The organism is Sphingomonas sp. 28-62-20 (genome assembly GCF_002281505.1).
This window is the reverse complement of sequence record NZ_NCGH01000008.1, coordinates 111,020-165,486: the sequence shown is the minus strand read 5'-3', so window position 1 is coordinate 165,486 and position 54,467 is coordinate 111,020. Positions and strand designations below refer to the sequence as shown.

General features: G+C 62.5%; 58 protein-coding genes and 2 riboswitches (2 of these 60 running past the window's edge). Of the genes, 28 read left to right on the top strand and 30 right to left on the bottom strand.

Annotation, left to right across the window (positions count from 1 at the left end):
* From B7Y43_RS08810 to B7Y43_RS08800, 3 genes are all read right to left on the bottom strand, one after another.
* A protein-coding gene (locus B7Y43_RS08810) for a translocation/assembly module TamB (protein ID WP_374131267.1) crosses the window boundary here: on the bottom strand, nt 1-3,986 show its 5' portion. It extends 181 nt beyond the left edge of the window; 3,986 of the gene's 4,167 nt are visible here — the first part of the coding sequence; it begins with the start codon at nt 3,984-3,986; the stop codon falls past the left edge of the window.
* Nucleotides 3,983-5,944 carry an autotransporter assembly complex family protein gene (locus tag B7Y43_RS08805; RefSeq protein WP_374131266.1) on the bottom strand — a complete coding sequence of 654 codons (1,962 nt, stop codon included), beginning with the start codon at nt 5,942-5,944 and terminating at the stop codon, nt 3,983-3,985. Before B7Y43_RS08805 ends, B7Y43_RS08810 begins: the two co-directional genes overlap by 4 nt.
* 141 nt (nt 5,945-6,085) lie before the next feature.
* On the bottom strand, nt 6,086-6,334 hold the full coding sequence (locus B7Y43_RS08800) for a hypothetical protein (protein ID WP_374131265.1): 249 nt from the start codon (nt 6,332-6,334) through the stop codon (nt 6,086-6,088).
* Nucleotides 6,335-6,452: 118 nt separating this feature from the next.
* Here B7Y43_RS08800 and B7Y43_RS08795 point away from each other — a divergent pair, with 118 nt between their 5' ends.
* Nucleotides 6,453-6,626 carry a hypothetical protein gene (locus tag B7Y43_RS08795; RefSeq protein ID WP_374131264.1) on the top strand — a complete coding sequence of 58 codons (174 nt, stop codon included), beginning with the start codon at nt 6,453-6,455 and terminating at the stop codon, nt 6,624-6,626.
* A 15-nt stretch (nt 6,627-6,641) separates the two neighbouring features.
* Here B7Y43_RS08795 and B7Y43_RS08790 read toward each other — a convergent pair whose 3' ends face one another.
* Nucleotides 6,642-7,274 (bottom strand): S24 family peptidase, encoded by a 633-nt coding sequence (locus B7Y43_RS08790; RefSeq protein WP_374131263.1) that lies wholly within the window; start codon nt 7,272-7,274, stop codon nt 6,642-6,644.
* An 88-nt stretch (nt 7,275-7,362) separates the two neighbouring features.
* On the opposite strand from B7Y43_RS08790, the gene B7Y43_RS08785 reads away from it, so the two are divergent.
* Both B7Y43_RS08785 and B7Y43_RS08780 read left to right on the top strand, forming a co-directional pair.
* Nucleotides 7,363-7,581: a hypothetical protein gene (locus B7Y43_RS08785; protein WP_374131262.1), complete on the top strand. Its 219-nt coding sequence runs from the start codon at nt 7,363-7,365 to the stop codon at nt 7,579-7,581.
* Nucleotides 7,582-7,622: 41 nt separating this feature from the next.
* On the top strand, nt 7,623-7,862 hold the full coding sequence (locus B7Y43_RS08780) for a hypothetical protein (RefSeq protein WP_374131261.1): 240 nt from the start codon (nt 7,623-7,625) through the stop codon (nt 7,860-7,862).
* A gap of 13 nt (nt 7,863-7,875) precedes the next feature.
* Here the strand turns inward: B7Y43_RS08780 and B7Y43_RS08775 are convergent, their stop codons facing one another.
* Both B7Y43_RS08775 and B7Y43_RS08770 read right to left on the bottom strand, forming a co-directional pair.
* Entirely contained in the window at nt 7,876-8,757 is an 882-nt protein-coding gene (locus B7Y43_RS08775) for a hypothetical protein (RefSeq protein ID WP_374131260.1), read from the bottom strand.
* Entirely contained in the window at nt 8,727-9,965 is a 1,239-nt protein-coding gene (locus B7Y43_RS08770) for a TIGR04063 family PEP-CTERM/XrtA system glycosyltransferase (RefSeq protein WP_374131259.1), read from the bottom strand. Before B7Y43_RS08770 ends, B7Y43_RS08775 begins: the two co-directional genes overlap by 31 nt.
* Before the next feature lie 108 nt (nt 9,966-10,073).
* Here B7Y43_RS08770 and B7Y43_RS08765 point away from each other — a divergent pair, with 108 nt between their 5' ends.
* Together B7Y43_RS08765 and B7Y43_RS08760 are read left to right on the top strand one after the other, a co-directional pair.
* Nucleotides 10,074-10,199, top strand: coding sequence for a hypothetical protein (locus B7Y43_RS08765; RefSeq protein ID WP_374131258.1), 126 nt, complete (start codon nt 10,074-10,076; stop codon nt 10,197-10,199).
* Entirely contained in the window at nt 10,192-11,592 is a 1,401-nt protein-coding gene (locus tag B7Y43_RS08760) for a putative O-glycosylation ligase, exosortase A system-associated (RefSeq protein WP_374131257.1), read from the top strand. Before B7Y43_RS08765 ends, B7Y43_RS08760 begins: the two co-directional genes overlap by 8 nt.
* Here the strand turns inward: B7Y43_RS08760 and B7Y43_RS08755 are convergent.
* Nucleotides 11,589-12,143 carry a type 1 glutamine amidotransferase domain-containing protein gene (locus B7Y43_RS08755; RefSeq protein ID WP_374131256.1) on the bottom strand — a complete coding sequence of 185 codons (555 nt, stop codon included), beginning with the start codon at nt 12,141-12,143 and terminating at the stop codon, nt 11,589-11,591. The two genes, B7Y43_RS08760 and B7Y43_RS08755, sit on opposite strands and share 4 nt — an antisense overlap.
* 219 nt (nt 12,144-12,362) lie before the next feature.
* On the opposite strand from B7Y43_RS08755, the gene B7Y43_RS08750 reads away from it, so the two are divergent.
* The gene (locus B7Y43_RS08750; RefSeq protein ID WP_374131255.1) at nt 12,363-13,535 is read left to right on the top strand and encodes a mechanosensitive ion channel family protein; all 1,173 of its coding nucleotides are present in this window, start codon (nt 12,363-12,365) and stop codon (nt 13,533-13,535) included.
* Nucleotides 13,536-13,590: 55 nt separating this feature from the next.
* Here the strand turns inward: B7Y43_RS08750 and B7Y43_RS08745 are convergent, their stop codons facing one another.
* Complete coding sequence (locus B7Y43_RS08745) at nt 13,591-14,037, bottom strand: hypothetical protein (RefSeq protein WP_374131254.1); 447 nt, start codon at nt 14,035-14,037, stop codon at nt 13,591-13,593.
* A 55-nt stretch (nt 14,038-14,092) separates the two neighbouring features.
* Nucleotides 14,093-17,077, bottom strand: a complete 2,985-nt coding sequence (gene putA, locus B7Y43_RS08740) for a bifunctional proline dehydrogenase/L-glutamate gamma-semialdehyde dehydrogenase PutA (RefSeq protein ID WP_374131253.1) — start codon at nt 17,075-17,077, stop codon at nt 14,093-14,095.
* Between the two features lie 120 nt (nt 17,078-17,197).
* Between putA and B7Y43_RS08735 the strand changes: the two genes are divergently transcribed.
* The 3 genes from B7Y43_RS08735 (at nt 17,198) to B7Y43_RS08725 (ending at nt 19,495) form a co-directional block, all read left to right on the top strand.
* The gene (locus tag B7Y43_RS08735) at nt 17,198-17,632 is read left to right on the top strand and encodes a MaoC family dehydratase (protein WP_374131297.1); all 435 of its coding nucleotides are present in this window, start codon (nt 17,198-17,200) and stop codon (nt 17,630-17,632) included.
* Nucleotides 17,633-17,758: 126 nt separating this feature from the next.
* Nucleotides 17,759-18,313, top strand: a complete 555-nt coding sequence (locus B7Y43_RS08730; protein ID WP_374131252.1) for a carboxymuconolactone decarboxylase family protein — start codon at nt 17,759-17,761, stop codon at nt 18,311-18,313.
* A gap of 3 nt (nt 18,314-18,316) precedes the next feature.
* Nucleotides 18,317-19,495: an acetyl-CoA C-acyltransferase gene (locus B7Y43_RS08725; RefSeq protein ID WP_374131251.1), complete on the top strand. Its 1,179-nt coding sequence runs from the start codon at nt 18,317-18,319 to the stop codon at nt 19,493-19,495.
* Nucleotides 19,496-19,822: 327 nt separating this feature from the next.
* On the opposite strand, the gene soxR is transcribed toward B7Y43_RS08725, so the two are convergent.
* Complete coding sequence (gene soxR / locus B7Y43_RS08720; protein WP_374131250.1) at nt 19,823-20,278, bottom strand: redox-sensitive transcriptional activator SoxR; 456 nt, start codon at nt 20,276-20,278, stop codon at nt 19,823-19,825.
* A gap of 104 nt (nt 20,279-20,382) precedes the next feature.
* Here soxR and B7Y43_RS08715 point away from each other — a divergent pair, with 104 nt between their 5' ends.
* Both B7Y43_RS08715 and B7Y43_RS08710 read left to right on the top strand, forming a co-directional pair.
* A complete protein-coding gene (locus B7Y43_RS08715) occupies nt 20,383-20,772 on the top strand; it encodes a VOC family protein (RefSeq protein WP_374131249.1) in 390 nt (129 codons plus the stop codon).
* Nucleotides 20,769-21,329, top strand: coding sequence for a hypothetical protein (locus B7Y43_RS08710; protein ID WP_374131248.1), 561 nt, complete (start codon nt 20,769-20,771; stop codon nt 21,327-21,329). Before B7Y43_RS08715 ends, B7Y43_RS08710 begins: the two co-directional genes overlap by 4 nt.
* On the opposite strand, the gene B7Y43_RS08705 is transcribed toward B7Y43_RS08710, so the two are convergent.
* Both B7Y43_RS08705 and B7Y43_RS08700 read right to left on the bottom strand, forming a co-directional pair.
* The gene (locus B7Y43_RS08705; RefSeq protein WP_374131247.1) at nt 21,320-21,985 is read right to left on the bottom strand and encodes a LysM domain-containing protein; all 666 of its coding nucleotides are present in this window, start codon (nt 21,983-21,985) and stop codon (nt 21,320-21,322) included. The genes B7Y43_RS08710 and B7Y43_RS08705 overlap by 10 nt on opposite strands.
* Nucleotides 21,986-22,093: 108 nt before the next feature.
* Complete coding sequence (locus B7Y43_RS08700; RefSeq protein WP_374131246.1) at nt 22,094-23,326, bottom strand: polyhydroxyalkanoate depolymerase; 1,233 nt, start codon at nt 23,324-23,326, stop codon at nt 22,094-22,096.
* Between the two features lie 230 nt (nt 23,327-23,556).
* Here B7Y43_RS08700 and B7Y43_RS08695 point away from each other — a divergent pair, with 230 nt between their 5' ends.
* Entirely contained in the window at nt 23,557-25,359 is a 1,803-nt protein-coding gene (locus B7Y43_RS08695; RefSeq protein ID WP_374131245.1) for an ABC transporter transmembrane domain-containing protein, read from the top strand.
* Between the two features lie 51 nt (nt 25,360-25,410).
* Nucleotides 25,411-26,580 (top strand): trans-acting enoyl reductase family protein, encoded by a 1,170-nt coding sequence (locus B7Y43_RS08690; protein ID WP_374131244.1) that lies wholly within the window; start codon nt 25,411-25,413, stop codon nt 26,578-26,580.
* Here the strand turns inward: B7Y43_RS08690 and B7Y43_RS08685 are convergent.
* From B7Y43_RS08685 to B7Y43_RS08675, 3 genes are all read right to left on the bottom strand, one after another.
* Nucleotides 26,567-26,884 (bottom strand): hypothetical protein, encoded by a 318-nt coding sequence (locus B7Y43_RS08685; protein ID WP_374131243.1) that lies wholly within the window; start codon nt 26,882-26,884, stop codon nt 26,567-26,569. The genes B7Y43_RS08690 and B7Y43_RS08685 overlap by 14 nt on opposite strands.
* A gap of 41 nt (nt 26,885-26,925) precedes the next feature.
* The gene (locus B7Y43_RS08680) at nt 26,926-27,222 is read right to left on the bottom strand and encodes a hypothetical protein (protein WP_374131242.1); all 297 of its coding nucleotides are present in this window, start codon (nt 27,220-27,222) and stop codon (nt 26,926-26,928) included.
* A 104-nt stretch (nt 27,223-27,326) separates the two neighbouring features.
* On the bottom strand, nt 27,327-29,657 hold the full coding sequence (locus B7Y43_RS08675; RefSeq protein WP_374131241.1) for a ribonuclease R family protein: 2,331 nt from the start codon (nt 29,655-29,657) through the stop codon (nt 27,327-27,329).
* A gap of 79 nt (nt 29,658-29,736) precedes the next feature.
* On the opposite strand from B7Y43_RS08675, the gene glpD reads away from it, so the two are divergent.
* The 4 genes from glpD to B7Y43_RS08655 are packed head-to-tail and all read left to right on the top strand — an operon-like array spanning nt 29,737 to nt 32,693.
* Nucleotides 29,737-31,197 (top strand): glycerol-3-phosphate dehydrogenase, encoded by a 1,461-nt coding sequence (glpD, locus tag B7Y43_RS08670; protein ID WP_374131240.1) that lies wholly within the window; start codon nt 29,737-29,739, stop codon nt 31,195-31,197.
* A 1-nt stretch (nt 31,198) separates the two neighbouring features.
* The gene (locus B7Y43_RS08665) at nt 31,199-32,128 is read left to right on the top strand and encodes a rhodanese domain-containing protein (protein WP_374131239.1); all 930 of its coding nucleotides are present in this window, start codon (nt 31,199-31,201) and stop codon (nt 32,126-32,128) included.
* On the top strand, nt 32,125-32,541 hold the full coding sequence (locus B7Y43_RS08660; RefSeq protein WP_374131238.1) for a DoxX family protein: 417 nt from the start codon (nt 32,125-32,127) through the stop codon (nt 32,539-32,541). The genes B7Y43_RS08665 and B7Y43_RS08660 overlap by 4 nt, the downstream gene beginning before the upstream one ends.
* Nucleotides 32,538-32,693: a hypothetical protein gene (locus tag B7Y43_RS08655; RefSeq protein ID WP_374131237.1), complete on the top strand. Its 156-nt coding sequence runs from the start codon at nt 32,538-32,540 to the stop codon at nt 32,691-32,693. Before B7Y43_RS08660 ends, B7Y43_RS08655 begins: the two co-directional genes overlap by 4 nt.
* A 3-nt stretch (nt 32,694-32,696) precedes the next feature.
* On the opposite strand, the gene B7Y43_RS08650 is transcribed toward B7Y43_RS08655, so the two are convergent.
* Nucleotides 32,697-33,662: a hypothetical protein gene (locus B7Y43_RS08650; protein ID WP_374131236.1), complete on the bottom strand. Its 966-nt coding sequence runs from the start codon at nt 33,660-33,662 to the stop codon at nt 32,697-32,699.
* A 175-nt stretch (nt 33,663-33,837) separates the two neighbouring features.
* Between B7Y43_RS08650 and B7Y43_RS08645 the strand changes: the two genes are divergently transcribed.
* Complete coding sequence (locus tag B7Y43_RS08645; RefSeq protein WP_374131235.1) at nt 33,838-34,572, top strand: 2OG-Fe(II) oxygenase family protein; 735 nt, start codon at nt 33,838-33,840, stop codon at nt 34,570-34,572.
* Between the two features lie 220 nt (nt 34,573-34,792).
* On the opposite strand, the gene B7Y43_RS08640 is transcribed toward B7Y43_RS08645, so the two are convergent.
* The gene (locus B7Y43_RS08640; protein ID WP_374131234.1) at nt 34,793-35,377 is read right to left on the bottom strand and encodes a hypothetical protein; all 585 of its coding nucleotides are present in this window, start codon (nt 35,375-35,377) and stop codon (nt 34,793-34,795) included.
* A 10-nt stretch (nt 35,378-35,387) separates the two neighbouring features.
* Complete coding sequence (gene proS / locus B7Y43_RS08635; protein ID WP_374131233.1) at nt 35,388-36,923, bottom strand: proline--tRNA ligase; 1,536 nt, start codon at nt 36,921-36,923, stop codon at nt 35,388-35,390.
* Nucleotides 36,924-37,002: 79 nt separating this feature from the next.
* On the opposite strand from proS, the gene B7Y43_RS08630 reads away from it, so the two are divergent.
* Nucleotides 37,003-37,911 (top strand): DMT family transporter, encoded by a 909-nt coding sequence (locus B7Y43_RS08630; RefSeq protein ID WP_374131232.1) that lies wholly within the window; start codon nt 37,003-37,005, stop codon nt 37,909-37,911.
* Here the strand turns inward: B7Y43_RS08630 and B7Y43_RS08625 are convergent, their stop codons facing one another.
* Complete coding sequence (locus B7Y43_RS08625; RefSeq protein ID WP_374131231.1) at nt 37,912-38,544, bottom strand: DUF938 domain-containing protein; 633 nt, start codon at nt 38,542-38,544, stop codon at nt 37,912-37,914.
* A gap of 66 nt (nt 38,545-38,610) precedes the next feature.
* Here B7Y43_RS08625 and B7Y43_RS08620 point away from each other — a divergent pair, with 66 nt between their 5' ends.
* Entirely contained in the window at nt 38,611-39,072 is a 462-nt protein-coding gene (locus B7Y43_RS08620; RefSeq protein ID WP_374131230.1) for an isoprenylcysteine carboxylmethyltransferase family protein, read from the top strand.
* Here the strand turns inward: B7Y43_RS08620 and B7Y43_RS08615 are convergent.
* Nucleotides 39,069-39,515 (bottom strand): ABA4-like family protein, encoded by a 447-nt coding sequence (locus tag B7Y43_RS08615; RefSeq protein ID WP_374131229.1) that lies wholly within the window; start codon nt 39,513-39,515, stop codon nt 39,069-39,071. The two genes, B7Y43_RS08620 and B7Y43_RS08615, sit on opposite strands and share 4 nt — an antisense overlap.
* Before the next feature lie 98 nt (nt 39,516-39,613).
* On the opposite strand from B7Y43_RS08615, the gene B7Y43_RS08610 reads away from it, so the two are divergent.
* Nucleotides 39,614-40,381: an FRG domain-containing protein gene (locus B7Y43_RS08610; protein WP_374131228.1), complete on the top strand. Its 768-nt coding sequence runs from the start codon at nt 39,614-39,616 to the stop codon at nt 40,379-40,381.
* Nucleotides 40,378-40,734, top strand: a complete 357-nt coding sequence (locus B7Y43_RS08605) for a hypothetical protein (protein WP_374131227.1) — start codon at nt 40,378-40,380, stop codon at nt 40,732-40,734. Before B7Y43_RS08610 ends, B7Y43_RS08605 begins: the two co-directional genes overlap by 4 nt.
* Before the next feature lie 9 nt (nt 40,735-40,743).
* Here the strand turns inward: B7Y43_RS08605 and gcvPB are convergent, their stop codons facing one another.
* The 7 genes from gcvPB to B7Y43_RS08570 all read right to left on the bottom strand — a co-directional run bounded on the left by gcvPB (nt 40,744) and on the right by B7Y43_RS08570 (nt 47,017).
* Nucleotides 40,744-42,465 (bottom strand): aminomethyl-transferring glycine dehydrogenase subunit GcvPB, encoded by a 1,722-nt coding sequence (gene gcvPB / locus B7Y43_RS08600; RefSeq protein ID WP_374131226.1) that lies wholly within the window; start codon nt 42,463-42,465, stop codon nt 40,744-40,746.
* On the bottom strand, nt 42,462-43,820 hold the full coding sequence (gene gcvPA / locus B7Y43_RS08595; protein ID WP_374131225.1) for a glycine dehydrogenase: 1,359 nt from the start codon (nt 43,818-43,820) through the stop codon (nt 42,462-42,464). The genes gcvPB and gcvPA overlap by 4 nt, the downstream gene beginning before the upstream one ends.
* A gap of 3 nt (nt 43,821-43,823) precedes the next feature.
* The gene (locus tag B7Y43_RS08590; protein WP_374131224.1) at nt 43,824-44,216 is read right to left on the bottom strand and encodes a RidA family protein; all 393 of its coding nucleotides are present in this window, start codon (nt 44,214-44,216) and stop codon (nt 43,824-43,826) included.
* Nucleotides 44,217-44,219: 3 nt separating this feature from the next.
* Nucleotides 44,220-44,591 carry a glycine cleavage system H protein gene (gcvH, locus tag B7Y43_RS08585; RefSeq protein ID WP_374131223.1) on the bottom strand — a complete coding sequence of 124 codons (372 nt, stop codon included), beginning with the start codon at nt 44,589-44,591 and terminating at the stop codon, nt 44,220-44,222.
* 12 nt (nt 44,592-44,603) lie between these two features.
* Nucleotides 44,604-45,728 carry a glycine cleavage system aminomethyltransferase GcvT gene (gene gcvT / locus B7Y43_RS08580; RefSeq protein WP_374131222.1) on the bottom strand — a complete coding sequence of 375 codons (1,125 nt, stop codon included), beginning with the start codon at nt 45,726-45,728 and terminating at the stop codon, nt 44,604-44,606.
* Nucleotides 45,729-45,786: 58 nt separating this feature from the next.
* Nucleotides 45,787-45,904, bottom strand: a riboswitch (glycine riboswitch).
* Nucleotides 45,905-45,997: riboswitch (glycine riboswitch) on the bottom strand.
* Between the two features lie 52 nt (nt 45,998-46,049).
* The gene (locus B7Y43_RS08575) at nt 46,050-46,382 is read right to left on the bottom strand and encodes a DHCW motif cupin fold protein (RefSeq protein ID WP_374131221.1); all 333 of its coding nucleotides are present in this window, start codon (nt 46,380-46,382) and stop codon (nt 46,050-46,052) included.
* Nucleotides 46,379-47,017: a hypothetical protein gene (locus tag B7Y43_RS08570; protein ID WP_374131220.1), complete on the bottom strand. Its 639-nt coding sequence runs from the start codon at nt 47,015-47,017 to the stop codon at nt 46,379-46,381. The genes B7Y43_RS08575 and B7Y43_RS08570 overlap by 4 nt, the downstream gene beginning before the upstream one ends.
* Before the next feature lie 122 nt (nt 47,018-47,139).
* On the opposite strand from B7Y43_RS08570, the gene ispH reads away from it, so the two are divergent.
* Genes ispH through rnhA form a run of 3 tightly spaced genes read left to right on the top strand, consistent with a single transcriptional unit; the run spans nt 47,140 to nt 49,532 of the window.
* Nucleotides 47,140-48,096 (top strand): 4-hydroxy-3-methylbut-2-enyl diphosphate reductase, encoded by a 957-nt coding sequence (gene ispH, locus B7Y43_RS08565; protein ID WP_374131219.1) that lies wholly within the window; start codon nt 47,140-47,142, stop codon nt 48,094-48,096.
* A gap of 3 nt (nt 48,097-48,099) precedes the next feature.
* Nucleotides 48,100-49,056: a homoserine kinase gene (gene thrB, locus B7Y43_RS08560; RefSeq protein ID WP_374131218.1), complete on the top strand. Its 957-nt coding sequence runs from the start codon at nt 48,100-48,102 to the stop codon at nt 49,054-49,056.
* A complete protein-coding gene (gene rnhA, locus B7Y43_RS08555) occupies nt 49,053-49,532 on the top strand; it encodes a ribonuclease HI (RefSeq protein WP_374131217.1) in 480 nt (159 codons plus the stop codon). Before thrB ends, rnhA begins: the two co-directional genes overlap by 4 nt.
* 186 nt (nt 49,533-49,718) lie before the next feature.
* Here the strand turns inward: rnhA and B7Y43_RS08550 are convergent, their stop codons facing one another.
* Nucleotides 49,719-50,759, bottom strand: coding sequence for a hypothetical protein (locus tag B7Y43_RS08550; protein WP_374131216.1), 1,041 nt, complete (start codon nt 50,757-50,759; stop codon nt 49,719-49,721).
* Nucleotides 50,760-51,023: 264 nt separating this feature from the next.
* Here B7Y43_RS08550 and B7Y43_RS08545 point away from each other — a divergent pair, with 264 nt between their 5' ends.
* The gene (locus B7Y43_RS08545) at nt 51,024-51,197 is read left to right on the top strand and encodes a YegP family protein (RefSeq protein WP_374131215.1); all 174 of its coding nucleotides are present in this window, start codon (nt 51,024-51,026) and stop codon (nt 51,195-51,197) included.
* On the opposite strand, the gene B7Y43_RS08540 is transcribed toward B7Y43_RS08545, so the two are convergent.
* Nucleotides 51,198-52,298, bottom strand: coding sequence for an FAD-binding oxidoreductase (locus tag B7Y43_RS08540; RefSeq protein WP_374131214.1), 1,101 nt, complete (start codon nt 52,296-52,298; stop codon nt 51,198-51,200).
* Between the two features lie 4 nt (nt 52,299-52,302).
* Nucleotides 52,303-53,247 carry an alpha/beta fold hydrolase gene (locus B7Y43_RS08535; RefSeq protein WP_374131213.1) on the bottom strand — a complete coding sequence of 315 codons (945 nt, stop codon included), beginning with the start codon at nt 53,245-53,247 and terminating at the stop codon, nt 52,303-52,305.
* Nucleotides 53,248-53,294: 47 nt separating this feature from the next.
* Between B7Y43_RS08535 and B7Y43_RS08530 the strand changes: the two genes are divergently transcribed.
* Entirely contained in the window at nt 53,295-53,768 is a 474-nt protein-coding gene (locus tag B7Y43_RS08530) for a prepilin peptidase (protein WP_374131212.1), read from the top strand.
* Between the two features lie 50 nt (nt 53,769-53,818).
* Nucleotides 53,819-54,467, top strand: partial view of a Flp pilus assembly protein CpaB gene (gene cpaB, locus B7Y43_RS08525; protein WP_374131211.1) — the 5' portion only. It continues 368 nt past the right edge of the window; 649 of the gene's 1,017 nt are visible here — the first part of the coding sequence; its start codon is at nt 53,819-53,821; its stop codon lies off the right edge, out of view.

Sequence of the window (54,467 nt, the reverse complement as noted above, 5' to 3'; positions counted from 1 at the left end):
CCCGTCCGACCAAGGCTGGTATCGGCCGGCAGAATCCGCAACCGATCAAGCCCGGCGACGCGGCGCAGCGCGTTGATCGGATTGAGACCATCGCCCCGCCCCTGCAGCGAGGCAACGGCGGCGGCGAGCTGCAGGGCTTCGGGCGCCGACAAGTTGGTGATCGACGTGCCGAACAATAGCCGCGACAGGAGTTCGTCCTGCGGCAGCGCGGGGACGCTTGAAAAGTTGATCTCCGGACGGGTCGCGGGGCCAGTCACCTGAATTGATGCCGACAGGCCCGTGCTGTCGGCATTAGCCGATATGTCGATAACAGGATTGGCCGGTGTTTCCCCGCCAAAGCGGATCACGCCACGGTCGATGTCGAACTGACGACCAGAAAATTCATAAGTCCCACGGATGATGTCCGCCCTGCCAGCAATGGCGGGATTGTCTGGCGCGCCGCCAATCTGCAGATCAGCCGTCCATTCGCTGGTCAGCCCCAGCCCATTGACGCGCAGCCCATTGCTGGCGCGTGCGCGCACATCGAGCGTCCACAGTGCGCGCTGTCGGCTATCCTCAATGCCCGTATCATCGGGCAGGTTGATCTCCCTGATGTTGAGCTGCGGCACCGCCGTGGCGGAAACCGCCTGGCCAAGCCGATAGCGGCTGGCATTAAGCACCAGATCGCCAGCAATCACCCCGCCAGCGCCGCTTGAATGAATTGTCATCGGCCCGGTGACCGTCGCGGCGATATCGTCGCGATTGATCATCACCGCCTTGTCAGTTTGCAACTTCAGATCAATGCCGAAACCGTTGACGTCAGCGAAATCAAAGCTGCCACTGCCCGTCACGCGCCCGCCCTTGCCCGCATCGGCGGCAAAATTGCTGAAGCTCAGTTGCGATCCGTTGAAGGTGCCGGTCGCCTCGACCCCGGTCAGCACCGTGCCGGTGGTCGTGCTTTCAATCCGCGCGCCCTTTGCGCGCACCACCCCGCGTATGCGCGGATCATTGACCCTGCCGCCCAGATCGGCACCGATTGCGATCGGGCCGGACAAATCAAACAATTCAATGCCGGTCAACCGCCACAGGGTATCGGCGGGGCCGTCATAGCGGACTTGGGCGAATAGCTGGGCATTGGCGAGCCGGGCGCGCAAGCTGCCTGCGCCAAGCGGCGACAGCCGCGCCTGCGCCCGCCCGATCGTCTTGCCGCCGCTTTCCATCACTGCCCGCAAGGCAGCATTATTGGCTTGCAAGACGCCCGCGACCCCCAGGTCGATCGGCTTGGAAGACAGCACCAGCCCCGACCTGCTGAGCCCGCGTACCGTCATGTCCATCTTGCCCACCGGCGCCGCGCCGCCGCCGTCGGCATAGCTGAGCTTTCCCGATGCGCTGCCCGCCAGGCCAAGGCCCGGATAGACGATATCAAGAATGGTCATCGGCAGTCGCGACACGGTGGCGTCGATCGCCGCCGAATCGCTGGAGAACTGGCCGCCAATTTCGGCAGTGCCGCCCGCAAAATCCAGCCGGGTCAGCGCAAGCCGCCAGCCATCGCCGGATCGCGTCACCACCGCCGGGCTCAGCAGCTTGATCGGTCGCCGATCAATCGTCCCCGCAGCGGTGATCCGATAGCGGTCAGCGGTCACATCGGCCTCGCCGCGAATGTCGAAGGCGCGACCACGCGACCCGGCAATCGCTGCCTTGATCGTGCCGACACCGCCGCGCAGCGACGCTGTGCCGTCAAATCGCGCCAGCCCAAGCGAGCCACGACGAAGCCCTGTACCCTTGGCGCTTGCCTCAACCGTCGCGCCCTTGGCATCAAGCATCGTAACCAGATCGAGCCTGCCGCGCCGCAGCACCGCATTGCCCAAAACCTGCGCATTGGCGGCATCGAGATGCACCTCTATCCGCTGTACGCCCTTAATCGGCGCAAAGCTGATCACGCCGGTCACCCCGCCCCCGCCGCCGACAGTCAGCGTGCCATCAAAGCCGCCATCGGCCGCCAGCAACGATCCGCTTGCCTTGATGCCACCGGCATCAAGCGCATCGATCACGATCGTCGCGCGTCCGCCCTTGGGCAGATCGAGCCCACCGCGCAAATCGAAGTCACCCAGCGTTGATCCGCCGGATGCGGTGAGCCGATATCCCGCCGGTGTCGGATCAAGATGCGCCCGGACCTGGCGCAGGCCCAGCGTCTCATTGGGACGGGCAAGCGTGATGTCGAGCGTGGGGCGTTCGATTCGGCCATCAAGCTTCAGCGTCAGCGGGCCATAACTGTGCTGGTTGCCGCTCCCGTCGAAATAAAAGCTGCCGTCGCGACGGCGATAGCCATTGCCAACGATCCGGATATCGGGCGCGGTCAGGACCAGATTACTGAAATGCAGGATGCCATCCGTCGATTGTTCAAGATTGGCGGTCAGCCGGGGCAAGCCACCGGCCAAGGACCGGAAAAATTCATTGTCGAGCCGGATCATCTGCACGCTGGCTTTGCCCAGGATGCGTGCGCCCTTGCCACTCGGATCGGGGACCACGTTCAGCGTCGACACCACATCGACGATGCCGAGCCCAGGAATAGTGAATCGGCCCAGCGCGCCCTGAATCCCAACATCAAAGCGACCATTTTTGAGATCGACGAGCAGGTTCAGACTGCCGTTCAACTTGTCCGATTTGAACTGAAGATCAGCGCCGTTGATCAGTGCGGCCGAGACCAGCAGCTTGCCGTCCAGCGTCAGGTTGCGCAAAATCTCGCCAGCAACCTTGTCGATTCCGCTAACTTCAGCGACGCTCAGATGGATCGGCACCACCACGGGCTGCTTGCCCAACCGCCCCTTGCCGGCGGCAACGACCTTGTTGAAGCCTTCCTTGCCGAACGACACGAAATCGGCCGAGAGCCGATAATCGAATGCCGCATTGGCAAAGCCGCCATCCAGGATCGCCCGCAGCTCAACCGCGCGACCGACCATCCGAGTGAGCAAGGCAGCGGGCTGCAGCAACCGGGTGCGGATCTGCAGCTTGCGGAAAGCGCTGTCGGCGAGATCAAGCCCGCCATCCATGTCAATCGCCAGTGCCGACGATCGCAGCGTCAATTGGCCATCAAGCTGTCGCGCCACCAATGTCGCCGCGCCGTTGATCATGATCTGCGGCACGGCCAGCCGGACGAACTTGTCGGTCGACACGCGCGACGGCGTCAGCGCACCCGACAGTGTATAGCGCCCCGCCTGGTTGCCCAGCGCGAGATCGACAACACGCTTGCCGCCGACATCGAACAACGCCGTGCCGCGCCAGCGCGACCAGCGCCCCTGGCCCGCGATCCGGGCCTTGATCGGCTTGGTCAGGCGGGCAAGCTTGGCGAGCATACCGTCGGCAGCGCCTTCAGCGTGCAGATCAATATCGAAGCGATCGCGATCCGGCTCGGCATCGAGTTTGAGCAGCAACCGATCGCTGCCTTCGACCAGCGCACGCAGATCGATTAGCGCCCGGCCATCATGAATATCCGCGCGCCCAGCGAGGCTTCCCATCCGCGCCGTGCCGGTAACGCGGCGGTCAATCGCCAGCCGATCAATCCGCAGCATCCCGATCAGGATATCAAAGCTGGGCAGCGCCGGGCTTGGTTTGCCGGTCCGCACCGTTTCCGGCAGCTTCACCAGCCTGGCCTCAGGGATCGTCAGTCGCTTGATCTCAAGCCGGTTTGACAGCCAGGCGAGCGGCACCCAACTGATCGACGCGCGTGGCACCACCAGGACCAGCCCTTTTGGATCGCGCACGCGCACATCAATCAGCGTTGCGTCGCCGAACACCGATCCGTCGATCCTGCCGACCGAATAGCGCAGCCCGTTCGATGGCCGCAGCGCGCCAACCTGATCGGCAAGGAAGCGGTGACCGATGCTTGAATCAAGCAGCGCCAGCCCGGCCAGCGACAGCACGACGAGCCCAGCGATCAGGCCGCCAAGCCATCGCCAGACCCGAGCGGCTCCCGCGCGCGGCGCGGGCTGATCGTCAGCCTCGGTCAAAAAGCCTGCCCCAGCGATACATAAACCGCCACGCGCGGATCGCCGCGTTGCGGGTTGAGCGGTGTGCCGACATCAATACGGATCGGCCCGAAGTTCGAATAATAGCGCAGGCCAAGCCCCGCCCCAAATTGCAGCGCGGTGAAGCGCGGCAGGTTAGAGGTATAGATGTTCCCCGCATCGAAAAACGGGACGAGCCCGAACGGCCCAAAGGCCTTGATGCGCGCCTCGATGGAGAATTCGGTAAGGCTGCGGCCACCAATGGGGTCGTTGTTCGGATCGCGCGGACCGATCGCCTGAAAGCCATAGCCGCGCACCGAAGCGCCGCCGCCTGCATAAAAGCGCCGCGACGGCGCAATCGCATCACGCGGCGCACCCGCGATCGTGCCCAATCGGACTCGGCCCGCAATCACCACCCGATCACCAAGCGCCTGATAGGCGCTGGCGTCGAGCTGGACGCGCGCATAGCCAAAAGCACTGCCCTGCAGCGACAGCTCGGGCGATACCCGCCCACCGAGCCGGAACCCCTTGGTCGGGTTGAGCAGATCATCTGACCCGTCATAATTTAGGCTGACCGGCAAATCGGCGATGAAGAAGGTCCGGCGTCGGGCCACGCCCGTTGAGACAATCACGTCGCGTTCGTCCGATGCTGCCAGTTCGGCACCGATCGACCAGGTCCAGGCCTTTTGAAAGAAGATCGTCGTCTGGCGCGCCAGGCTGCCGCTCAACGAATAGGTTGTGGCCTGAAAAGCAGCGCGATTGACGTTGGAGGCGATGAGCTGCGCGGTCAGCACACGATCGCGCCCTTCAAAATTGTTGCGACGGAAGATGACGCCGCCCGATTGCTCCTGCGTACCGGCAACCGCCCGCGCGGTGAATGCGCCTTCGGGCGGAAACAGGTTTCGGTGCGTCCAGCTCGCCGCCGCGCGCACGCCTTCACCAGTGCCATAACCGATTTCGCCCGCAATGGTACGCAGCGGCGCGGGGAGCAAGGTGACATCGATATCCACCGTACCGGGCGCCTTGCCCTCCACCGGCTTCACTTCAGCCGACGAGACGATACCCGTCTGGATCAAGGCACGGCGGAGATCGTCGAGTTGGCTTTCGTCAAAAGAGTCGCCCGCCTTGAACCGCGCGATTTTTTCAATGTGCCGGGCATTCATCAATGTATTGGGTGGCGTAACGACCCGGCCAAAGGTCCGCGCGCCACCCGGTTCAACGCGCATTTCCAGCGTTGCCGTCTGGGTGGCGTGGTCGATGACAATTTCTGGCTTGTCGATCTTGGCAAAGGGAAAGCCCTTCTCGCCAATCCGCGCCCGAACGGTCGCCTCGCCGACCGAGATGGCGTCGGCATCGACCGGATCATTGGCAGCGACGCCGAACTCCTTGCGCAGCGGCGCTGCCTGATCCCCGGCAGCAGCCAGGCCGGGCAGCGTGACCGTATCGAAACGATATTGCGGCCCAGGAACAACGTTCAGCACCACCAGTGGCTCGCCGCCCTGCGTCTCCAGGCTGTTGCTGATTTCGGCATCATAATAGCCTGCGCCGCGCAACAGCGATTGCAACAGCGCTGCATCTTCACGCGCCCGCCGTTCGATCTGCGCGGCATTGGAGGGTTCGCCGCGATGAATGCGCAGCGTCGAAAGCGCATCGAACCGCGCCTTGAACACCGCATCGGCGACCGCATCGATGCCGTCGATCCGGTAACTATAGCCGGTCAGATCAGCGATATCGGTTTTGGTGCTGTCGGTATCGGTCGCTTCGGTGGTGGCAGCCAGGTCTGGCCATGCCACGCCAATATCGGGCAGGAGTGCCATTGGTGACCCCGGATCAAGCATGTCATTGGATGCCGGCACCTGACCCGTGGAGTCCTGCGTGGGTGCTAGGCGAGTTGATGCCGGCACGTCCTGTGCCTGAACAGCGTGTGGCATCACAATCGCCATCAGCGCTGCAAAAGCCATCCTGCCTCGTCGTGTACCACCTAATTGACTATGCCATAGCATCGCGCCGCTCTAGCGCCCGCAACCTGGAAGGGACAGCGTTGCCCACCGGGGGCGTAACGAAATTCAACGCAAGCTGGGCTCGTTGTGCCGCAGGGTTCGTCAGTGAACCGTGCCAAAGGAGCGCCCGGTTGCGAGCAACACAATCAGCCGCTCAATCTGCCGCCAGCGGCAAAAGCCAATGGCATTGCCCAGATTGCGGCTGCGCTCCGCCAAGGCCGCCGCCTCAAAACCGGCATCATCGCCGAAGCGCAGAATCAGGTCGGCCGCAGCATCAACGGCGCCGCGATCATGGAGATAGGGGATGGGCGGGGCAGCCTCATCAGAGTGATCAAATCGGGGAAACGCCATGGCCAAGCGAATAACAAGCAAAGCTGGCGGGACGATTACGGGCAATGGTAAACACAGCGTCGGTAATTACGCTATCGTTCCACTGGCGTGCGGTGCCATCCCATGGCAGGGCAGTTGGATGAGCGATTCCCCTTCCCGCACCCCCGCCGCTGGCGGCTTCCTGATTGCGATCGGCGCCATGGTTGGCGCCTTTGGTGGCGCTTTTTTCGGCGAATCGACGCGCGGGCTGTTCGTCGGCATCGGCGTCGGCGTTATCCTGGCGATCCTCATCTGGCTGCGCGACCGCCGCTGAACTGCCCGATTATCGCTATCTCAGCAGGCGCGTGAGCCGGACGACCCGGCCGATAACCTCCATCTCCGGATCCGCTACAAACGGCGGAAAGTCGGGGTTGTCGCTGGTGACCAGCAGGCCGCCGCCGCGCGGCACCAGCCGCTTGACCACCAGACCTGCCGCCAACCGCACGACATAGATTCCGCCGCGCGCGCTGGGCTGCACATCGGCGCGATCAACCCACATGTCATCACCGTCGGCAATCGTCGGCAGCATGGATTCACCGCGCGCAGTGATGATCGAAAGGCTGGCAGGCTCCACACCCCATTGGCGCAGCAGCGCGGGATCTATCGCTTCGCCCGCCAAGGCGCGATCGCCCTCCAGCAATCCACCCGGCCCGGTCAGCGCGACCGCATCAATGCGCGGCACGCGTACCAGCGCCCCCGTCGCTGGGGCTGAAATCGGCGCACCCAGCACCGCCTCCGCTACGCCAAGATAAGCCGCAAGCACGCGCCGGTCCTGCTCATGCAGCGCGCGCGGCGATCCGCGCGTCACAAATTGCTGAAGATAGGCGGCGTTGCGCCCAATCAGCCGCGACAAAGCGGCCAGGCTTTCGCCGCGCGCCAGCGCCAGAGCCGCCAAAGCGGCACGAACTTCCGCCTGATCCATCGCCGAACACTACGCGTAGGATTTTTCCTAGACAAGTTGGAAATGTGAGAACAAACAATGAACATTATCAAAGACTCGGGAGATTGCCATGTCTATGTTGTTGAAAGTGGAGCGGTTCCTGCGGCAATCGGCGATGCCGCCCACCAAATTTGGTCGGCTTGCCGTCAACGATCCACGGCTGGTGGAAGATATGCGGCGCGGCCGCGAGCCGCGTGAGCGCACGGTGGCCCGGATCGAGGCCGCGATTGCCACGCTTGCCGATCAGGCCCGATCAGGAGCCGCGGCCCCGATATCGGCACTGCGCTAACCCGCGCCATCGCCCAACAGGCCAGGCGCGCTGACTGCCCGGTGGAAATAGTAACGGCTGATTGGGATCAATGGGCCAGCGCCACCTTTGTCGGTGCCAGGCATCAGATCACGCTGGCCGCCCCGCTCAACCCAGCGATCGAGCGCTGGTTAGGCGGCTTGGCCGACGCCGAATTCGCGATCAGCGGACACCTGGTCGCCGATCTCGCCATCAGCGCCACGCGCAAAAGCGCGGGTCGCGTGGAAGCCGATCTGGAAATACTGACGGTTGAAACGCGGTAATGGCGCGAACCGATCAATCGCGCGTTGCCATCCGGCGCAGCGACACCAGGGTTTCCTGTAACCCCTCATCGCGCTTCATTCGGCTGACATCTGGCACGGGTGCGCGGTCCGCGCGGGTGGTTACCCCGCGTTCGAGCCGTTCGAGCAGCGCGGCAATCGTTGCCTGCGTGTCGCGCGGTGTCCGTGGTTCAGTGGCCGGCGGCACCGGGTCACCGGGCGTTGGGCGCACCATCGGCGTTAGTTCAAATGTTTCAAAGCGCTCGGTCGGCGCGAAAATCTGCTGACGCGGGGGAGCCGGTGGGGGCACGGGCGACGCAGGTGCGACGCTTGGCGGCATGGCACCCGGATCAAAGACCGAGAGCAGCTGATCAAGATCGCCGGGGAGGTCCAGCACCTCGCGCCGCAGCGGCAGCGGCGGATGAGCGATGTCGTTATCCAGGGCTGGTGTATCATCCGCGACCAGGTGCCGGGCGCGAACGTCCAGAAAGGGCGTCCCGAGATCGCGATTCGCAAAGACCGGACGACGCGACGGCGCATCGGGATGCGCATCGGCACGACGCAGCACCGGTGCGACTTGATCAGGATCAGCGTCGTCGGTCGACGCAGCATCGCTGCCAAACATGATCGTGCGCGATCCCGTGATCAGGAACACGGCAAACCAGCTGACCAACGCCGCGCCGCCGCCACACATCAAGATCAGGACCAGCCGGGCGGTTACACCTAATGGCGGTTCGGCGGCAGGAATGATCGCGGCAATACCCGTGCGCAAGATCAACCGGCCGAGCATATCGCCCGGCACGAGCGCGAACATCGCGGCGGTCATGATCCCCACCAGCGCACCGGCAAGCGGCGCAACAGGAAGGGTCAGACGTTGACGACGGGATTGTGCGACCATGGTGCCAATCTATCAGCGGATTCGATTAGTTTTTGGTAAACAGGAGCATAACGCGCGACATTATTCGCCCAGTTGCGTTCCGCTTCGACAAAGGCGCGCGCCCGCGCCCGGCGCGCTGGCCAGGCATCGCGATCGGCAAACAGCGCCGCGATAGCGCGGGCCATTTCCTTGGGGTTGTCAGGCGGAAACAGGCTGCCGGTGTCGCCGTTGCGAATGAGTTCGCGGTGGCCGCCGACATCCGACGCCGCGACTAGTCGGCCCTGCGCCATGGCCTCTAGCGGCTTGAGCGGGGTCACCAGATCCGTCAGCCGCATGCGCTTGCGTGGATAAACCAGCACATCGATCACGCTGTAATAACGCTCGACCTGTTGATGCGGCACGCGGCCGACGAAATGAATATGCGCGGCGACCTCGCTGGCCTCAGCCTGCGCGCGCAGCGCTTCTTCGCACGGGCCGCCGCCGACCAGCACCAGCTTCATCCGGGGGCGCGACGCAACCAATCGGGGCATCGCGGCGATCAGATCGGCAAGCCCTTCATAGGCATAAAAGCTGCCGATAAAGCCGATCACCTCATCACCGGCGATCCCAAGATCATCGGCCAGCGCTGCATCATAGGGCAATGGCTTGCCGAACAAGGTGAGATCAACGCCATTGGGGGAGATCATGATCCGCTGTGGCGGCACCCCGCGCGCGACAAGATCGCTGCGCAACCCTTCACAGATCACCGCGACGGCATTGACCTTACCCACCATCCGCGTTTCGAGCGCCCGCGTCGCGCGGTATCGCCACGATCCCTCAATCCCGGTGCCATTGCCGACGGCCGCATCCTCCCAAAAGGCGCGAATTTCATAGAGCATCGGCACATGATAGCGGCGACTCGCGCGGCGCGCGGCAAGGGCATCGAGGACGGGCGAATGGGCGTGGAGGATGTCGGGCTGAAACTGCTTGATGACCGCGCCAATGCGCCTTGAAAACGCGCTAATCTCGCGCAATTCGCCAAAGGGGCTGATCCAGGGCTTGGGCGTGGGGGTGCGATAAAAGTCTATCCCATCAACGCGCTCGTCCGCAGCATCGCCGCCCTGGCGCGGGCCAGTGACCGCCGCGACCTGCCAGCCACGCGCCATCTGCGCCTTCAAAATGGCGCGGGTGCGAAAGGTATAGCCGCTCTGCAAGGGCAGCCCGTGATCAAGGATGTGAAGAATGCGCATAACGCAGCTGACTTGCCACAACAGTGTTTAACGCACCGTCAACCCGGTTCGGCGTATCCAGCCCCAAGGCGCCGTAGCGCAGGTTTTTTTACAGGCAGGGCAAAGGGCATGATCGACAATTTCGCGCTCGGCCTGACGCATGGGCTGATGATGCTGGCCGCGTTCCTGTTGTTGCGCCGCCCCGATCTTGATCGCGAGCCATCGGCCCAACCGGAGGATGATCCGGGTGCGTGACCTTGCCTTTATCGCTTTTCTGATCGCGCTGTTCGGGTTCGGCTTTCGCCGCCCGTTCGTGTTCGTGCTGACCTATGTCTATATCGACATCGTCTCGCCCCAGCGGCTGACCTATTTGCTGCTCAACAGCGTGCCAATTTCACTGATCGCCGTGATCGCGGCGGTCGGCGCCTGGGCGATGTTTGACGACAAGCGCGACACCAGGCTGGCACCGCGCCAGTTCCTGTTGCTGCTGATGCTGATCTATTGCGCAATCACCACGCGCAGTGCGGATTTCCCGGTGGATGCGATGGGAAAATGGGATTGGGTGTGGAAGGCGCTGGCCTTTGCCATCTTCCTGCCGCTCACGCTGCGCACCAAGCTCAGGATAGAGGCGCTATTGCTGTTCATGGTCCTGTCGGCCGGATCAATCGTCATTGTTGGCGGGATCAAGACGCTGGCGTCGGGCGGCGGCTATGGCGAGCTGAACCTGATGGTGTCGAACAATAGCGGCCTGTATGAAGGCAGCATCATCTCGACAGTCGCGGTCTGCATCGTGCCGCTGGTGCTGTGGTTTGCCACCTATGGCACGATCTTCAAGCCCGACTGGAAGGTGAAGATCTTCTGCTATGCGCTTGCCTTTGCCTGCCTGCTGATCCCGGTCGGCACATCGGCGCGGACCGGCTTGGTCTGCATCGGGCTTCTCGCGGCGCTGATGCTGCGCAACGCCAAAAGGCGGCTGATGTATCTGGCATTGGTCGCCGTCGTGCCGATCGTGTCGCTGCCGTTCCTGCCGGAATCATTCCTGGAACGCATGCAGACGATCCAAAATCACCAATCCGATACCTCCGCCTCCACCCGGGTCGCGGTGTGGAAATGGACGATCGATTACGCCAAAACGCACCCGTTCGGCGGCGGCTTCGAAGCCTATCGCCAGAATCATCTCCGCTTTGAAACGGTAAAAGTCGTCGGATCAGGCAACAACATCACCGTGGTGCGCACGCCTGAGGAAGACAGCGCCCGCGCCTATCACAGCAGCTATTTCGAGATGCTCGGCGAACAAGGCTATCCTGGCCTCGCCCTGTGGCTGATGATCAACATCGCTGGCGTGTTCCGCATGGAAGTGCTGCGCCAGCGATATCGCCAGGCCAGTGCTGACGAAGCCTGGGTAACGCCATTGGCCAGCGCGCTGCAAAACGCACACATCGTTTATCTGCTCGGCGCGGCCTTTGTCGGCATCGCGTTTCAACCCTTTATCTATATGCTGATCGGCGCGCAGATCGGGTTGGACACCTATCTTGCGCGCCGCCGCAGCGAGGCGGTCTGGCAGCCCTTTCGCAAGGGCCAGCGGGGAGCCCAAGCGCCAGCCCCGACGCCAGTCTTGCCGATCGCCGCGGGTCAGCCAGCGCGTTAGGCAGGCTCGCGGACCTGTGCGCCGATTGCTTCGATCAGCGCCGCGTTAAAGGCGGGCAGATCGTCCGGATTGCGGCTGGTGATCAGATTGCCGTCAATGACGACCGCCGCGTCAACCACCTCAGCACCGGCATTTTCCAAATCAGTGTGCAGCGACGGCCAGCTCGCCACGCGAAGTCCGTCAACGACATCAGCCTCAATCAACAGCCATGGCGCATGGCAGATCGCCGCCACTATCTTGTCCTCATCGAAAAACGCCTGGATGATCGTGATCGCCTCTGGCTGAAGCCGCAGCGTATCGGGATTGGTGACCCCGCCGGGCAGCACCAACGCATCATAATCGCCGACATCGACATCATGCAGCATGAGATCGGGGGTAATCGTCTCCGCCTTTTCGGCATGCTTCATGCCCTGGATCGGATCAGTGCCGATTGACGCCAGCGTCACCTTCGCCCCGGCATCCATCAACGCCTCACGCGGGCTGAACAATTCGGACTGCTCGAAACCGTCAGTGGCAAGAATAAGGACATGCGCTTGAGTGATATCGGTCATGGGGAATCTCCGCTGCTGGTCCGTCATCAACCCGCTGATCCGGAAGCGGTTCCGGAACGAAGCGGTCAGCGGTGCATTGGCAGCGTTCTTCCAAATGAACGGGATAGCCGCCAATCGACCGCCCCGGTCTCGATCCTGCCACCCACTATGCTAGAGCCGTTGCGGGCTTAACCGCAAAGCCCTGAGCGACACCCCAAGCCGATCCACACGAAAGAAGCGATGACCAGCCCCCGCAAGCCTCCCACCATCCAGATGAGCGATGTCAGCGCCCAGCTTAACGCGATGATTGATGTCAACCGGACATGGTTTCAGACGCATTGGCTGCAAATTGCGATTGCGATTCTGGTCGGTGCGCTGATCATCATCGGCCTGCACGCGGTGCGGCGTTATGTGCGCAGGCTTTATCAACCCGGCGAGACGAGCCGACGCTGGCCGGAGATTTTTGCCCATGCCGCCAGCCGCACCACCAATTTCTTCATCGCGGCAACCGCTGCAAAGCTGGTCGATGGCTATGCCCATGCGCCGATCGAACTCGCCCAGACGATCAACTTCCTCTTCACGATCGCCGCTGGTTTCCAGGTCGCGATCTGGACGCGCGAAATCACGCTTGGGGTGATCGAACAGCGCGCGCAGAGCGAACATTATAGCGGCGAGACGATTGCCAATGCGATGGGCATCATCCGCTTGCTCGTCACGGTGGTGCTATTCGGCATCGCGATCATCGTCATCCTGGGCAATTTGGGGGTCAACATCACCGGGCTGGTGGCGGGGCTTGGCGTGGGCGGCATCGCGATTGGCCTGGCGGCGCAGGGCATTTTCGCTGATCTGTTCGCGGCGCTGGCGATCATCTTCGATCGACCATTCAGCAAGGGCGATGTCATCAGCTATGACGATACCACTGGCACGGTCGAGGAGATCGGGCTGAAATCAACGCGCGTCCGGCCCGCCTCAGGCGAGGAACATATCATCGCCAACAAACAGTTGCTGGAAAAGGAAATCCGCAACATTTCGCGGCGTGACTTTCGCCGTAACAAATTCGCACTCGGCATCACCTATCAGACACCGCCCGACGTGATTGCCCGCATTCCGGCGATGTTGCGTGAGGAGGTCGAAAAGCTCGGCCACGGCTTTGCGCAAGCCGGTCTGGTCGGGTTTGGCGACAGCACGATCAATATCGAGCTGGAATATGACACGCTGAGCCCCGACTTTGCGCGCTGGTATCAGGGCCGCAACGATGTCGGGCTGGCGATCCTCCGCCGCTTCGCCGCCGAGGGGATAACGTTTGCCTATCCCACCCAGACGAGCTTCACCGCCGCGCCCGATGGGACGATGGTGCTGCCCTATCCCGATGTGCAGGCAGTGAAGCGGATCGACCCGAAGGATAGCGCATAGGCCTCTCCTCCGGCTGCCAAGTCGCCACCCTTCGCCCGAAACGGCTATCCTGAAATCAGGATCGCGTGCCGATCGTGTCGGACGGTATATCGGTGATCGCCGCCCTTATTTCCAAATTGCTGCCTGCTTCGTCGCGCCACATCAAGCGCCCACTCCCATTCAGGCCAACGGAAATGCTTGGCTTACCGACCGACTTCCAGCGACCATCATCGGCAAAAAACAGCTCAATATCCAATTTTCGACCGTTCGCGATCCGGCTGTCCCGGCCAAGCGCGCTCTTTATTGAATAGCCATCATGCTTGGCCACAGTCAGCACAGCCGTCGTGCCGATCCGCATGACCAGTTTGGGCGTCGCAACGACATTGCCGTCGCGCAAAATGACGAGATCAACAACATTCGTGTCGGCCTTCGTCCGGCTGGGCGTTTCTCGAGCGCTACTATTATTCGACATGAGGACGAGTATCGCAAAAATAATCAGATAACGAACAGCGAGCATCACCAACTCCTCTCTAATCCATTATATTTACGTGAATAATGCCCAACCATCAAGCTGTTCTTCAAATACTTCCCTCATCCAAACTCAACAACGTCGCATTGCCACCAGCACTGGTGGTATCGACCGATACCGCCCGCTCGACACAGAAGCGGTAGAGATAATGCGGGCCGCCCGCCTTGGGGCCAGTGCCAGACAGGCCCTCGCCGCCAAAGGGTTGCGAACCGACCACCGCGCCGATCATCGAGCGGTTGACGTAGAGATTGCCGACCGCCGCGCGCGCTTCGACCAGTTCGCTCGCGCGGGCGATGCGGCTGTGGAGGCCCATCGTTAAGCCGTATCCCTTTGCATTCACCCGCGCGACCGTTTCGGCGAGCTTGCCCGCGGGCCAGGTCGCGACGTGGAGGATGGGGCCAAACCATTCACGATCGAGCGCGTCGATGTCGCCGAGCCGGACGAGCGTGGGCGGCACGAACAGGCCGTCGGCTGGCACCGCGACCGACTTGATCAGCGCGCCGCCGAGATGGGCGCGATAGGCCATGAGTTTGTCATAGGCGGCCTGATCGATGACCGGGCCAACATCGGTGCGCGGATCGCCCGGATCGCCGATGATCAGCAGGTCCATCGCGCCCTGCAGCATCTCGATGACGCCGTCGGCGATCTCCTCCTGCAGCAGCAGCAGGCGCAGTGCCGAGCAACGCTGCCCGGCCGAGCGGAAGGCGCTGGTGATGACATCGGCAACGACCTGTTCGGGCAGCGCGGTGGAATCGACGATCATCGCGTTGATGCCGCCGGTTTCGGCGATGAGCGGGACGATGGGGCGATTGTCGTCCTCCAGCAGGCTGCGGGCGATCTTGCGCGCGGTCGCGGTGGAGCCGGTGAAGGCGACGCCTTGCACGCGGGGATCAGCAGTGAGCGCAGCGCCGACTTCGGGGCCGCCGGGGAGCAGGATCAGCGCGTCTTTCGGCACGCCTGCCAGATGCGCGAGCTCGACCGCGCGCGCGGCGATACGCGGGGTCTGCGGTGCCGGTTTTGCTACCACTGTGTTGCCGGTAACCAGCGCTGCCACCGTCTGCCCCAGGAAGATCGCCAGCGGGAAGTTCCACGGCGCGATGGTGGCCCAAACCCCGCGCCCTTCCAGATGGAGCGTGTTGCGCTCACCCGTCGGGCCCGGCAGCTCGATGGAGTGGAGGTTGGCGCGCGCCTCGGCGGCGTAATAGCGGCAGAAATCGACTGCCTCGCGCACTTCGCCGAGCGCATCGGGGATGGTCTTGAAGGCCTCCTGGACGCAGATGGCCATCAGCGCGTCGCGGTTCTCCTCAAGCAGATCGGCGAGGCGCTCCATGATCGCGCAGCGATCCTCAACCGATCGCGCCGACCAGGCGGGGAAGGCTGCAGCAGCCGCACACACCGCCTCCTCCGCGTCTCCACGTCTCCGCGTGAGATCATCTTGTTCACGCGGAGGCGCGGAGGCGCGGAGATTTTGGACCGTCTGGGCCAGCGTCGTCTGATCGGCGAGATCAAGCCCGGCGGAATTTTTGCGCTGCGCGCCGAAGAGATCGGCAGGGAGCGGAATGTTGGGGTGCCGCGTCCCGCCGACGCCCGCAATCTTCACGACCGGGTCGGCCAGGATTTCCGCCTCGCTCAGCCGCTCGTCGGCCAGCTGGTGGACAAAGGAGGAGTTCGCGCCATTCTCCAGCAGCCGTCGGACGAGATAGGCCAGCAGATCGCGATGCCCTCCCACCGGCGCATAGATGCGGCAATGATAGCCATGTTCGCGCACCAAGCGCTCATACAGGCCATCGCCCATGCCGTGGAGGCGCTGGAATTCGAAATCGCGGCTGTTCCCCGCCCATTCGACAATGGTCGCCACTGTCAGCGCATTATGGCTGGCAAAGGCGGGGCGAATGTGCGGCGCATCAAGCATGTCGCGCGCGCAGGCGAGGTAGGAAACATCGGTCGCGGCCTTGCGGGTGAAAAGTGGATAATCGCTGAGCCCTTCCACCTGGGTGCGCTTGATCTCGCTGTCCCAGTACGCGCCCTTGACGAGGCGGACGTTCATCTCGCGGCCGAGTGCGCCCGCCCAGGCAATCACCGGCCGCGCGCGCTTGCCATAAGCCTGCACCGCCATGCCGAAGCCGTCCCAGCTTTTCAGCGACGGCAGCCCGGCGACGGTACCAATGATATCCAGGCTCATCTCCAGCCGCTCGGATTCCTCGGCATCGACGGTCAGCGCGATGCCCTTGCCCGCCGCCTGCACCGCCAGCGCCTCAAGCATTTCGGTGAGCGCGGGGACGCAATCATCCCACTGCGCGACTTCATAACGCGCGTGGAGCGCGGAGAGCTTGACCGAAATCGAATGGCCTGCCGCCGGATCGGCGCCCACCGCATCAATCGCGTCGACATAGGCGCGGAAATAGCGGTCGGCATCGGCCTTGGTCCGCGCGGCCTCCCCTAGCATGTCAAAGCTGGCGGTGAAGCCTTTATGCTCGGGCTTTTTCATCCGGCGGGCGGCTTCGTCGATGGTGCGGCCCATCACGAAGATTTCGCCCATCATGCGCATCGCCGCCCCCACCGCTTGGCGAACGAACGGTTCGCCGGCGCGCGAAATCAGGCGGCGCAGCGCGCTGGGCTGATCGCCCTCCCCCACCAGCGCGCGGCCAACCACAAGACCCCAGGTGGCGGAGTTCACCAGCGTCGAGTTGGACTTGCCGGTGTGCGCACGCCAATCGGCATCGCCAAGCTTATCGGCGATCAGCAGATCGGCGGTTTCCGGATCGGGCACGCGCAGGAACGCCTCGGCCAGCGACAGCAGCGCCACGCCTTCTGATGAATTGAGCCGATATTCCTGCAGGAACTGGTTCACCCAGCCCTTGCCCTGCGCCGCGCGCAGGTCCGCCAGCAATCCCAGCGACTCGGACATGATCCGATTTCGCGAGTCGGGGGTGACGGCGGCGCGCGCCAATAGCGGCTTTAGAACTTCGGGTTCGGGCGCGCGGTGGAGTTGGGCCATGGATTTGCGGGCTGCGGACGCTACGTCAGGTGTCATCTTCCGGTTTCCGGTCTAGCGAGGCTTGGCAAGGGGTGCTCGACGCGCCTATTTGAGCCCCGCGCTATGCGATGATTTGCTCGGGAGGGAAATGCCGTGACGACAATCACCATTCAGGAAATGGCCACGCGGGTGGGCACCGAGCAGGTCTCCGACTGGGTCGAGGTCAGCCAGGAGATGATCGACAAGTTCGCTGATGCAACGGGCGATCACCAGTTTATCCATGTGAACCCGCAAATGGCGGCGATGACGCCGTTTGGCGGCACGATCGCGCATGGTTTCCTGACGCTGTCCTTGATGCCGCTCCTGTCGTCCAAGATCACTGACGCCCCCAAGATTGAGGGCGTGAAGATGGGCGTCAATTACGGCGGCAACAAAGTCCGCTTCCTCCAGCCCGTTCGCTCGGGCAAGCGCGTGCGTGGTCGCTTCAAGCTGATGGAGCTGGTGGAGAAGCGCCCCGGCCAATGGCAGCAGACCAACGAGTTCACCGTCGAAATCGAAGGCGAGGATAAGCCCGCGATGATCGCCGAATGGATCAGCCAGATCTTCGTTTGAATGTTTCTCCCCTCCCGCCTGCGGGAGGGGTCGGGGGTGGGCCTGATGGACCCGCAAGCGCCACGCCGGCGGCCCCGCCCACCCCCCAGCCCCTCCCGCAAGCGGGAGGGGGGAAGAACCGATCACATGGCCCGCATCACGCCCCTTACCAAACCCTATCCGCCCGAATTCGACGCGCGGATGAAGGTGCTGATGCGCGGTGCCGAGCCACTGGTGCTGTTTACGACATTGGCCACTAATGAACGCGCCTGGGGCAAGTTCAGCGGCGGATCGCTGCTCGACAAGGCCAGCCCGCTATCGATGCGCCAGCGTGAAATCGTCATCGACCGCACCTGCGCGACATGCGGCAATGAGTATGAATGGGGCGTCCACATCGCCGGTTTCGCCCCGCATATCGGCATGGACGATGCCCAGATTTACGCGACCGTCCACGGCAGCGCAGCTGATCCGGTGTGGTCCGCCGAGGAAAGCGTGTTGATCGCCACGGTCGACGCGCTGATCGACCACAAAAAGCTTACCGATGCCGAATGGGCGGCGCTCAGGACGCATTTTGACGAGCCCCAGGCGCTGGAGATCATCCAGCTTGTCGGTTTTTACCACGGCGTATCGCTGATCTGCGGTGCGCTCGATCTTCCCCTCGAACCCAATGCGGCCCGATTCCCGGCTGCCAAAGGAGAATAAGCCATGCGTTCAGCCGTTATCGTTTCCACCGCCCGCACCCCCATTGGCCGCGCCTATCGCGGCGGGTTCAACAACCTGCCCTCGCCCACGCTATCCAGCCACGCCATCAAGGCTGCCGTTGAGCGCGCCGGGATTGACGGTGCCGAAGTGCAGGACGTGGTGTGGGGTGCAGCACTCCAGCAGGGCGTGCAGGGCGGCAATATCGCACGCAACGCATTGTTGCGCTCGGGTCTGCCGATCAGCGTGCCCGGCCAGTCAATGGATCGCCAATGCGCCAGCGGCCTGATGGCGATCGCCACTGCCGCCAAGCAGATCATCGTCGACAATATGGACGTGACGATCGGCGGCGGCTGCGAATCCATCTCGATGGTGCAAACGCCCGAAATGCGCGTCGCCCCCGACCGGGAATTGCTGGCGATGCACCCTGATGTGTACATGTCGATGCTGCAGACCGCCGAAGTCGTCGCCAAGCGCTATAACATCAGCCGCGAGGCGATGGACGAGTATAGCTATCAGTCGCAGATGCGCACTGCTGCAGCGCAAGCCGCCGGCAAGTTCGATGACGAAATCGTGCCCGTCACCGCGACGATGGCGATGACCAACAAGGAAACCAAGGAAGTCACGCATCACGAAGTGACGGTGACCAAGGACGAGGGCAATCGCGGCGATACCACGTTGGCCGGCCTGAGCGGCCTGAAGCCCGTACTTGGACCGGACATGACGATCACGGCGGGCAATGCCAGCCAGCTGTCGGACGGCGCATCGGCTAGCGTGCTGATGGAAGAAAAGCTCGCGGAGAAGCGCGGCCTCGCCCCGCTCGGTCGCTATATCGGCATGGCCGCGGCCGGCACCAAGCCTGACGAGATGGGCATCGGCCCGGTCTATGCCATCCCCGCGCTGCTCGAACGCTTCAACCTGAAGATGGACGATATCGGCCTGTGGGAATTGAACGAAGCGTTCGCCGTGCAGGTGCTGTATTGCCGCGATACGCTGGGCATCCCCAACGAACTGCTCAACGTGAACGGCGGGGCGATCTCGATCGGCCATCCTTATGGCATGTCGGGTGCGCGGATGACTGGCCATGCGCTGATCGAAGGCAAGCGTCGCGGCGCGAAATATGTCGTCATCACGATGTGCGTCGGCGGCGGCATGGGCGCTGCCGGGTTGTTCGAGGTGCTGTGAGGTTGAAAATTAAGAGCCGATCGCGTAAGTAGTTCTGGCAAGGCTCATTGGACTCCTTTGAGTGGGCCCCGTTCGTGGCAGCGATCGGGGCCCAATTCGTTTGGGGGCCAGCTGGCAGGCCGACCCCCTCCGGTTGGCCTATTTAGGGCGCGTCAGCTCCACCACCTTGAGGATCAAGGTAGCAAAGCCAATCATCACACCCAAAACGAGGCACAAGCTTGCAAGGCTCATGTGGCACTCCTTTGGTTGACGGCGGAATTGCCGTCACCAATACTCTGGCAAGACTTATTAACGACAACAAGCCGCGCGATGTTGTCGTTCTTCGTTCTACAATAGCGGCTCGTCCCCCAACACATATCTTGCACCCGCCCCCCGCTTGGCAGCACGGTCGCCGGGATTATAAAGCCCACACCGCTCCAGCGACAAACACCCGCAGCCGATGCACCCGTCGAGCAAGTCGCGCGTGCGCGTTAGTGTCGCGATCCGGTCGTCGATCAGCGCGCGGATGCCGGTGCTCATCCGCGTCCAATCCTTAGCGGTCGGGGTGCGGCCATCGGGCAGCTTGGCGAGTTCAGCACCGATCGCCTCGATCGACAGTCCCAGTTGCTGCGCGATCAGAATGAAGCTCAGCCGCCTTATGTCAGATCGCAAGAAGCGCCGCTGACCACCCTTGTTGCGAAACGGGCTCAGCAGCCCGCGCACCTCGTAAAAGCGGATCGCCGATACCGATACGCCCGCTCGTGCCGCCAGATCGCCGATCGCGATGACATCGCTTGCCTTCATTTCGCCCTCCCGAGAAAACCCTTGACCTCAACTTAGGTTGAGGTTGCAAAACTGGTTGCGTCAAGCCGAATCGATGACCGATCGGTACATGGAAGGACGCAGCGATGGGCTCTGCAATCATCGAACATATCAACTTGAATGTCAGTGACCCGGACCGCGCTGCCGCGACGGCGACGGCGCTGTTCGGCTGGGCCGAGCGCTGGCGTGGCCTGGCGGCCAATGGCCGACTGACGATCCATGTCGGCAGCGCCCAAGGGTACATCGCCTTCCACGCGCGACCAACCGACGATGTCGGCACCCGCTTCGAAAAGGGCGTGCCGTTCAACCATGTCGGCGTGCAGGTCGATGACCTGGACGCCGTCGAAGCGCGGGTGGTGGCGCAGGGTCTGACGCCGTTCGCGCATGGCGACTATGAACCCGGCAGGCGTTTCTACTTTTTCGATCCCGACGGCATTGAATATGAAATCGTCAGCTACACGCCGCTCCAGGCATGACTTCGTTGATCAGGCTGGGCGCCGCCGCCGCGGTGACTGGCGGCGGCCTGCGCGTCGCCGCAGCGTTTATCCCCTATGTGCCAGGTGTTGCCTGGCTTGAGGGGTTTTATGCCGTGATAGACGCCTGTCTGCTGATCGGGCTGATTGGCATCTACCTGTCGGTGAGCGACCGTGTCGGCCGCCTGGGGTTGGCGGGCTTCGCGGTTGCCGCCATCGGCCAGGGATCGATCATCGGCCCCGACGCCGTGCAATTGGGCATCGATTTCTATCTGGCCGGATCAGTGGTGCTGCTGGCTGGCCTGACCTTGTTATCGGCGGCGATGATTGGGGTGAAGGCAATGCGATCCGTTGCGCTGCTTTGGCTAAGCGCGGTCGGCATGGCTGTGGCCTCAACCATTTTGGGGGAGGTAGCCATTTTGGCTGCAGGGGCTCTGCTCGGCGGCGGTTTTGCCGTGGCGGGTAAGGCCGTCCTGGCGCGGCCGATCGTCGATCCAGCCGCGGCACCCGGCCAGATCGCTAGGCAAAAAGCCCTGAACCGCCGACCGGCTCAGTCGTAAATCTGCAGATGCAGGTGGTTATCATGCCCTGCCAGCGGCTTCACCAGCCCTGCATCGTGCAACACCGGATCATTGAAAAAGACTTGCGCATTGGGTTGTTGTTGCTTGATCAATTCCACCAGACGGCGCGTGGTCAGCCGGTCATAGGCCGTGTCCTGCCATCGCGCTGGAAGATTCCGCCCATCTTTTCGAAATGGCCGAATATCGACCTCCCGGCCACTCATATGGCCCTTATGCGGTGGAAAAGAGGTGCCGTTGCGGTGGCTCATATCGCCATAGCTGATCGGCGCAGCGCCTGTGGTCGACCATGACGCGGCCAGCGCTTTCAGCGCATCGACAAAGCCGCGCGTGCCATAGCGGTCGCTCCCCTGCGCGTCGTCAGGATTATAGATCACGAAGCCGGGCCCTGAACTAGGCAATTGGGTATCGATCGGCGCAACTTTTCCGGCAGAAGTGGCCGGTTTTGCAAGGTCAGGATGATCACTATCAACCGCTGCTGGGAGTTTGAGCACTTGGCCCGGCGCAATCTTGTTCACATCGGCAAGATTGTTCAGCACCTTCAGCGCCTGCCATGTCGTTCCGAAGCGCTTGGCAATCTTGCTCAGTGTATCATCACGTTGCACGGTATAAGTGGGATTATCAGCCGACTGACCCATTATTATTCCCCAACCATCAAGCGCTTCGGCCTTAAAGACCAAGCGCCATTTTTACTGGCCGGGATAAACTAGATCAAGATTATTATGACGCAGCCGAAATAATGATGATCACGCGTGTGCGCTGATCCATGCCTCGACAACAGGCGCGATCTTGGTGCGCCATTTGCTGCCATTGAAGATGCCGTAATGGCCAGCGCCTTCGGCCATCATATATTTCTTCATCGACGGCTTGAGCTGGTTGGCGAGGCTGAGCGCTGCCTTGGTCTGGCCGAGCCCTGAAATATCGTCGCGCTCGCCCTCAATCGCCAGCAGGGCGATGTCAGTGATCGCCGCCGGATCCACCGGACGCCCGCGATGCGTGTAGGTGCCATTGGCAATCGCGTGCTTCTGGAAGACAACTTCGATCGTTTGCAGGTAGAATTCCGAGGTCATGTCGCAGACCGAGCGATACTCCTCATAAAAATCCTTGGTTGCGTCTGCGCTGTCGTCATCGCCCTGGACGAGATGTTTGAACATTTCCCAATGCGAAATCATGTGGCTGCCCAGATTCATCGACATGAACCCGGCAAGCTGCAGAAAGCCCGGATACACGGTGCGACCGGCACCGGCATAAGTCATCGGCACGGTCGCGATGACATTCTGCTCAAACCAGGCATGCGGGCGCTTGGTCGCCAGCGTGTTGACGGCGGTCGGCGCTTCGCGAGTGTCGATCGGGCCGCCCATCAGCGTCAGCGTCTTGGGGCGGCACGGGTGCTTGTCCGCGCTCATCACACAGGCAGCAGCATAGCAGGGCACCGATGGCTGGCAGACGGCGAGCATGTGAGTGCCGCCCTCACCTTCGTTGGCGCCAATCGCCTCCAGGAATTCGATGATGTAATCGATATAATCATCAAGATCGAAGCTGCCATCGGACAACGGCACCAGCTTCGCATCGCGCCAATCCGTGATGTAGACATCGGCAAAGGGCAGCATGCGCTCAACCGTGCCGCGCAACAGCGTGGCATAATGGCCAGACATGGGCGCAACGATCAGCAGCTTGGGGCCGCCGACGACGCCGTCGCGGGCGAAGCGCTTGAGCTGGCCAAAGGGCTTACGGACGATGATCTCTTCCTGCACCGGGAAGGTTTTGCCGTCGATAACGGTCGTATCGAGCCCGAATTCTGGCTTGCCACGGGGCGCTGCGGCATGCGCGAACACTTCAAGCGCTGAACCGAGCACCGGCCCGCCGCTGAAATAGGACCAGGGATTGGTGGGGTTCTGAAGCATCCCTGCACCAAAATTGGCCATCGCGCTGGCCCCAGCCAGCATTGAGCGCTGCATCTCATAGGCGTTGTAAAGCATGAACGTCCTTTGCCACCCGAACGGTTACCGTCCCGTCAAGACGGCTTGCAATAGCATGCTGCAGTGCGGTGGCAATGCTCCTAGGTGCTATTCCTGAGTGCCATCGCTCCACAACCCGCCCGTGGCACATCCCTGCATGGGTCGAGAGATAGCCCCAGTGATAGACCCAGAGATAGACCCAGTGATAGACATTGAGGGGGCGGGATCGTCCTGCTAGACGCCGCACCAACATGACCGACCAGCCAACCGCTCCGATCGAGCCCGCCCGCACTGAGCCGGCCCCGCGCCGCAAGCTCTCCAGCCTGGCTATTGTTGCCCGGTTCGCCCTGAAATATCCGCTGCAGCTGGCGATTGCACTGCTGGCGCTGGTCACGACATCGGCGACGACGCTGTATATTCCGTGGCGATTCAAATCGGTTATCGACCAGGGCTTCGGCAATGGCGGCGATCTGGCGCATATCAATTCGATTTTTTACGGCCTGTTCGGGTTGGTCATTGTGCTGGCGATTGCGACGGCGGTCCGCTTTTATTTCGTGTCCTGGCTTGGCGAGCGCACCGTTGCCGATTTCCGCACGGCGGTGCAGCGCAACCTGCTGCGGCTCGCCCCGCGCTATTTCGAAGAAAACCGGCCATCGGAAATTGCGTCGCGGCTGACGTCGGACACAGCCCAGATCGAAATTGCGGTCGGCACCACTGTCTCCGTTGCGCTGCGTAATGCCTTGACTGGCATTGGCGGGATCATCTCGCTTTTTGCCCTGTCGCCCAAGATTGCGGGATCGCTGATCATCGCAATCCCGATCATCATCATGCCGCTAGTGCTGCTCGGCCGGCGCGTGCGCAAGCATTCGCGCACCAGCCAGGACCGGATTGCTGATATCGGATCGATCGCGGTTGAGACATTGGGGGCGATGAAGGTCGTGCAGGCCTTTGGTCAGGAAGAGCGCGAAGGCGACCGCTTTGGCGACGCCGTTGAGCGCAGCTTCACCATTGCCAAGCGCCGCATCCGCATCCGGGCAATCATGACCGCGCTGGTCATTATGCTGCTGTTCGGTGCAGTCACCTTGCTGTTGTGGACCACCATCGCTGACGTTGCGTCTGGGCGGCTGACCGGGGGGTCGCTGACCGCATTCATCTTCACCGCCGGGCTGGTGACGGGCGCTTTCGCCGCACTGACTGAGGTCTATGGTGATCTGATGCGCGCCGCCGGTGCCGCCGAGCGGCTAAATGAGTTGATGAACGAGGTGCCCGAAATCAGGGCACCGGCGCATCCCGTGGCGCTGCCGCAGCCCGCGCGCGGATCGCTTGATTTCGACAAGGTCACCTTCCGCTATCCCACCCGGCCCGATATTGCGGCGCTCTCTGATTTCTCCTTGTCGGTATCGCCGGGGGAAACCGTGGCCGTTGTCGGGCCTTCGGGCGCTGGCAAATCGACGCTGTTCCAGCTGATCCAGCGCTTTTACGATCCCGATCAGGGTATCGTCCGGATTGACGGAGTCGCGCTGCCGACCGCTGACCCGGCCGAAGTCCGCAAGCGGATTGCGATGGTACCGCAGGACAGCATCATCTTTGGCGCGTCGGCGCGCGACAATCTGCGCTATGGCGACTGGACGGCAAGCGACGACCAGCTTTGGGCCGCGGCGGAGGCAGCCAACGCCGCCGAATTCCTGCGCAAGCTGCCCGAGGGGCTAAACACCTTCCTTGGCGAAGGCGGCGCGCGACTGTCCGGTGGGCAGCGCCAGCGCGTGGCGATTGCGCGTGCGCTGCTGCGTGATGCGCCGATCCTGCTGCTTGATGAGGCGACCAGCGCGCTCGATGCCGAAAGCGAACGGCTGGTGCAGGAAGCGCTCGAGCGGCTGATGGAGAACCGCACCACGCTGATCATCGCGCACCGACTGGCGACAGTGCGGTCGGCGGGGCGGATCATCGTGATGGATGACGGCCGTATCGTTGAAACCGGAACGCATGGCGGGCTGATCGGGCAGAACGGCTTGTACGCCCGGCTGGCGAGTTTACAGTTTAGCGAAGCGGCTTGAATAAAGCACGCCTCTCCCTGAGCGGAGAGGGAGAGGATTGGAGAGACGGTCATGGCACGCGAATTCGACGTCATCGTTTATGGGGCAACCGGCTATACCGGGCGCCTGGTCGCCGAATATCTTACCCAGGCCTATCCCGGTGCAGACAAGCCGAAATGGGCGATGGCCGGGCGTTCGCTCGCCAAGCTGGAAGAGGTGCGCGATCTGATTGGCGCGCCCGCCGACACCCCGCTCGTCACGGCCGATGCAGAAGACCCCGCCAGCGTCCGCGCGATGTGCAACCGCGCGACCGTGATCCTGACCACGGTTGGTCCGTATCAACTTTATGGCAGCGATCTCGTCGCCGCCTGTGCTGAGACCGGCACCGCCTATGTCGATCTTTGCGGTGAACCCGCCTGGATGCGCGAGATGATCGACGCCCATCACGCCACCGCGCAAAAGACGGGCGCGAGGATCGTATTTTCGGGCGGCTTTGATTCGATCCCGTTCGATCTTGGCGTGCTGACATTGCAGGAAGCGGCACAAGCACGGTTCGGCAAGCCCGTTCCCCGGATCAAATGCCGGGTTCGGACCATGAAGGGCACGTTTTCAGGCGGCACCGCCGCCAGCCTGAAAGCAACAATGGCTGCCGCAGCGCGCAACCCGATGCTGATCGGCGTGCTGACCGATCCCTTTGCGCTGACGCCGGGTTTCAAGGGACCGAGCCAGCCCAAGGGGCTGCTGCCGGAATATGACAAATCGATCGATAGCTGGGTTGCGCCGTTCGTGATGGCCGCGATCAATACCAAGAATGTCCACCGCACCAACTTCCTGCTGGGCGAGGCCTATGGCGCAGATTTCGTTTATGATGAGATGGTCGTGGCCGGGCTGGGCGAGATGGGCAAGGCAGCGGCAGAAGCGCTCGCCAAGATGAACCCATTTGCTGGCGACAAAGGCCCAAAGCCCGGCGAAGGCCCGAGCAAGGAAGAGCGCGACGCTGGCCATTATGATATCCTGTTCGTTGGCGAGATGGCCGATGGCACGCGGATTGACGCCGTCGTCACTGGCGATCGCGACCCTGGTTATGGATCAACCAGCAAGATGATCGCTGAAAGCGCGCTTTGTCTGGTGCAGGATGTCGCCGATGCGAAGGGCGGGATCTGGACGCCGGGCGCGATTATGGGGCAACCCTTGCGCAAGCGGCTGATCGAAAAAGCAGGTCTGACCTTTACCGCAGAATGATCGACGATCCGTCGACATAGAAGGCCATGGTGAACACCGCCAACGTCACGGCAAAGGCGATGGCGGCGATCACGCCGATCCGCCGCCGCCGTTCGATATTGGCATCATAGGCCGCCAGATCGAGATAATAACGCTTGCGGCCGGCATCGCGGACAATCCCCGTCTGCACCATGCGGGCGAAAATCTTTTCGTCGGCGGCCGTCGTCGTGCTGAAGTTAATCGCATCTTCGGGCGACAGCGCATGCTGCGCCATGAACACCTGTGCCAGCCGCCGACGGGTTCGATCAAGCGCTGCGGTTTGCATGGGCGCCCGCCGGACTGTCGAAAGGGGCAGCATCGCCATGCTCAGTTCACCAACGCAACGACCGCGCCGCCGATCAACGCCAACGCTGTCATCGCCAGGCCAATCCGCTGCCGCCGCTCACCATTTTGCGAATCATAGGTCGGCACATCAACATAATAGCCGCCCTTGGCGACTGGGACGATCACGCCGGCGCGAACATAGCGATCAAGCATCCGCCGCTCGATCGCGCGCCTCGGCGTGAAGCTTACGGCCTGGTCAGCGGAAACCGCATTGCACGACAGGAAATGCGAAATAACATTGCGTCTGGCGCGGGCGACGACTGCTGCTGCTGCTCCCATCTCATCCTCCAACGCAATATCACCACTATGGCATGATGATTCTTGCGTGTCCTAAGCCAAATGGTAGCATTTCTTTGCTACCCGGCAATGGCCTAAAGCCCGTATCAGCGTCGCTTGCCCTGGTGACGAATATTGGCCGGTCGCCCGCGATGCTTGATGATGCGTTTGGGCTTGTCGTCCCGCGGCGGACCGCTGCCCCCGCCTTTGCCATCGACCATCTCGAAACGCAGCGCGCCCGATACCGGATTGGCCTCAGCCAGCCGCAATTGCAGCCGCATGCCGCTTGAATAGGTTTCGCCGCTATGTTCGCCGATCAGCGCTTTGGCCGCTTCGTCATAGCGGAAATATTCGCGGCCAATGTCGCGTACCGGCATCAGTCCGTCGCCGCCAATCCCCTCCACCGTCGCGAAAAAGCCGAAATTCTGCACACCGGTGATGCGCGCATCGACGACGTCCCCCACCCGTTCCGCCAGATATGCCGCGACATAGCGATCGATCGTATCGCGCTCCGCCTCCATTGCGCGGCGTTCGAGCATCGAGATCGATTCGCCGATCTTGTCCATCGACGCGCCCTCGGCCTCGGTCAGCCCGCCGGGCCCGAGCTTGTAGGCGGCAACCAGCGATCGGTGGACGACCAGATCGGCATAACGTCTGATCGGTGAGGTAAAATGCGCGTAACTGCCCAGCGCGAGCCCGAAATGGCCGTGATTGCCCGGCGCATAATAGGCCTGAGTCTGGGTGCGCAGGATCTGCTCCATCACCTGCGGGCGGAAATCGCTCTCGCCGATCCGATCGATGACATGGTTGAAGGTGGAAGGCTTCACCACCTGACCCAGCGCGAATTCAACGCCGAAGGTCTTCAGATAGTCCTTGAGCGCGACCAGCTTTTCGCGCGCAGGCGGCTCATGGTCGCGGTACATGACCGGCGCCTTTTTCTTTTCCAGCGCCTTGGCGGCCGCGACATTGGCGGCGATCATATATTCCTCGATCAGCTTATGTGCATCGAGCCGCTCGCGCGGCGCGACCGACATGATCCGCCCCTTTTCGTCAAGGATCACGCGGCGCTCGGGCAGATCGAGATCGAGCGGCGCGCGCTTGGCGCGGGCAGCGGCGAGCGCGCGCCAGCAGGCCCAGAGCGGCATGAGGGCTTTTATAATCTCAAGCCCCTCCCCTCCAGGGGAGGGGTTGGGGTGGGGGCTATCCGCGAACGCCGCGCCAATTGGAGAGCCCCCACCCCCAACCCCTCCCCTGAAGGGGAGGGGCTTAGCAGCATGCGCATCGATTGCCGCCTGCGCTTCCTCATAGGCGATGTTTGCCGCAATTCGCACCACGGCCCGCGTAAAGCGCCAGCTCTTCAACGCGCCGCCTTTGCTGATCTGCATGTGGCAGACGAGTGCCGCCCGGTCCTCGCCAGCTTTCAGCGAACAGACATCCGCCGACAGCAATTCGGGCAGCATCGGCACGACCCGGTCCGGAAAATACACACTATTGCCGCGTCGCCGCGCTTCCTTGTCGATCGCCGAACCGGGGCGGACATAAAAGCTGACATCGGCAATCGCGACGATCGCCCGCCAGCCGCCGGCATTCTCCGGATCGTCATCGGGCATGGCCCAAACGGCATCGTCATGATCGCGCGCATCTTCTGGATCAATCGCGACGATCGGCAGATGGCGCAGGTCTTCGCGATCCTCACCCAGCCGTTGCTTCGCTACGTCGGCCGCTTCCTCGATCGCCTCAGGCGCGAATTCCACCGGGATGCCGAGTTTGTGGATCGCGATCATCGAGAAGCTGCGTGGCGCAAAGGGATCGCCAAGCACTTGCGTCACCCGCGCGGTAATGCGCGGCGGGCGGCCGGTCTTTTCAGCGAGCACCAGATCGCCCGGATTAGCGCCGCCCGCGTCCGACACCTGATGTTCGCGCCGCTCACGCTTGTCGACGCCGATCAGCCAGAGCTTGCCGCCCTCCTCGCGCAGCACGCCGAGCATCAGCTCCTCACCCTTGGCGAGCGATTTCAGCGGGTGCGCGATCCAGCCATTGCCGGCCTCCTCCGTCCGCGCCAAAATCCGGTCGCCAATACCGAGCGCCCCGCGCCGCCCCTTTTCGCGCACGCGCAACCGGGGCGCGGGCGTATCGGCCTGCCAACTCTCCGGCACTGCCCAGCACTGCCCGTCATCGCCAACATCGGTCACGCGCAGCACCGTCACCTTGGGCACGCCGCCCATTTGGTGAAACGCACGGCCCGGCGAGCTGTCGATCAGCCCTTCATCGGCCATGTCCTTGAGCAGCGCCTTGAGCGCGATCTTCTCCGCGCCGTGCAGGCCGAATGCCTTGGCAATCTCCCGCTTGCCGACCGAGCTTTCCGCGGACGCGATGAAATCGAGGATCTGTTTGGGGGTCGGCAGGCCGCCAGAGGGCTTGGGGGTGAATTTGGGCATCCCGCACGGGATAGGCGGTCCCGCGCCAGTTACCAAATTCCTTCTGTGCGAACCGCCGCACCCAAGCTATCGGACAACGGTGACATACGACATTCTCATCATCGGCGGCGGCATCAACGGCGCAGCGATCGCGCGTGAGGCGGCGCTCAACGGCCTGAAGGTGTTGCTCGTCGAGAAAGGCGATCTTGCCGGGGCCACCTCATCGGCCTCCACTGGCCTGATCCACGGCGGGCTGCGCTACCTGGAATATTATGAATTCAAGCTGGTCGCCGAGGCGCTGCGCGAGCGCGAGCGGCTGGTGCATGCCGCTCCCCACATCATTCAGCCGATGCTATTCGTGCTGCCGCATGAAAACGCGGTTCGCCCCTGGTGGTTGGTGCGGGCTGGCCTGTACCTTTATGATTTTCTCGGCGGCAAAATGTCGCTGCCGCGCTCACGGGGTTTGCGGCAAAGCGACACCGCGTTCACCGCGCCGCTCAAAGGCGGCAACAAGGGCTTTGTCTATTCAGACGCACAGGTTGATGATTCCCGGCTGACGGTGCTCAACGCGGTTGATGCAGCCGCCAATGGGGCGGAGATTGCGGTGCACACGGCGTTACTGTCCGCCCGGCGCGAGGGGCAGATGTGGCGTGCAACGCTGGGTGACGGGGGCGAGGTGACAACGCGCGCGCTGGTCAATGCGGCTGGCCCCTGGGTGCACCAGATGCTCGGCAAGCTCGGCGTCAACGCGGCAAGCGGCATCCGGCTGATCAAGGGCAGCCATATCGTCGTGCCCCGGCTATATCCGGGCGATCACGCCTATATGCTTCAGCAGCCCGATGGCCGGATCGTCTTCGCCATCCCCTATCAGCGCGACTTTACCGAGATCGGCACCACCGATGTGCCCGTCGAACGGCCCGAAGATGCGGTGATCGATTCAGGGGAGATCGCCTATCTCTGCGAAGCGGCAAACCGGCATTTCATCAAGCAGATCACGCCCGCTGACGTGACCTCTACCTGGTCCGGCGTCCGCCCGCTTTATGATGATGGGGCGAGCGAGGCCAAGGCAGTGACCCGCGATTATGTGCTTGAACTCGACACCAATGGCGCGCCGTTGCTGTCGATCTTCGGTGGCAAGATCACCACCGCACGACATCTGGCCGAAGAAGCCATTGGTAAATTGGCCGGGCCGATGGGCGTGGCGGTTTCGCCCAAAACCCGTGCGCGACTCTTCCCCGGCGGCGCGATTGCCGATTTCGACCGCTTCGTTGCCGATGCGCGCGGCACCTGGCCGTTCCTTGGTGCCGCCCGCGCAGAACGGATGGCTCGCGCTTATGGCACGCGCCTGATGGAGATGCTGGGCGGCATCACCGACGAAGCGGGCATGGGCGCTGAACTTGGCGGTGGGCTGACCGAGATCGAAGCACGCTGGATGCACGACCAGGAATGGGCGCGCACCGCAGAGGATGCGCTGATGCGGCGCTCCAAAATCGGGCTGCACTTGAATGCAGCCGAACGAGCAGCATTTGAAAGCTGGTGGGCAAGCGCCTATCCCGCCTGACATGATTACCGTTGCCGCCCTTTACCGTTTCGCTCGCTTCGATGACCCCGCAGCGTTGCGCGCGCCGCTGCTCGCGGTCTGCACGGTGCATGGGATTCGGGGGACGCTGCTGCTCGCACGCGAAGGCATTAACGGCACGATCGCGGGCGATGACGCGGGGCTCGCTGCGGTGCTCGCCCATATCCGCACACTGCCCGACTGCGCCGAGATCGAGATCAAATATTCGAACGCCGAAGCGATGCCCTTCCACCGCATGAAGGTACGACTGAAGCGCGAGATTGTGACGATGGGCCAGCCTGATATCGATCCGGTGCGCGGCGTTGGCCACTATGTCGCGCCGGCTGACTGGAACGCGCTGATCGACCAGCCGGACACAGTCGTGATCGACACCCGCAACGATTATGAAGTGCAGGTGGGCAGCTTTGCCGGTGCGATCGACCCCGCCACCAAAAGCTTCAGCGAATTTCCGGACTGGTTTCGCGCGCACCGCGATGAGCTGGCGGACAAGAAAATCGCGATGTTCTGTACAGGCGGCATCCGCTGCGAAAAGGCGACCGCCTTTCTGAAAGCCGAAGGGCTGGACGCGGTTTACCACCTGAAGGGCGGCATTCTGAAATATCTGGAGGAAGTGCCCCCTGCCCAGAGCCGCTGGCAAGGCGAATGCTTTGTCTTTGATGAGCGGGTTGCCGTTGGCCATGGGCTTGGCGCTGGCACGCATGCGCTGTGCCGCGGCTGCCGGATGCCGGTAAACGCCGAAGCGCGCCTGTCGCCGCTCTATGTGGAAGGCGTCAGCTGCCCGGCTTGCCACGCCAGCCGGGACGACGCGAAGCGCGCCGGTTATGCCGAGCGCCACCGCCAGGTAAAACTCGCCGAGGCGCGCGGGCAAGCGCATGTGGGGGCCGTCGCCCAGCCAAGCGACCTCAGCGCATGACCGGTACCGATCGCGCCCGTGTCATTCTGCGCTGGCTGCTGGCGGCCGCCTATCTGTTCGTGGGGTACGTCCACCTTCGCTCCCCCGGTGGGTTCATCCCGATCGTGCCCGATTGGGTGCCCTATCCCCGCGAGACCGTGCTGCTAACGGGCGTGTGCGAAATTGCCGGGGCGATCGGGTTGATGACGCGCCGCTTCCGCTATGCCGCAGGGATCGGCCTGGCGGCCTATGCGGTCTGCGTCTATCCGGCCAATATTAAGCATGCGATGGAAGGCGTGACGGTCAGCGGCGTGCAGCTCGGCTGGGCCTATCATGCGCCGCGCCTCGCCTTTCAGCCCGTGATCGTCTGGTGGGCGCTGTTTGCTGGCGGTATCACCCGTTGGCCCTTTGGCGGAAAGGACACCGCGCCATGAGTGACACGCTCGACGATCAATTGATCGACACGCCAGAGGGCCCGATGACCTGGGCGGCCTGGAAGAAGAAGAATCCGGTGCAAACCCCGTCCCGCCGCACCAAGGGTAAGAAATTGCCCGTCAAGGTAAAGCGCTTCACGGACAAACCGTAGCACTCAGCGGCGTGGCGCGCGCAAGGCAATGCCGGAAACGGGGCCGCAGCGCAGCATCACCTTGTCGATCATGTCGATCAGCCGATCGCGCGCCTGCGCGATGCCACCCGAGGACGATCCGCGCTCCTCGGTCTCGATATTGACATAAGCGAGCCCGTGCTGCGCGGCATAGTTTGAAAGCGACCCGTCGCTATAACCGACGCGTTCGAACACCAGATTATAATCGCCTAACGCCAACAAGCGACCGCACGGGGCCGATGCGCGGGGCTGACCACTCAAATGGGGAAACAGCATCAGGCTGTCCTCGTCATCAAATGGCCATTGTCGCTTGGTGGCCGGGCGCGGCTGATAGCGGGTATTGCACAACCCCACTGAAATTGCCCCGCGCCCCGGCGTTGCCGTTGGGCAATCGGACAGATTGGGATCGAAATCGGGCGCATTGGTATGCAACGCAATGATCAGCCGCGCCGGATCGCCAAGATCGGCGAGCATCCGGGCGACATAGACCGGCCGGGTATCAAGAAAATTGCGATTGGGATCGATTGGTTTGCCAACAACCTCCGCATTAAAGCGTGCGCCGTACCGGGTATCGACCGGCCCGGTATCGACCACCATCACCACCCCGCCCCAGCTATTCACCGCCGCCAAGGCAGCCGCGAAGGTTGCGTTCTCGTTGTCGTGCGTGACCACCCATAAGGGGCCAGCCGGTTTGGCGGTGTTGACGATGCGCCACAGCCGCCAGGTCGCCGCGCCTTCGGTGAAGACCATCCGTTCCACGCTAAGGTCGCGCCAGGTGTCGGGGTCGCGATTGCGGGCGAAATCATCATCGGCGATGGTCAGGGGGTCGGTTGCGACCCATCCCTCTGGCGCGGCGGCCTGCGCTGAGCTCAGCAGGCCACACAACAGCAGCAATAGCGCTCTGAAAAGAACGAACCGGTCTGGACGGCCAAGGTCGCGGTTCGAACGCATCGGTTCACGGTAACGTGGTTTTGGTGGTCACGAAAGCAAAGGCGTGCAAACCGTTTCGTCCCACAAAGGCACGATGCTGCGCCGGGCTGGCAAAGCTATCCGCTAGCTTGGCGTTTTACGCGCCTCCCGATGTCGCGCTTGATGGGGCGCTCTGGCTGCGGCAAGGGGGACATCGATGCCTGAAAAGCCAATCGCCTTTGCCCTGAACCCCGATCTCGACGGGATGGCCCTTGCGCGGAAATATGCCGATCTGGGTCGCGTCCAGATAAACGACTTTCTCGTGGCTGAGGCGGCTGAAGCGCTGCATTTGGCCCTGCGCGCGCGATCAGACTGGGTGCAGCTGGTCAATTCCGGCGACAAGGTTTTTGAACTCAGCCGCCCTGCGCGCGACGCCATGGCCACCAACCAACGGGCCGCCCTTGACAATGCGGTCTATGCGGGCGCTCGATCCGGCTTCCAATATCGCTACGAATCGCTCCGCGTTCCCGATGACGCCGCGGCGCGCGATGCAAGCAGCGACCCGCTTGCCCATTTCGCCACTTGGCTGTCCAAGGGCGAAGCGCGCGACTTACTCCGCACCGTGACGGGCGCTGAGGCAATCACCTTTGCCGATGCACAGGCCACAGCCTATGCGCCGGGGGATTTCCTGACCGCGCATGATGATGATGTTGCCGGCAAGCATCGTCACGCCGCCTATGTTTTTGGTCTTACCCCCGTCTGGCGACCGGAATGGGGCGGATTGCTGCTGTTCCACGATGGCGACGGCACAGCGATGAACGGCTTTTCCCCCGTCCACAACACCCTGAATCTGTTTCGCGTGCCACAGGTGCATAGCGTGACAGAGGTGACCCGCGCCGCCGCCTATCGTCGCTACTCGATCACGGGTTGGCTGCGGAGCAGTGCCGGTTGATAACGCCCACCGCGTCAAGATAGGGCTAGAGCGTGATGAGGTAAGGTCGCTTCAACCTCATACCCGTTCGGCCCCGGATCAGGTCCGGGGGAAGTCGAAGCCCACGCGCTTCGCCTGCCCTTCGACTTCGCTCAGGGCGAACGGGGTTTGGGTTGGTCCAATCCAAAGTCATCGGACTCTAGTCCCCTGGCCATCGCCGACGCAGCTTCAGGGCGACGGTTTAGTTCGCCCGGCAGATTTCGACGACCTGGGCCGCGGCCGCCAAATTGCCATTCTCCAGCATCAGTCGGCGCGCTTCGGCGCATTTGCCCTCCAGAATCAGCCGCGCCGCATGCGCCGAGAGCAGCCGTTGTTCGATTTCAGCGACCGGGCGGCCGGCTTCGATCGGCGGCGGTGAAAAAGGCGGCACGGGTTTAGGGTCCGGATCGGCAGCATTGTCCACCTTGTCGGTCTTGCGCTGCACCGATCGATCGCCGGTTAGCGTCGCGGTCGGGAATCCGACGGCAGTCTTTCGCCCCGAAGGTTCGACAAATTCGATTTGCTTTACCCCCCAATCGGCAAGCCGAAACGCGATTTTCTTCAAACAATCGAAACTGGCATCGGACCGGGCGATCACGCGGACTGGCGCGCCTGCTGCCCAAATTCGGGCACGATCCCGAAATTCGACATCGGACAATGTTTTGTCGGCAAATCGAATCGCGCAGCCACCCTGGGGTCGCGCGGTCACGACGATATCGTCTGGCGCAGGCGGCGCAGGCACCGCTTGTGGCGCCAACACCAGCGCGGCCAGCCCGACGATGATCATCACACCCCCATCAATAAGACCGACCGACCAACACCCGCTCAACCGCAGGCGCCCCGGTAAAGATGCACGCGCCATCAGCCGGTAGCGCGGTCATCGGCACGTTGCGCAGCGTCAGCTTCAATGCCTTTAGCCGCTCGACCACCTGGTCCAGCGCCTCGCCCGTTGGCTTGGCCCATTGCACTTCGACAAAGCCGGGATTCTTTACCGTATCGGCAAAGGCGCGCTCGAGCCCGGCAAAGTCATTCACATCGCGAGCGATATTGGCGTCGAGCCGCGCCTTGGCTTCGGCAAACAATGCCGTCTGGATTTCGCCAAGCGTCGCGGCCGCAGCGCCAACAAAATCCACCTTCGCAACCACTGCGCTGTCGAGCTTGCCGTCTTCGCGATAGAGCCGGTCACGACGGATCACGCTGACATTATCGCCAGCCACATCGCGTCCACCCACTTCGATGACGATCGGCGCGCCCTTCTTCACCCAACCCCAGCGCTTGGTCGCGGCCTTGGCCGGGCGCTGGTCGAGCAGCGCACGGACGGGCTCACCAAAGGCATAGAACTTGGCGAGATCGGCCTGCAGCCCCTTGCAATATTCAACGATCGCCGCGTCTTCGGGCTGGTCGCGCAGCATCGGCACGATCACGATCTGCCACGGGGCGACGCGCGGCGGCACGCGCAGCCCGTCATCATCGCCATGCACCATGATCAGCCCGCCGATCATCCGCGTCGACATGCCCCAGCTCGTGGTTTGCGCCAGTTCCAGCTGCCCGTCGGCATTTTGGAAGCGGATATTTTGCGCGCTCGCGAAATTTGTGCCCAGGAAATGGCTCGTCCCCGCCTGCAGCGCCTTGCCATCCTGCATCATCGCCTCAATCGAATACGTCGCAACCGCACCCGGAAACCGCTCATTTTCGGGCTTTTCGCCTGCCACCACCGGCAGCGCGACGCACTCCTCGGCAAAGGCGCGATAGACTTCGAGCATCTTCAGCGTCTCTTCGCGCGCCTCGGCCTCGGTCGCGTGCGCGGTATGGCCTTCCTGCCAGAGGAATTCGGTGGTGCGCAGGAACATGCGGGTGCGCATTTCCCAGCGCACGACATTGGCCCATTGATTGATCAGCACCGGCAAGTCGCGCCACGACTGGACCCAGCGCGCGAAGGCGGTGCCGATCACCGTCTCCGATGTCGGCCGCACGACGAGCGGTTCCTCCAGCTTTGCCGTGGGATCGGGCATCAGCCCGCCCTTGCCGTCGCTCACCAGCCGGTGATGCGTGACGACCGCCATTTCCTTGGCAAAGCCCTCAACATGCTCGGCCTCTTTTTCGAAATAGGAGAGCGGGATGAACAACGGGAAATAGCAGTTCTCATGCCCCGTCGCCTTGATCTGATCGTCAAGCAGCCGCTGGATGCGCTCCCAGATTCCATAGCCCCATGGCCGGATGACCATGCAGCCGCGCACGCCCGACTCTTCGGCGAGGTCAGCCTCGGTGATGACGGTTTGATACCATTCGGCGAAATTGGCGTCGCGGGTGACGGAGAGAGCGTGCTTGATCATGCGGACGCGGATAGCGCGGGAATTCCCCCTCGTCACGTAGGACTTGATCACAAGCGCACAGACGAACAAGAGAATGCGCATGACCCAGCCCGTTACCAGCCGCGACCGCGTCCTTTACGGCGTTGCGCTGCGCCTGGGGTCAGTCGCCACCTTTTCGGTGATGAACGTGCTGATCAAACTGGCGGAAGGGAACGGCGCGCACCTCGCCGAGCTGATGTTTTTCCGCCAGACCTTTGCACTGCCGATCGTGCTGGTTTGGATAAGCTTCGGGGCTGGGCTTGGATCGCTTCGGACCAACCATATCGGCGCGCATCTGTCTCGCGCGGCGCTGGGCCTTGTCAGCATGTGCTTCGTCTTTTCGACGATCCTGTATCTGCCGCTGGCCGAAGCGACGACCTTGCAATTCACGCTGCCGATCTTCGCAACGGTGCTGGGTGCCCTCATCCTAAAAGAGCCAACCGGCTGGCATCGCTGGGGCGCAGTGACGGTCGGGTTTCTGGGCGTAATCATCGTTGCCCAGCCGGGAACCGGGCAAATGGCGGGCATCGGCGTGTTCACCGGGTTGATGGGGGCGCTGCTTAGCGCCAGTGTCTCAATCCTATTGCGGCAAATCAGCAAGACCGAAAGCGCGCCGACAATTGTCTTCTGGTTTTCCGCGCTATCGGTGCCGCCGACGGCGATTGCCTTTGCGCTCTATTGGACACCGCACCCAATCGAGACTTGGCTGCTGATGGTCGCCGTAGGGCTGACGGGCGGCATTGCGCAATTGTTCATGACCGCATCGCTCAATGCCGCACCGGTCTCGGTCGTGGTACCGATGGACTATACCGGCCTGGTTTGGGCGACGATCTATGGCTGGGCGATCTTTGGCGCCGTGCCCAGTTGGTCAACCTGGATCGGTGCGCCAGTGATTATCGCGAGTGGGCTTTACATTGTCTGGCGCGAACACCGGTTGCGGCGCGAAAAGGTAGAGCGCGTGATTGCCTGATCAGGCCTTGCGATAGACAAGCATTAGATTGTTGGCCGGCATGTCGATCAGCCGATCAAAAATAAGGCCATGTGCTTCGGCTGCTTCAGTGACGCTCTCGACCGATCGCAACCCCCATGCCGGATCGCGCGCGCGCAGCGACTGATCAAATGCCTCATTGCTCGGTGCTGTTTCCACGCCGTGTCGACGATAAGGGCCATAGGTGATGATAGGGCCGCCGGGGGGCAGCAGCCGCGCGGCCCCAGCCATCAGCCCCAGCGTCGCTGCCCAGGGGCTGATATGGATCATGTTGATACACAGCACCGCCTCTGCCCGGTCGATCGCCCAACCGGGAGCCGCTGCATCGATATCGATCGGCGGCCGCACATTGGTCATGCCCGCCGTCCAGGAGGCGATCGAGGCACGGGCGGTCGCATCGGGGTCGCTCGGCTGCCATTCATGCCCGCACAACATATGCGCGAAATAGCCGATATGCTCGCCGCTACCGCTCGCGATCTCCAGGACCAACCCCTGCACGGGCAGCACATCGGCGAGCACGGCGGCAATCGCTGCGCGGTTGCGTTCGGTGGCGGGCGCGTGCTTGCGCACCGCACCAGAGTCTTCCGCCACGATCCAAGGGGTGGGATCAGCCATGATATGCCTCGCTTGTCGACGGGTTGATCGCTAAACCTGTCCTGTGGCTTTGCAATAGGGGGCTTGATGGCAGAGGTAGATCGTGGGGCCGGCGTGCTGTTTCCACCGCCCTTCATTTTTCTTGGGCTGTTGCTGCTCGGCCCGGTCATTGATTGGCTGTTAGGCTTGCCTTCCCTGCCAATCCCCGGCGGCCTGAGCATGATTTTTCTGTTTCCGGGCTTTATCCTGATCGGCATCGCCATCGGCCTGTTTCGCCAGCGCGGCGAGAATCCCAACCCGGCAACGGCGACTGGCGGTATCATCGATACCGGCATTTACGCCCGCACCCGCAATCCCATGTATCTCGGCATGGCGATTGCCTATCTGGGGCTGGCCATTGTGCTGCACAGCATGCCGTCGCTGCTCTTGTGGCCAGTGGCGCTGTTCCTGATCAATTCGCAAGTGATCGCGCGCGAGGAGCGCTATCTGACGGCCAAGTTCGGCCAGCCTTATCTGGATTATATGGCGAGGGTGAAGCGCTGGCTTTAACGCTGTGAAACGGCGCGCCAGATCAACCGGGACGCCAGGAGATAGACAAACAGCCCCGCAGGACCGGCAAGGAAAGTCAGCGCCAATATGGGGCCCTGCGCCACCCGCCCCATCCCGCGCCTGTCGGCATCCTCAGCGATCCACACCCCCGTAAACAAGTCCAGCGCCAGATAGTGCGTCCAGCCCGTAACGACGCCACCATCGGTTGCAAAGATGGCGCGGATGCCCGCAATGGTCGTGAAATCGGGTGCCGGGCCGCCGCTATCGCCGAACCCCACCGTCAGTGCCGTGATGATCAGCACCACGTAAAACAGGCTAAGCCCGCCTGCCCCCAGCACCCGCAGCCAGCCGATCGTCCCGAACCGGCGCGGGGCGAGGATCAGCACCAGCCACAGCAGCAGCGCGGCGGTGTTGACGATCTGGAAGAGGGTCGGCCAGTTCATACTGCAAGTCCAATGCTCAGGCTGGAAACTGACTTCCCGATCTCAAAACTTGAATTGGATATCAGCTCAGCTATTTATAGATTGATAGGGAGGCAAGTGTGGCGAGGACACCGACGATAACGCGGGGCTCCAGACAGCTTCGAAATTGGCAAAACTTTCAGGCCTGGATCGATGCCCATAGCGATTCTACATGGGTTTTCCGTGGGCTGGGCGATGTTGATTTTTCACTCATACCAACGATTGGGCGTATCCCGCAATATTCATTATCCCGTGAACTGTCGGTTTTGGCATCGTTTCGCCGTCGTGCTCTTCAGTTTGCAAATGATGCTGGCTTCACGAATTGGGAATATCTTGCCCTTGCGCAACATCATGGTGTGCCCACACGCTTGCTGGACTGGACGACGAACCCGCTGGTAGCTGCGTATTTCGCCGCGTCGGCGATGCCCGCTGAGCGCGACGTCGTAATTCGACGAAGGGCAACCCGAGCGACCCCCCATGCAAGCGGCGTTGCTTGCCGCGTAGTGGCAACGCGCGTGCGACATTCGCGTGTCGTTGACATGGAATCCGACGGTGATCCACTTTCCATATCAGAGATCGCTTTTATGTTACCGCGCGTCATTTCAAACCGGATAGGATCGCAGAGCGGATTGTTCAGCGTCCATCCCGCGCCAGATCACCCTTGGCTTGATCCGCTCGAGGACAGCGATCATGTGTTCCAAATCGCTGGCGAAGATCGAGACTTCTTTTTGAAGCGGCTGTTTTATCTCGGCGTCGATCCGCTATATCTTATGGGCGGGCTTGACGGCTTAGGAGCTAGAGCCGCTTGGCAAGCGAAGCGCGGGATTGGGCTGGGAGCGACAAAATGACAGCATTGCCCAAATTCGCACCGGACGACAGGGAAAAAATTTCGCACGTTGTCGATGCAATCAATCGCATGACTGAAACCGACCTTGACCACCTCAACGCGTGGCAAGATCTGATGGACCTGTCGTCAGCAACAATCTTCGAAGCCATCGACGCCGACCCCGATAGCGTAGTCATCGATCGAGAGGGCAAGTTTGAAGCACTTGCATCAGTTTATGTCATGCTGGCCTACGGCTCATCACGCGATCCAGTAACAATGAGCGACGAATATCTCGCTACCGTGCGCGGCGTTCTAGACGGGACGGCAGCCAGCATCACAGAAGCACATGTCGATACATCATCGTTCTATGAGTAATCTGTCGCCTTACTCCGCCGCCTCGGCGAGCGGCGCATCCTTCCACACCAGCACCGGTTTGCGCGCTGCCAATGTTTCATCGAGCCGGGCGCGGGGGGCGTAATGGGGGGCGGATTTCAGGCTGGGGTCGCCCGCCTTGGCGCGTCCTGCCACTGATCGCAGCGCGCCGATGAACTGGTCTAGCGCGGCCTTGCTCTCGGTCTCGGTCGGTTCGACCAGCATCGCGCCGTGAACGACGAGCGGGAAATAGACCGTCATCGGGTGGAAGCCTTCGTCGATTAGGCCCTTGGCGATATCAAGCGTGGTGAAGCCCTCCGCCATGCCATTATCGCTGAACAATGCCTCGTGCATGCACGGCCCGCTCGCGGCGAAGGGCGCATCGAGCACGTCCTCCAGACTGCGCAGGACATAGTTGGCGTTGAGCACCGCGTCCTCGGCAACCTGGCGCAGGCCATCCGCGCCGTGGCTGAGGATATAGCTGAGCGCGCGCGTGAACATGCCCATCTGGCCGTGGAACGCGACCATGCGGCCAAAGCTGTTGAGCGGCCCGCCGAAATGCGTGCGCTCAAAGGCATCGGCATCGGCTTCCTCGATCAGGTGGACGACGCCGTCTGCAGTGCGGGCGGTGTAAGGCAGCGGGCCAAACGGCGACAACGCCTCCGACAGAACGACGGGGCCGGAGCCGGGACCGCCACCGCCGTGCGGCGTGGAGAAGGTCTTGTGCAAGTTGATGTGCATCGCATCGACGCCGAGATCGCCGGGGCGCACGCGACCAACGATCGCGTTGAAATTGGCGCCATCGCAATAGACATAGCCGCCGGCTGCATGGACAGCGTCCGAGATGTCCTTCAGGTCGCGTTCGAACAGGCCGCAGGTATTGGGGTTGGTGATCATCACCCCCGCCACATCCGGCCCCAGCCGCGCTTTGAGCGCGGCGGTATCGACGCGACCCGCGGGCGTCGCCGGGATATCCTCGACCTGATAGCCCGCAAAGGCCGCCGTTGCCGGGTTGGTGCCATGCGCCGATTCGGGGACGAGAATAACGTTGCGATGCCCCTCCCCCCGCGCTTCAAGCGCCGCTTTGATACACAATATGCCGCACAGCTCGCCATGCGCGCCCGCCTTGGGGCTCATCGCAACGCCGTGCATGCCGGTGAGCTTGATCAACCACATGGCTAGCTCATTGATGACGCCCAATGCGCCCTGCACGGTATCGACCGGCTGCAGCGGATGGATATCAGCGAAACCGGGCAGCCGCGCCATTTTCTCGTTGAGGCGCGGATTGTGCTTCATCGTGCAGCTGCCGAGCGGGAAGAAGCCCAGATCGATGCCGTAATTCTGGCGGCTGAGGCGGGTGTAATGCCGCACCGTTTCAGGTTCGGACAGACCGGGCAGGCCGATGGGCGCGGTGCGGGCGAGGTTGCCCAATCGATCCTCCCCGGCACGGGGAGGGGGACCATTCGCCTCTTCCGGCGAATGGTGGAGGGGGGCTACCGCAAGCGTTGGGCTCGGAGGCGAGCCCCCTCCACCGCCGGCCAGAAGAAGGCCGGCGGTCCCCCTCCCCGTGCCGGGGAGGATTTCATCAAAATCCACTCCCGTCGTCTCGCTGTCGCCGATCTCGAAGATCAGCGATTCTTCGAGCATTAGCCCCTTATTGCCCGTGAATGTGGCCGGGCTAGTATTTCCAGCGTCGCCCATTTCCGGGCGCCAGCCGCTTGCGTTGATCGTCATGCCAGCACCTCTTCGAGCGCGGTTGCGAGGGTTTCGATGTCGTCGGTCGTTGTCGTCTCGGTCACAGCGACAACCAGGCCGTGGTCCAGTTCGGCAACGCCGGGGTAGAGCCGCCCGAGCGACACGCCCGCGAGGATCTGGCGATCGGCGAGCGTTCGAACGATCGGGCGCGCTTCCTTGGGCAGAACCAGCGTAAATTCGTTGAAGAAGCTATTGTTGACGACGGTGACGCCCGGCACCTTTGACAAGCGGTCTGCAGCCGCCACGGCCAGCGCGTGGTTTACGCCTGCCAGCTTGCGCAGCCCCGCCTCCCCCAGCAAGGTCATATGGACCGTGAAGGCCAGCGCGCAGAGCCCCGAGTTGGTGCAGATGTTCGACGTCGCCTTTTCGCGGCGGATATGCTGTTCGCGCGTACTGAGCGTCAGCACGAAGCCGCGCTTGCCGTTTGCGTCCACTGTCTCACCGCACAGCCGTCCGGGCATCTGGCGGAGATATTTCTCCTTACACCCGAACAGGCCAACATAGGGGCCGCCAAATTGCAGGCCGACGCCAATCGACTGGCCTTCGCCCACAACGATATCGGCATCCATTTCGCCGGGCGACTTGATCGCGCCAAGCGCCACCGGTTCGGTGACGACCGCGATCAGCAGCGCCTTCTTGGCGTGGCATGCGTCGGCGAGCGGCTGCAGATCAGCGATACGGCCAAGAATATCCGGATATTGCACGACCACGCATGACGTCTCGCCGTCAATCGCGGCGATCAGCGCGTCGATATCGGGTTGCGCCGTCAGCGTCGGCAGCGATGTTTCCAGCACGTCGCCAGTGTACTTCGCCATCGTCTTGGCGACCGACACATAATGCGGGTGGAGGCCCGACGACAGGATCGCCTTGCCGCGCTTGGTGATGCGCCGCGCCATGCCGATCGCCTCCCAGCAGGCGGTCGAGCCGTCATACATTGACGCATTCGCCACATCGGTGCCGAGCAACCGCGCGACCTGCGACTGGAATTCAAACAGCATCTGCAGCGTACCCTGCGCGATTTCGGGCTGGTAGGGGGTATAGGCGGTCAGAAACTCGCCGCGCTGGATGAGGTGATCGACGCTCGCGGGCACATGGTGGCGATAGGCGCCGCAGCCGAGGAAAAAGGGCACCTGCCCCGCGACCAGATTTTTGCGTGCAAGGGCCGACATATGCCGCTCAACCGCCATTTCGCTGGCGTGCATCGGCAGGTCGTGGATCGGCCCGTCGAGCCGAGCGGATTCGGGCACGTCGACGAACAGATCGTCGATTGAGGCGGCTCCGATGGTCGCCAGCATGGCTTGGCGATCGGTCGCGGTAAGGGGGAGGTAACGCATCGACTAAATCTCCGCTACTAGCTCGACTTCCAGCAGCCAGGCAGGATCGCCCAGTTGGGTGACTTCAACAAAGGTGCTGGCGGGTGCCGCCGGGCCATAATAACGCGCGCGGACTTCGGTGACCTGATCCGCGCGCGACATATCAGTGACGAAGATCGTGGCTTTGATCGCCTTGGCAAAACAGCTGCCATGCGCCGCCAATATCGCCGCCAAATTGGCAAAAACCTGTTCGGCCTGTGCCCGCATATCGCCGACGCCCACTGTGCTACCGTCAACTGCACGCGGCACTTGCCCTGAAATGAACATCAATCCCGTCCCCGCCGGGACGAGAAAGGCCTGAGAAAATTGCCCATCAGGGGGCGCCACGCCGGCGGGGTTGCTGGGGCGCGACTGCATTGATCAGAGCTTGGCGACGAACGCTTCGTAGGCGACTTCGTCCATCATGCCCTCGACCTCGCTCGGGTCGCTTAGTGTCAGCTTGAAGAACCAGCCATCGCCTTCGGGGTCCTCATTCACCAGACCCGGCGTGTCGGCGAGCGCGGCGTTGCCCTCGATCACCGTTCCCGACACCGGCGAATAGACGTCCGAGGCGGCCTTCACCGATTCGACCACGGCGGCTTCGTCGCCCTTGGTCAGCTCCTTGCCCTCTTCGGGCACGTCAACGAACACGATGTCGCCAAGCTGTTCCTGGGCATAGTCGGTGATGCCAACGGTGCCGATATCGCCATCAAGCTCGACCCATTCATGATCTTCAGTGAAATAGCGGCTCATGCGGTGCCTCCTTTAACGGACATAACGGTGGGGGATGAAAGGCATCGCGGTGACGATGCCGGTGTGAATCTTGCCGCGCTGGGCAAGCGTGATCTTCGTGCCTGGGGCCGTCATCGATAGCGGCACATACGCCATGGCGATCGGCGCACCGACGCTGGGTGCAAAGCCGCCCGACGTGACCTTGCCGACGTCGGCGCCGCTCGCGTCAAGCACCGCAGCGCCTTCGCGCACCGGCTGTTTGCCTTCGACGAGCAGCCCGACGCGCTTAAGCGCTGGGCCGGACTCGCGCTCGGCTAGAATGCGCGTGGCACCGGGGAAATTGGCTTCTTCGCGCCGCCGTTTCGACAGCGCAAAGCCGAGATCGGCCATGATCGGCGTGGTCTCAGGATCAAGGTCATGGCCATAGAGCGGCAGTCCCGCTTCGAGCCGCAGCGAATCGCGCGCGCCAAGGCCAATCGGCTTCACTTCGGGTTCGGCGCAAAACAGGTCCGCGATCATCTCAGCCGACTCGGCGGGGATCGAGATTTCAAACCCGTCCTCTCCGGTATAGCCTGATCGGCTGATCCAGGCGTCGATGCCCGCGATCTGGAAATTGCCGCCGCGCATGAAGACCAGCGCATCAAGCGGCCATTCGCCTGTCGTATGCCGCTTGAGCACCGCAAACGCCTTTGGCCCCTGCAGCGCCAGCAGCGCGCGATCATCGAGGTGATTGATCGTTACCGCGTCGGGCAGGCTCTCGCGGAGATGCGCGATATCGTCATATTTCACCGCGCCGTTGACGACCAGATAGAGACTGTCGGGCCAGCGCGCGAACATCAGATCATCAAGGATGCCGCCATTGTCGTCCAGCAGCAGCGAATAACGCTGTGCGCCAAGCTTCAGGCCCTTCACATCGGCGGGGATCAGCGCCTCAAGCGCATCGTCCAGCCCGTCGCCGGTCAACTGGAGCTGCCCCATATGGCTGACATCGAACAGGCCGGCATGTTCGCGCGTCCAAAGATGTTCGGCCATGATGCCTTCATACTGGATCGGCATGTAATAATCGGCGAATTCGACCATCCGCGCGCCCCGCGCCCGGTGCCACGCATCGAGCGGCAGCATTTCGATCGTATCGATAAAGTCGATCTGGTCGCTCATTACAGGCCTTCCGTGCGGTGGTTACGGCATGCCAAGCCCGGATTCCCGGTCCTAGTCAGCCGCCCCCTCTGTCACGGAACCTGAGAGCTTTCGCCGCGCGCCTTGTGGCGCGTACCGGCTTACCCCTTCGGTGGGCCCCGCAAACGCTTGCGAAGCCGCTTTCCAGAGTGTCGTGTCAGGTCAGCGCGGTCCCGATTGCCTGAGAGATTCCGGGGCGGTTGCTCCTTCGGCGGTGGGGTTTTATTCCCACACTCTCCCGCGCTTACCCATGACGGTTGCCCGCCATCGACAACCCAGCTTTGACGCGCCGCAGCAACCGAGTCAATCGACGATGAACAGTTTCGCGCCGCCCGCGCTGCGCGACCGATGCGCTGCGTCGCCAAAGTCCGAAACCTGGTAGGACATGCCCGCCGTCAACGTCTGGCTGCGGCCATAGCGCAGCTCGTTTTCGATCGCCCCTTCTAGCACCAACAGCACATGGCCACGGTCGCACCAATGGTCCGCAAGATAGCCCGGCGAATATTCCACCATGCGCACCCGCAGGTCACCAACCGCAAAAGTCTGCCACCATGCGGTGCCGGTTTCGCCCGGATGTTCGGTGCGCGGTACCACCGACCAGTCGGTCACGGTGTGCGCCAGGGCGGGGATTTTCACCGGGTCGCGTTATATTTCAGCTGGGCATCGGTCAGCTGGAAACCGACCAGTGCTTCAAAGGTCGCTCGCTGCACTGCCTGCCGGATCTCCGGGCGCGACAGCGGATCGACGGCGGCGTCTTCGCCCCCCGCCTTGCGAATCTTGACCAGCAATTTTCGCGTTTCAGGCGGCAAAGTTGCGGCAGAGCGAACAACATTTGCGGTCGCCTGCCCAGTCGTGCTGGACCGTTCCTGCCCGGCATCAAAATGCACATCAACATGGCCAATGCGCTTGGCAACCACGGCGGTGCCGCCCTGCAGGACCGTGATGAAATAGGGCAGCACAACATCGCGTGCGGCCCCGGCATTGGTGCGGCGCGCGCGGACATCGAACGTCACCACTGTTTGCACATTTTCACCCACATCGGTGCAGGTCGACCGCACATTGGTGATCAGCGCTGTCACATCAAGGGCGCTTTGATCCTGGCTCGATTCGGGGCTGAACAAAGTGACGTCGCCGGTCGCGGCCGGCACGGCAACGGCCGGGCACGCCGTGCGGATCGCGGTGATGCCGCCCAGGGCGATCTCGCCGGTCTGGGTGCAGCCTGAAAAAACCAGGGCGAGGGCAACGGAAAAAGCGGTTTTACGGGCTATCACGGGCGTACGCACCTTTTGAACGAGAAGGGGGTCGCCGCCTTTCATCCGCGCCGACCCCAAAGCCTGCGCCTAGCATAGGAACCGGCTTTCGCGCGCGCAAGCAATCGCGTAGAGAACCCAGTATGAACGCTATGCTGAAACCACCGCTTGACTTGTTAATCGCCGCGCCGCGCGGATTTTGCGCCGGCGTCGATCGGGCCATTCACATCGTTGAGCTGGCGATCGAAAAATATGGCGCGCCCGTCTATGTCCGGCATGAAATCGTCCATAACAAATATGTCGTCGATACTTTGCGCGCCAAAGGTGCCGTGTTCGTCGAAGAGCTCGAAGAAGTGCCCGATGGCGTGCCGGTAGTGTTTTCCGCGCATGGCGTGCCGAAATCGGTGCCGGTCGAGGCAGAGGATCGCGGCCTGGCCTATCTGGACGCCACCTGCCCGCTGGTGTCCAAGGTCCATCGTCAGGCCGAACGGGCGTTCGAAGCCGGTCGCCACATCATCTTTGTCGGCCATGCCGGGCACCCCGAAGTGATCGGTACCTTTGGCCAGGTGCCGCCAGGCGCGATGACGCTGATCGAAACCGCCGAGGATGCGGCCAGTTTCGAGCCGGTTGATCCTGGCAATCTGGCGTTTTTGACGCAGACGACGCTGTCAGTGGACGACACGGCTGATATCGTCGCCAAGCTGGTCGAACGCTTCCCCGGCATCAAGGCGCCGCGCGGTGAGGATATCTGCTACGCCACGTCAAACCGCCAGGCAGCGGTGAAGGCGATTGCCGAGCAATGCGATGCGATGCTGGTGATTGGCGCGACCAATTCGTCAAACTCGCTGCGCTTGGTTGAAGTCGCCGAGCGCCACGGCATTCCTGCCCGGCTGATCCCGCGCGCTGCTGATCTTGATTTCGCCTGGCTGGAAGGCGTGAAGACGCTGGGCATCACCGCTGGAGCGTCAGCACCAGAAGTGCTGGTGCGCGAGCTCGTTTCGCGGTTGTCCGAAGTCTATACAATCACCGAGCGCGAGGAAGAAACCACGCGCGAGACGATCTCGTTCAAGCTGCCCCGCGGCCTCGAAGTGCCTGCCTGAACGGTGGCAGTTTACACCCACGTCTCGGCAGAGGCGCTGGCCGAATTTCTGACGCGTTTCGATCTCGGCGAATTGGTGTCCGCCAAGGGGATCGCCGAAGGTGTCGAGAACAGCAATTACATGGTCGATACGACCAAGGGGCGCTTTTTCCTGACGCTGTATGAAAAACGCGTGCATGAAAGCGACCTGCCCTATTTCTTCGCGATGCTCGGGCATCTCGCGGAGCGCGGTTGCCATGTGCCGCGGGCCCTGCCCGACCGGATCGGCCAAACCATCCACGACCTTGCCGGACGCCCGGCAGCGCTGATCGAATTTCTGCCCGGCGTATCGGTCTCGCACCCCAATCCGGCGCAGGCGCGCGCCGTGGGGGCAGCGCTTGGCCAGATGCACCAGGCGCTGGCCGATTTCACGTTGGAACGCAGCAACACCCAGGGGCCGGATGAATGGCCTGCGCTATTGGCCCGTTGCGGACGCAACCTCGATACAATCCAGCCCGGCCTTTACGACACCGTAGACGGCGCGCTCGGCGATGTGCTCGCGCGCTGGCCTGCCAACCTGCCGCGCGCGACAATCCATGGCGATCTGTTCCCCGACAATGTGCTGATGCTGGGCGACCGGGTCAGCGGGCTGATCGACTTTTATTTCGCCTGCACCGAAATCCGCGCTTGGGACCTCGCGGTCACGCATAGCGCCTGGGCATTTGATGCAGGTGGCGCGCCCGCTGAACCTGCGATCGGCGCGGCATTGGTAGAGGGGTATGATGCCGCCTTCCCGCTCAGCGTGACGGAACGCGCCGCGCTGCCGGTGCTTGCACAGGGCGCCTGTATTCGCTTCCTGCTGACCCGCGCTTGGGACTGGCTCAACACACCACCCGGCGCACTAGTGACGCGCAAGGATCCGCTTGCCTATCTGCGCCGGCTCGACTTTTACCGCACGCACGGCGAGACGCTGTTTCAATGAGTGATCTGGCTAGCGAACTTCCCAAGGTCGAAATTTTCACCGATGGCGCGTGCAAGGGTAATCCTGGCCCCGGCGGCTGGGGCGCGGTGCTGCGGATGGGCGACAAGGAGCGCGAGATTTCCGGCGGCGAGCCGCTGACCACCAACAACCGCATGGAAATGATGGCGGTGGTCGAATCCTTGAATGCGCTGAAGCGCCCATGCGCGGTGACGCTCTATACCGACAGCCGCTATGTGATGGATGGCCTGACCAAATGGATCAAAGGCTGGCAGCGCAATGGCTGGAAGACCGCCGACAAGAAGCCGGTCAAGAACGCTGATATCTGGCAGGCATTGCTCGCCGCCGCCAAGCCACACCGGATCACCTGGCAATGGGTGAAGGGCCATGCCGGCCACCCGGAAAATGAGCGTGCCGATGCGCTGGCCAGCGCCGCCGCCATTGCGGCCGGACCGGCAGCGCGCGCGCGTTCAGCCTGATCGGACCAGAGCATTGTGCTGAAAACATGATCCGTTTGTCCTGAGTAGCCATTGAGCTTGTCGAAATGGCATATCGAAGGACGGCGAATGGGGCAGGTCCTTCGATACAGGTCTTCGACAAGCTCAGCCCCTACTCAGGACAAACGGGGGGTGATTCAAACTTCAAGCACTTTGCTCTAGTGGCGGCTATAGCTGCAGCTTGAGCAGATCATAATGGCGGTTGAGCGTCACGAACCGTGCATGGGCCGCTTGTTGTGATGCCGCGTCCGGCTCAGCCTGATCCGGATGCAGCTTCCGCGCCAGCGCCCTGAATCGCTGTCGCAGCGCGCTGCGATCAAGCCGCGATGTCCGATCCATTTCGAAAAACGCAAACGCCTGGTCAAGGTCGGTCAGGGCAGACTTGCGCCGGATTTGGGCGGCATCCGGACCGTTCCTGACGCTGCGGCGATTGATCCGCGCGGTCAATCGTTCGAGCCGGGCATTGGCGCTTTCCAGGCGCCGAATCGTCATGTCGACATCGCGCGGGCGCAATCGCCGATCGCGACGCAGGACTTTTTCCAGTGATTCAGCCCGCGCCAGCGCCGACGATCTAATCCATGCCTCGGTCGCGCCCCAATGCGGCGGCCAGCGCATCGCAAGGGAATAATGCAGCGCCCAGGTGGCCTGCATCGCTGCGTCAAAAGCCATCATCTGACGGCTGAGCCTGTCACCAATCCTTTCGGCCAGCGCGACATCGGTGGCGCGGATGGCCAGCGGATTGGCAAGCCCGGCTTCCACTTCCTCCAAAAACGCATCGAGCACGGCGATCCGGTCCGATTTCGGCCACCGCCGGCCGAGCCGCGCGATGCGTTCAAACGTGTCCGCAGCGCCAGCGGCTTCGCGAACTGCCGCATAATCGCCGGAGCAAAGCCGTGCTTCCAGCGCCGCCGCGACCTTGGGCGCGACGCGATCAAAGACCGTGTCGATCCCGAACAGCAATTCGAGCACTTCATTGGCCCGGTCGATTTCCGCTGCATCGCCTGCCTGCACCCGCGCTGGGCTGATACCGATTGCGCGCAGGAAATCATCTGCACCCTGGCGCGGGTCATCGGCTGAATCGACAAATCGCCAGAGCTGGGTTGGAAAGGGTGCCAGCCCGATGGCGTCAAAAATTCGGGCAACGTCGGCGCGGCGCTGGCTGTGCTGCGGATTAAAAGCGGCCAGATCCAACGGGCTGTCGACGGACATCTGCCGACGCCGGTCAGCGCCATCTACGCCAAAAATACTGTGTGTTTGATGGGTTAGCCGCAGCCGCAGCGGCATGCGTGGGCGCAGGCGTTGACCGATCCGCGTTGCGCCCCAACGAAGCCCGCCACCAATGCTGCCGAGATAGGATCGCCCCGCCATCGTGCGAAAGCTAATCCACTTCCAGCCCCGATGCCAACTCTGGCTTGATCCCCGCGCAGCAACGCGCAACCATATCGGGACCGATGAGCAAGAGGAGCCGAATCGATGACCTTTACGCTTTACAAGGACAAGGCCGGTGAGTGGCGGTGGCGGCTGAAGCACCAGAATGGCAACATCCTGGCAACGTCGAGCGAGGGCTATTCGGCGAAGGCCGGTGCGCTGAAATGCATCGAAAATGTGAAGGGCTCTGCCGACGCCGAAGTCGTCGAGGAAGATTGATCAGCCAAACCGGGCTGGCGTGTACCGATCCGCATCGATGCCCGCCGGCCCGGCCTGACCAAGAATAAGCGCCGCGCCCAGCAAGGCGGCGGCGGGTGCGGTTTGGATGCCAATGCCCCCCTGGCCGGCAAACCAGAAAAAGCCCGGTGTCTTGGGATCAAAGCCAAACACCGGCAGGCGATCGGGCGCGAAGCTCCGCAGGCCGGCCCATTTGCGTTCAACCGCAACGACCTTCCAGTCCGTCACCGTCTCAAACCGATCGATCGCGATGGCCACGTCGATCTCCTCGGGCGCGGCATCACCGGGCTCAACCGGTGTTTCATCATGCGGACAGAGCCATAGCCGATTGGCCCCCTCTGGCCGGAAATAATAGCTGCCGGCAATATCGACCACCAGCGGCAGAGTTTCCGGCACATCATCAGTCGAAACCCGGACCTGAACGATCGTCCTGCGCTTGGGCTGAATGCCAATGGGGTGCGCGCCGGCCATCAACGCAACCCCGTCGGCCCAGGCCCCGGCCGCATTGACGATGATGCCGGCGGCAACCGACCAATCCCCGGCGCGAAGCACCCAATCGCTGCCAGACCGTTCAATCGCATCAATCCGGCGCGATGTGATCAATTCACCGCCTGCCCGGCGAAACGCCGCCTGCACGCTAGCGTGAAGGCCAGCGACATCGATATCCGCGCCGGTTGATTCGAGTAGCCCGGCAACCAGTATCGGCCGCGCGCGCGGGACCCAGTGTCGCACCCCGTCATGATCAAGCCGCGTGAGGCCGACCCCAGTGCCCGCGAAATCGGCTGCCATTTTGTCAAGCAACGGCAAAGCATCATGCTCGGCCACCGCCAATGACGCGCGCAGCTTCAAAAAGCCGCCGCGGTCGAGCGCGTCGTAAGAAGCGCGAGTCAGCGGCTGGACATGCGGCCCGCCCAGCGTTTCATGCCAGAATGCAGCCGAGCGCCCGGTCGAATGATAGCCGGGCATATCCTCTGCCTCAATCAACAGCACGCGGACGTGCGGCGCGAGTTCAGCGGCAAGGCTGGCCCCAGCAATACCGGCACCAATGATCGCGATATCGACGCGGCCATGGGGTGATATCATCCGATCAACCCTGCTGCGCGCGCGAGGCCAGGAAGATATCGATTTCCCCGATCGCCCGATTGCGGACGCTATCGACTTCGCGCAGCACCTCATGTGCTGCTTCCTTGCCGAACCGCAGTAAACGGCAATCATGCAGCTTTGGGGCCAAAACGATCGCGGCCTTGGCATCAACCAGCTCATCCGCCGTCGGCACCAGCATCAGCGTTGGAATGCGCATCGCCTTTAGCCGCGACTCAGCCCGAAGCTGGCGGGTGGAGGCAAAAGCCTCGATCACCCAGCGCCAGCTCGGTGGTCCGGTGACGATCTCCGGCTTGGTTTCCTGCCACCAGATTTCATCGGCATAGCGTTCGGCGTCATGCGTCAGCAGCGATTGGCGGGTATCGAGCGCGCCGGGCTTTTCATTGCCCTTCCACGCCGGCCGCATGGCGTTGCCGATGCCGCCGATCAGCCGGGCAACGCGCTCGCCAAGGGCGGCCCCAAAGCCGGTCTTCAACCCCAGCATCGGCGCGACCAGCACCAAAGCATCGGGCTTCGCCACCCCCTCCACCGCCGCGCGCAGCACCAAATGCCCGCCCATTGAATGGCCCACCACAATCTGCGGCGCCGCTGCCTGTGCCGACCAGGCATCGAAAAATTCTTTAAAATCAACAATATAAGTTGAAAAATTATCGATATCGCCAACCTGGGGGTTGGGCGTAAGCCGCCCGGATCCGGCCTGACCGCGCCAGTCAAACCAGGTAACCCCCCATCCCTGGCCATGCCAATGCGCGAATAATTCCAGATATTTTTCAAAGATATCACCGCGCCCACCCTGAAACAGGATGCTGCCGCGCGGAGTGCCCTCCGCCGGCCAATCGAACCGCCGCAGCGCCCAGCCATCGCTGGCTGTCCAATGGGTGATCCGGGCCGCAGCAGGAATCGCGCGGCGATAAAGAAGTGGAGAGGCCATGGCGTTGGTTACTTTTTAGAAAGCCGTTCCGTCTAGGGATAAGCTTGATGAACTGGGACTATCTCGTCGCTTTGATGCCAGCGCTGCTCGCGCTGATCCTTGTTTCGGCAGGGATAGAGGACGTGCGGCTGCGCACAATCGCCAATTGGAAAAATGCGTTGATCGTCGTGCTTGCGGTGCCGTGGTGGGTGGCCAACGGCATGACGTTTTGGCCCGATATCGCGATCCAGATCGGCTTTGCAGCTGTTATCTTTGGTTTTTTTGTGGGTGCCTTCGCGCTTGGCCAGATGGGTGGCGGCGACGTCAAACTGATCGGCGCGCTGGCATTATGGTTCCCGGTCCAACCGATGATCTGGCTGCTGATCATGATGTCGCTGATCGGCGGCGGGCTGACGCTGGTGATGATGATCGATCGCTGGCGACGGCAGGACAAGGCACCGATCGAGATTCCTTATGGCGTGGCGATCGCAATCGCCGGCCTTTTGGCGGTTCAGGAACCAGTTTTTAACCAATTTACGTGAATGCTTAACGACGGATCAACCGATCCGCGTCCGAAAAGGCCGAATGTGTCATGGATGGTAAGAAGATCATACTTTTGGTGAGCGCGCTGATCGTGGCGGCGTTGACGGCATTCATGGCGCGCAGTCTGGTCGCCGGGTCGAGCACGCCCGTCGCGGGCGCAGCCGTCGTCCAACCCGTCCAGCAAGTCGATGGCCCTGAGGTTTTGGTCGCGACCCGCGCACTGCCGGTTGGCACGATCCTGGACGCAACTGCGCTGAAATTTCAGCCCTGGCCCAAAGAGCTGGTCGACAACGCCTATTTCCTGAAGAAGCAAACCGATTTGAAATCGCTGCAAGGCACCGTGGTCCGCAACGCGATCACGGCCGGCCAGCCCGTTACCCAGGGCGCGCTGGTCAAGCCGGGCGATCGTGGCTTTCTGGCCGCCGCGCTCGGACCCGGCATGCGCGCCGTTACCGTGCCAGTCCAGGCCAATGCCGCCGTTGCCGGCTTTGTCTTTCCCGGCGACCGGATCGATTTGATGCTCACCCAGACGGTCGCCGGCGGCGGCGATGGCCCGCCGCTAAAAGTATCGGAAACCGTGCTGCGCAATTTGCGCGTGCTGGCGACCGATCAGCGCACCGACAATACGGTGGGCGAAGACGGCAAGACCGTTGTGCGCACTTTTTCCAGCATCACGGTCGAGGCGACCCCGAAGCTCG

Excerpts from the sequence above, each read along its gene's own strand:
- B7Y43_RS08805 (WP_374131266.1), bottom strand. The coding sequence starts at position 5,944 with ATGGCTTTTGCAGCGCTGATGGCGATTGTGATGCCACACGCTGTTCAG.
- B7Y43_RS08800 (WP_374131265.1), bottom strand. The coding sequence starts at position 6,334 with ATGGCGTTTCCCCGATTTGATCACTCTGATGAGGCTGCCCCGCCCATC.
- B7Y43_RS08795 (WP_374131264.1), top strand. The coding sequence starts at position 6,453 with ATGAGCGATTCCCCTTCCCGCACCCCCGCCGCTGGCGGCTTCCTGATT.
- B7Y43_RS08790 (WP_374131263.1), bottom strand. The coding sequence starts at position 7,274 with ATGGATCAGGCGGAAGTTCGTGCCGCTTTGGCGGCTCTGGCGCTGGCG.
- B7Y43_RS08785 (WP_374131262.1), top strand. The coding sequence starts at position 7,363 with ATGTCTATGTTGTTGAAAGTGGAGCGGTTCCTGCGGCAATCGGCGATG.
- B7Y43_RS08775 (WP_374131260.1), bottom strand. The coding sequence starts at position 8,757 with ATGGTCGCACAATCCCGTCGTCAACGTCTGACCCTTCCTGTTGCGCCG.
- B7Y43_RS08770 (WP_374131259.1), bottom strand. The coding sequence starts at position 9,965 with ATGCGCATTCTTCACATCCTTGATCACGGGCTGCCCTTGCAGAGCGGC.
- B7Y43_RS08765 (WP_374131258.1), top strand. The coding sequence starts at position 10,074 with ATGATCGACAATTTCGCGCTCGGCCTGACGCATGGGCTGATGATGCTG.
- B7Y43_RS08755 (WP_374131256.1), bottom strand. The coding sequence starts at position 12,143 with ATGACCGATATCACTCAAGCGCATGTCCTTATTCTTGCCACTGACGGT.
- B7Y43_RS08750 (WP_374131255.1), top strand. The coding sequence starts at position 12,363 with ATGACCAGCCCCCGCAAGCCTCCCACCATCCAGATGAGCGATGTCAGC.
- putA (WP_374131253.1), bottom strand. The coding sequence starts at position 17,077 with ATGACACCTGACGTAGCGTCCGCAGCCCGCAAATCCATGGCCCAACTC.
- B7Y43_RS08735 (WP_374131297.1), top strand. The coding sequence starts at position 17,198 with ATGGCCACGCGGGTGGGCACCGAGCAGGTCTCCGACTGGGTCGAGGTC.
- B7Y43_RS08730 (WP_374131252.1), top strand. The coding sequence starts at position 17,759 with ATGGCCCGCATCACGCCCCTTACCAAACCCTATCCGCCCGAATTCGAC.
- B7Y43_RS08725 (WP_374131251.1), top strand. The coding sequence starts at position 18,317 with ATGCGTTCAGCCGTTATCGTTTCCACCGCCCGCACCCCCATTGGCCGC.
- soxR (WP_374131250.1), bottom strand. The coding sequence starts at position 20,278 with ATGAAGGCAAGCGATGTCATCGCGATCGGCGATCTGGCGGCACGAGCG.
- B7Y43_RS08715 (WP_374131249.1), top strand. The coding sequence starts at position 20,383 with ATGGGCTCTGCAATCATCGAACATATCAACTTGAATGTCAGTGACCCG.
- B7Y43_RS08710 (WP_374131248.1), top strand. The coding sequence starts at position 20,769 with ATGACTTCGTTGATCAGGCTGGGCGCCGCCGCCGCGGTGACTGGCGGC.
- B7Y43_RS08705 (WP_374131247.1), bottom strand. The coding sequence starts at position 21,985 with ATGGGTCAGTCGGCTGATAATCCCACTTATACCGTGCAACGTGATGAT.
- B7Y43_RS08700 (WP_374131246.1), bottom strand. The coding sequence starts at position 23,326 with ATGCTTTACAACGCCTATGAGATGCAGCGCTCAATGCTGGCTGGGGCC.
- B7Y43_RS08695 (WP_374131245.1), top strand. The coding sequence starts at position 23,557 with ATGACCGACCAGCCAACCGCTCCGATCGAGCCCGCCCGCACTGAGCCG.
- B7Y43_RS08690 (WP_374131244.1), top strand. The coding sequence starts at position 25,411 with ATGGCACGCGAATTCGACGTCATCGTTTATGGGGCAACCGGCTATACC.
- B7Y43_RS08685 (WP_374131243.1), bottom strand. The coding sequence starts at position 26,884 with ATGCAAACCGCAGCGCTTGATCGAACCCGTCGGCGGCTGGCACAGGTG.
- B7Y43_RS08680 (WP_374131242.1), bottom strand. The coding sequence starts at position 27,222 with ATGGGAGCAGCAGCAGCAGTCGTCGCCCGCGCCAGACGCAATGTTATT.
- B7Y43_RS08675 (WP_374131241.1), bottom strand. The coding sequence starts at position 29,657 with ATGCCCAAATTCACCCCCAAGCCCTCTGGCGGCCTGCCGACCCCCAAA.
- B7Y43_RS08665 (WP_374131239.1), top strand. The coding sequence starts at position 31,199 with ATGATTACCGTTGCCGCCCTTTACCGTTTCGCTCGCTTCGATGACCCC.
- B7Y43_RS08660 (WP_374131238.1), top strand. The coding sequence starts at position 32,125 with ATGACCGGTACCGATCGCGCCCGTGTCATTCTGCGCTGGCTGCTGGCG.
- B7Y43_RS08655 (WP_374131237.1), top strand. The coding sequence starts at position 32,538 with ATGAGTGACACGCTCGACGATCAATTGATCGACACGCCAGAGGGCCCG.
- B7Y43_RS08650 (WP_374131236.1), bottom strand. The coding sequence starts at position 33,662 with ATGCGTTCGAACCGCGACCTTGGCCGTCCAGACCGGTTCGTTCTTTTC.
- B7Y43_RS08645 (WP_374131235.1), top strand. The coding sequence starts at position 33,838 with ATGCCTGAAAAGCCAATCGCCTTTGCCCTGAACCCCGATCTCGACGGG.
- B7Y43_RS08640 (WP_374131234.1), bottom strand. The coding sequence starts at position 35,377 with ATGATCATCGTCGGGCTGGCCGCGCTGGTGTTGGCGCCACAAGCGGTG.
- proS (WP_374131233.1), bottom strand. The coding sequence starts at position 36,923 with ATGATCAAGCACGCTCTCTCCGTCACCCGCGACGCCAATTTCGCCGAA.
- B7Y43_RS08630 (WP_374131232.1), top strand. The coding sequence starts at position 37,003 with ATGACCCAGCCCGTTACCAGCCGCGACCGCGTCCTTTACGGCGTTGCG.
- B7Y43_RS08625 (WP_374131231.1), bottom strand. The coding sequence starts at position 38,544 with ATGGCTGATCCCACCCCTTGGATCGTGGCGGAAGACTCTGGTGCGGTG.
- B7Y43_RS08620 (WP_374131230.1), top strand. The coding sequence starts at position 38,611 with ATGGCAGAGGTAGATCGTGGGGCCGGCGTGCTGTTTCCACCGCCCTTC.
- B7Y43_RS08615 (WP_374131229.1), bottom strand. The coding sequence starts at position 39,515 with ATGAACTGGCCGACCCTCTTCCAGATCGTCAACACCGCCGCGCTGCTG.
- B7Y43_RS08605 (WP_374131227.1), top strand. The coding sequence starts at position 40,378 with ATGACAGCATTGCCCAAATTCGCACCGGACGACAGGGAAAAAATTTCG.
- gcvPB (WP_374131226.1), bottom strand. The coding sequence starts at position 42,465 with ATGACGATCAACGCAAGCGGCTGGCGCCCGGAAATGGGCGACGCTGGA.
- gcvPA (WP_374131225.1), bottom strand. The coding sequence starts at position 43,820 with ATGCGTTACCTCCCCCTTACCGCGACCGATCGCCAAGCCATGCTGGCG.
- B7Y43_RS08590 (WP_374131224.1), bottom strand. The coding sequence starts at position 44,216 with ATGCAGTCGCGCCCCAGCAACCCCGCCGGCGTGGCGCCCCCTGATGGG.
- gcvH (WP_374131223.1), bottom strand. The coding sequence starts at position 44,591 with ATGAGCCGCTATTTCACTGAAGATCATGAATGGGTCGAGCTTGATGGC.
- gcvT (WP_374131222.1), bottom strand. The coding sequence starts at position 45,728 with ATGAGCGACCAGATCGACTTTATCGATACGATCGAAATGCTGCCGCTC.
- ispH (WP_374131219.1), top strand. The coding sequence starts at position 47,140 with ATGAACGCTATGCTGAAACCACCGCTTGACTTGTTAATCGCCGCGCCG.
- rnhA (WP_374131217.1), top strand. The coding sequence starts at position 49,053 with ATGAGTGATCTGGCTAGCGAACTTCCCAAGGTCGAAATTTTCACCGAT.
- B7Y43_RS08550 (WP_374131216.1), bottom strand. The coding sequence starts at position 50,759 with ATGTCCGTCGACAGCCCGTTGGATCTGGCCGCTTTTAATCCGCAGCAC.
- B7Y43_RS08545 (WP_374131215.1), top strand. The coding sequence starts at position 51,024 with ATGACCTTTACGCTTTACAAGGACAAGGCCGGTGAGTGGCGGTGGCGG.
- B7Y43_RS08540 (WP_374131214.1), bottom strand. The coding sequence starts at position 52,298 with ATGATATCACCCCATGGCCGCGTCGATATCGCGATCATTGGTGCCGGT.
- B7Y43_RS08535 (WP_374131213.1), bottom strand. The coding sequence starts at position 53,247 with ATGGCCTCTCCACTTCTTTATCGCCGCGCGATTCCTGCTGCGGCCCGG.
- B7Y43_RS08530 (WP_374131212.1), top strand. The coding sequence starts at position 53,295 with ATGAACTGGGACTATCTCGTCGCTTTGATGCCAGCGCTGCTCGCGCTG.